Genomic DNA, 57,184 nt, shown 5'->3' with positions numbered 1-57,184 from the left:
GAGGCCGCATCACCGCTCAAGGTGTTAGCCAGCGTACCGCTGACCCCATCGAGTATCAGTTCAGCACCAGCGGCTGTCAGGTCAACACTGGCATCCGACGTGCCCAGGTTATTGACATCGGTAATGGTTAATACACCACCGGCATTGATATTGTGCTGACCGCTAAAATCATTGGTCCCCTCCAAGGTCACTGCCGCATTGGTGTTGATGGTGCCGTCACCACTGAGTATGTTGGCCAGCGTATCGGCAGCGTTCAGGTTCAAAGTACCCACTACATCAACATCACTGCTACCCAAGGCATCGGCGGCGGTCAAATTGACCGTTGCCAGCGCGGCTATCAGGGTGTCGGTTGCGGTTGTCAAGCCACTGTTGGCCGCGCTCAGAGTCAAGGTACCGCCGTTGATGTTCAAGGCTCCCGCACCGGTCAGGCCACCCACCGCGGTGGAGGTGCCTCCCCCGTTCAGGTTCAGCGTACCGCCGGTGATATCAATCACCCCGGTGTTAGTCAACAACCCGCTATTGGTGAGGATACCGGTACCGACGTTGACCGTACCCTGGTTATCCAGCGCTTTTACCGTTTGGTTAAACGAGTTGCCATTAAACGTACCGGTACTTGCAACCGTCAGCAACAAGGTTTCACCGAAGCCATTGTTGCTCCCAAGTTGTACGGTACCGCCCTGTACTGTGGTACTGCCCTGGTAGAGGTTGTTGCTATTGGTTACCGTCAACGGACTCTGGGTCGCATCAAAAACGATGCCACCAACCCCAGTCAACAGGGCGGTTAATTCTCTGTTGGTGCCAGCGGCTATAATCAACGCACCGCCGTTGCCGGTGTCGGTCAGCAGTTCAATGGCACTCAAGCCATAATTCAGGTACAGACCATCGGCACTGCCGTTCGTGTTGGACAAGGAGTAATTGTAAGTACCATTAGCCACATGGACACTGTTCTGGTTAATCGCTGAAGCGATGCCCGCTGGTGTCACCGCCTGGCCATTAATTTTCAAGCTGAGCCCATCAACCGCGCTTGCTGTGGTGGCAGTGATTAACGTCTCGGTTATGCCCAGGTTTTGGTCGAGAAGAGAGACGCTAGGGGAATCGTTGTTCCATGAACCGCCATTATCCACATTGATCGTACCGCTGTTGGCGGTGAGGTTAACGGTAGAAATGATACTCTCGGCACTTGATAACGGCACGCCACCAGTGAAATTGAGCGTACCACCATCCAGCACCAGATCCTGCAAGGTGGCGGTACTTGGCGTTCCCGGGATACCAACCGTCGTCACACTGCCGGTGGCTAACGTCAGCCCAGCATTCTGCAGAGTGTCGGCGTTGTCCCCTGCCAATGAGAAGGTAGCGTTATTCAGCGTCACATTGCCGGTAAAGGCATTGCCCACTGCAGCGTCAAAGTTGAAAGCACCATTGGTCGTATCGACATTCACCTGCCCGGCACCGGTCAGGGTATTGTTCAGCGTAAAGGCACCGGCGTTGGTGATATTCAAGGTGCTGGTAGCACCATCAACATTCAATATTGTTGAACCGTCCAATGCAGTAAGACTGTCAATGGTCAGTGTCGAGGCGGTATTAATATCCAACAAGCCCGTAAAGCCAGAGGCATTGCTATTATTTCTCAGATCGATATCGCTGTTGTTCAGCACCCAACTCCCTGCGCCTTCGATAACATTACCCAACGAGGTCAAGGCACCGCCTTCAAAGGCGTTAAAGTTAAGGGTACTGCCATTGGCGATCCTGACACTGCCATCACCCAGGTTGGCATTCTGCGACACACTCAGTGTGCTGTTGCCCACCAGATCAAATAGCCCGGTAAACAGCGTATTGCTACCGGTCAGAGTGGTGTTGGCATTATTCGTCAGTTGTACCGTTGAGGCCGCATCACCGCTTAAGGTGTTGGCTAAGGTGTCAACCACACCATCGATTATCAGTTCAGCGCCAGCAACAGTGAGATCGACACTGGCTGCCGAGGTACCCAAATTATTGACATCGGTAATGGTTAATACACCACCGGCATTGATATTGTGCTGACCGCTAAAATCATTGGTCCCCTCCAAGGTCACTGCCGCATTGGTGTTGATGGTGCCGTCACCACTGAGAATGTTGGCCAGCGTATCGGCAGCGTTCAGGTTCAAAGTACCCACTACATCAACGTCACCGCTACCCAAGGCATCGGCAGCAGTCAAATTGACCGTTGCCGGAGCCGCTATCAAGGTATCTGCTGACAGGCTACTATTGGCGGCACTCAGGGTTAATGTGCCGCCATTAACGTTCAATGCACCGCCACCAGTAAGACCACCGGTTCCGCTAGAGGTACCGCCATTGGTTATATTCAGTGTGCCATTAGCCAGATTAACCACACCGGCATTACTCAGTGCAGTAACGGTTTGTTCATGCCCCGCCAGATTCACGGTGCCCAGTGCAGCAACATCAAGTAACGAGGTGCCACCCAGGGAATTATCCGCTCCCAAGGTCAAACTGCCCGCATTAACCGTGGTCGCGCCGGTATAATCGTTTGTACTATTGCTGATGGTCATGGCGACGTTATCTGAACCAATCGCCAGACTACCCGAACCGGTTACTTTTGCTGTCAACGTGGTGTTGGTGGCGCCATTGGAGGTCAACGTCAGGGTTTGAGTATCCTGTAAATCCAGTTGGGTCAGTTGTTTATTGACCTTCAACCCCGTACCGCTGGTCAGATCAAAGTCGTAGGTATTAATGGAAACGAATTGGCTATTCTGTTGATAATTTACGTTAGCCCCACCAAGCAGGCTATTGCCTGACAAGTCTTGTAATTGGAGCCTCGCTAAATCAGCACCAGAAAGTGTATTACTGCTTTGTACCAACGCAGTTGCGCTACCTGCGTTAAGATCCAACAAATTACCTGACGTCAGTAACGTAGTATCTACTTTAATAATCGAATCACCGGATACTGTGATTAACCCCGACCCATTACCCCCGCCGGTGCTGATCAGATTGCCCGCAGCAAACTGCAGCGTACCGCCGTTCAACACCAGATTACCGACATTGTTTGTTCCGGCATCCATGGTGATCAAGCCACCGACAGAATCACGCAACGTCGCATTATTCAGCACATTAGGGCTCAGTGAGGATAAATTTAATGTCCCTGTACTGATATCAACAATACCAGTAAATGCATTACCGACAGTGGCACCAAAATTAAACACACCGGCAGTATTGCTAATATTCAACAAACCGTTGCCAGTCAAGACATTGGTCAATGTCCCGTTACTTTGAAGGTTCAAGACGCCATTCAAGCCGACGGCTGCAGTACCGAGTTGGTTGAATGCACTGGCATTCAATGTACCTGATGAATCAATCAACCAATTACCGGTAAGGGTGTTAGCGCCACTTAAGATAACATTAGCGCCTGATTGAACTTCGGCATCCCCTGCGCCGGTCAATACTGCGGTAAAGCCACCGTTATAGGTGCTACCAAACAGCAGTTTATTACCCGTAGCGACATTGACGTTACCACTGGCGATATTGTTAACATAGCCGAGGGTAATATTGGAGCTATTGGTCAGGTTAATGTTGGTGAAGTTTTGTAACTGCGTAACATTATCTAAGCTACGAGTAGAGTTATTAAAGTTCAGAGTGTTAGTGCCGATGCCAGCGTTAAGGTTACCTAACGAAGTGGTGCTAGCATTGGTCAAGTTATAAATATTGAAGGTATCATTACCCGCACCAGTATTAATGATATTATTGGTAGCACCATCGTAGATATTAACGATATTGGCACCCGCCCCCAAATCAATAATACCGTTGCTGACCGACCCGTTATTGAGCGTCAGCGTATCCACACCCGTGCCACTGGTCAGTGAGCCCAAGGTGCCATTATTGGTAATAGTGTTACCACTATTTCCCATGGTGACACTGCCACTGATAAACCCGTTATTGGTCAGTGTTTCGGCGATGCTGTTATTAAAGGTTATCGCTGAAGCACCACCACTGGCATTAATATGCATATTAGGGCCAACAATAATGGATCCCCCTGTTGCCCCTGAAGTGGAAATCCCGGTGGCAGCCGCATTATTAACATTAATATCAAGATAGGCGTTAGTAAAATCCAAAGAGACGGTTGAACTGATCCCGGTAGCGGCACTGCTCCCAGTCAGGTTGATGGCATTGTTCGCTGTACCTGATTGGAAATTGAACCCTGCCAGACTAGTAAACACCGTACCAGCAATGGCATTAAATTGGGTGTTACTGAGGTTAACTGTTGCCGATGCCCCCTTGGTTATTGCCGCCCCAGTGCCATTGAGGTTAAAGATTGTCCCGGTCAATGACTGGGTACCGGCGTTAGATGCACCGATGGCCAAACCCACCGCACTACCGGTAGTGGTGATAGTCCCGTTGCTCAATACAAGAACGACGTTATTATCCAGCGTAATACCATTACCGGCAGTGGCATTGATAGTCCCGCCGGTGCTATCCACAGTGACTAACTTACCCGCAGCGCTACCGGTTAAGGCGATACCTGCACCAGCACTGTTGTTGATCACTCCACTGTTGAAAAGATTGACTGTACCCGTACCGTTATGGGCCAACGCCACCCCAGCAGTAGTGCTGTTAATGGTCCCGGCGTTGGTCACCTTCACCACGCGAGTGCCTGTATCGGTGACCGTAATCCCAGTGGCTTTTCTGATAACGCCACCAACATCATTAAGCACTACCACATTACCGGATGTGCCAGCGCTGACGTTAATACCACTACCCGCAGTCACATTGGTGGTACCATCAGAAATCGTTCCCGCAGAACGGATATAAATCCCGCCGGTACCGGTGGTTTTAGTAGCAAGAATACCATCATAGCCTGCGTTATTAGCTACTACGAGACTGGAGCCGGTGCCCAGATTATAAATCACATCGCGGGTTGAGGCCTGACCATTGTAGATAAAGGAACCCGTAGTACTGCTGGCATTACTGATAGCATCCCCCGCTTGGTTATTCATATTGATAACCGCTCCCGCACCAAACTGCCCAAGGCCGATATCATATGAACCTATCTCTACCCCATAGTTAGCAAGCCCTAACGGGTTTTGCCCCGTAATAGCAAACGAGACCTTGGCACCATCATCAATCAAGAAATTATAGGAGCCAGCCGTATTAGCCTTAACACCTGGACCATTAGTCAACCAGTTACCGGTAATATTGACATCCGCCGTGCTGGTAAAATGGAGCACACTATTAGCGGCGGTGCCATTGCTCCAGAACACCGCAGGGTAGTTAGCACTGGGGATACCATTTAAATCATAATTACCGTTTAATGTTATATTACTGCCTAAGATAGATTGGCGATAGGTTCCCAAAGTCAAGGTAATCAGTTGATTGAAATTACCCAGTATAACCGGGCTATTGTTGTCTGCTAACCCGGCACCATCAGCCCCCATCGCCACCATTTTACCATCAGGTACCGTGTTAATATTATCCAGTGTTACCGCCAATCGGGTGCTGGCATCTTGGACATAAACGATATGCGCTGTAGTACCGTCAACAACAGGCGATGTTGAGGTGATATCGCCAAAATTGACCAGTTTAAAGGTGGCATTCTGTCCAGCCCAAGCACTATTGTTGGTCGTCCCGTTGTCCATCTTAAAACCATTACTACCAATTTTTAGGTTATACCCCCCACCATCAATCACCAGGTCTCGCCTGGCGTTGGTCGCTTGGTTGACGGTGATACCAGTAGAATAAAGTGCGGTCAGATCGATATTGGCAGTTAACAGAATGGTGGTGGCAGTACTACCCGTTCCGCTAGCACTTAATGCGGTGTTCAACGCTGACGCTGTTGCCACCTTCACACAGGTGGTGGGAGCCGCATCACATTCAGCGACCGTAATAGCATAGGCACTATTGTAAATAGCCAGGGAGGAGAACAAGGATAGGGCTATCGCGCTATTTTTAAATAATTTATTGGTTTTCGCGATGCCTTGCTGGCCTTGATGAGCACGGCTACTGTGACTGGCAGTTTTCTGCTTGGTGTTAGCCAGTTCACTGACCACCACCCAAAGTTGTAACGCCGCATTCCAGATCACTCGATAAACCTTGTTCATATTCATCCCTCAATTTAGGTGCAACAGTCAGTTAACACCATTGGTGTCTTGCTGTAGGCTTGAAAAACTCGGTACTCAACCCCATTCAAGTTACCGCCAAACGGTAAAATGAAAACTAATTAAGCACCCAAAAGATAGCCTGCTACGTGGTTGGGACATTGCTCACAGCCAATACTCTGGCAGCTTGAATGATCACAGGATACTTAAAGCCTAGTTCGGTGCTGTTAAAAAGCAAGCACCCCACTGGCGTTGGTAAAATAATTCTCATTGCAATTTTCCGAACCTTGGCTAGCTAGCTGATAATTCCTCCATATTTCCTTCATTCTTCAGCGGCAACCTCTGGCTAAACTAGTATGATGTAAGCATTATCATTGCTGGCAAATGATTGCCTGTACGCCTGCCCCGGGAGAGAGTGTTCTACACCATGAAAGTAAACCTCAAGCACCTGTCAGTGATTGTTATCGTGGTTATTGCCGCCGTCTTTATCTGGCGTCACTACTATTCCTCACCAAATCCTGCGTCACAGAACCCATCTTCACCGAGCCCAGCCCGACAGACTGCCGATAGCGCACCAAGTGCTGGCCCACAGGGTGCCAGTGGTAGAAGCGGTGGCAGGCGTAGTGCTCCCATGCCGCCTGTGCAGGCCGCCACTGCGACACAGCAAACCATGCCACGCTTTCTCTCTGGGTTAGGTACCGCCACCGCGGCCAATACCGTTACCGTCACCAGCCGGGTTGACGGCCAACTGATGGCTATTCACTTCACTGAGGGGCAGCAAGTGAAAGCCGGTGATTTACTGGTTGAGATTGACCCGCGCCCATACCAGGTGCAATTGACCCAAGCCTTGGGGCAACTGGCCAAAGATCAGGCAACCTTGGCAAATGCCAAACAGGATTTGGCCCGCTACCAGCAGTTGATCAAAAACAACCTGATATCGCGCCAGGATCTGGACACCCAACTCTCGCTGGTGCGCCAGAGCGAAGGGGCCATCAAGGCTGGTCAAGGGGCGGTGGACAGTGCCAAACTGCAAATCACCTATAGCCAGATTACCGCACCGATTGATGGCCGCGTTGGCCTCAAGCAGGTGGATGTAGGTAACTATATTGCCAGCGGTAACAGCACCAACATCGTGGTGATTACGCAAACGCATCCGATTGATGTGGTGTTCACACTGCCAGAAAGCGATATCGCGGATTTAGTCAAAGCACAGAAAGCGGGCCCGGTGAGCGTTGAAGCCTGGGACCGCACCAATCAGCAGCAGTTGGCCAGCGGCTGGCTATTAAGCCTGGATAACCAGATTGATACCGCCACCGGCACCATCAAACTGAAAGCGCGCTTTGATAACCAAGATGACGCACTGTTTCCGAACCAGTTTGTTAATGCCAGGCTGCAGGTAGATACCCTGCATAACGCGGTGGTGATCCCCACCGCAGCACTGCAAATGGGCAATGAAGGCCATTTCGTTTGGATACTGGGTGAAGAGAATAAAGTCAGTAAGCATCGCGTCACGGCAGGTATACAAGACAAACAGCAAGTGGTGATCACTGATGGGGTCAAGGTAGGTGAACGCGTGGTGACTGACGGTATTGATCGTCTGAGCGAAGGGATGCAAGTCGAAGTGGTGATGCCACAGCAAGCGTCCGCTTCAACCGCCCCCCACCCGCAACAGCACGGTAAAGCGCAAGGTAAACCCTGATGCAGCCAATCTCGCCTCATTCAGCAGGCGGGCCTTCCCGCCTGTTTATCCTGCGCCCGGTCGCCACCACACTGTTTATGGTGGCGATCATGCTGGCGGGTATTATCGGTTATCGTTTCTTGCCGGTGTCATCCCTGCCCGAAGTGGACTACCCCACCATTCAAATCGTGACGCTCTACCCCGGAGCCAGCCCGGATGTGGTGACTTCTGCCATCACCGCCCCCTTGGAACGGCAGTTCGGGCAGATGTCGGGGCTCAAGCAAATGGCGTCACAAAGTTCCGGTGGTGCCTCAGTCATTACATTGCAATTTCAGCTTGAACTACCGCTGGATATCGCTGAGCAGGAAGTACAGGCCGCTATTAATGCCGCCAACAATCTGTTACCCAATGACCTGCCTTACCCACCGATTTACAGCAAGGTCAACCCGGCGGATCCACCGATCCTCACGTTGGCAGTGACCGCCAGCGCCCTCCCCATGCCCCAGGTGCAGGACATGGTGGAAACGCGGATTGCACAAAAGATATCGCAAGTGAGCGGTGTCGGGTTGGTCACGCTTTCCGGTGGCCAACGCCCAGCGGTACGGGTCAAACTCAACCCCAACGCCGTCGCCGCTTATGGACTAAGTAGTGATTCCATCCGCACCCTCATCGGCAATGCTAACGTCAACTCCGCCAAAGGCAGCCTCGATGGCCCAACCCGTTCAGTCACCTTATCCGCCAACGATCAGATGAAAACGGTAGCCGACTATCAACAACTGATTGTCGCCTATAAGAATGGTGCCGCTATTCGTCTGCAGGATATCGCCACCATCGAACAAGGAGCAGAGAATAACCGCCTGGCGGCCTGGGCCAATCAAGTACCCGCTATTGTGCTGAATATTCAGCGGCAACCCGGGGTGAACGTACTGACCACCGCCGACAGCATCCGTAGCATGTTGCCGGAGTTGATCAAAAGCCTGCCGAAATCGGTGGATGTTAAGGTACTGACGGATCGCACCACCACTATCCGGGCTTCAGTCAGTGACGTGCAGTTTGAGTTATTCTTGGCGGTCGCCCTGGTTATCATGGTGATCTACGTCTTTCTGCGCAATATTCCTGCCACCATCATTCCCAGCATCGCGGTGCCCCTTTCTCTGGTGGGGACCTTTGCTGCCATGCATTTCCTCGGTTTTTCCATCAACAACCTGACCTTGATGGCACTGACCATTGCCACTGGTTTTGTGGTGGATGATGCCATCGTGGTGATCGAAAACATTTCACGCTATATCGAAAAAGGCGAAAAGCCCCTTGATGCGGCGCTAAAAGGGGCCGGAGAGATCGGCTTTACCATTATTTCCTTAACCTTTTCCCTGGTGGCGGTGTTGATCCCGCTGTTGTTTATGGGGGATATCGTGGGCCGCCTGTTCCGTGAGTTTGCCGTAACACTGGCGGTGGCGATCCTGATTTCTGCCGTAGTGTCACTGACGTTAACGCCGATGATGTGCGCACGCATGCTCAGCCATGAATCATTGCGCAAACAAAACCGTTTCTCCCGCGCTTCTGAACGTTTTTTTGAACGGGTCATCGCCCGCTACGGTGTGTGGCTGAAAGTCGTGCTGAATCACCCTTGGCTCACCCTCGGGGTGGCACTCAGCACCCTGGTATTGACGGTTTTACTCTATCTGTTGATCCCCAAAGGGTTCTTCCCGGTACAGGATAACGGCATCATTCAAGGGACGCTGGAAGCCCCGCAAAGCGTGTCGTTCAGTAATATGGCTGAACGCCAGCAACAGGTGGCTGCCGAGATCCTGAAAGACCCTGCGGTAGAGAGCCTGACTTCCTTTGTTGGTATCGATGGCAGTAACGCGACCTTGAACAGCGGTCGTTTGCAAATCAATCTCAAACCGTTGAGTGAACGGAGTGAACGCATTCCTGCCATCATTACCCGTCTGCAACAACGAATGGCACAACTTCCTGGCGTTACGCTCTATCTACAACCAGTACAAGACCTGACTATCGACACCCAGGTAAGCCGCACGCAATACCAATTCACCTTGCAAGCCACCTCACTGGATGAACTGAACCAGTGGGTCCCCAAATTGATGGCACAGTTACAGTTGGCCCCGCAACTGACTGATGTCACCAGTAACTGGCAAAACCAAGGGCTAGTAGCTTATGTGAATGTTGATCGTGACTCGGCCTCGCGCCTGGGCATTACCATGAGCGATGTGGACAACGCACTCTATAACGCCTTTGGCCAACGGCTGATCTCCACCATTTATACCCAGGCTAATCAGTATCGGGTGGTGCTGGAACACGATGTCAGTAGTACGCCGGGGTTGGCGGCATTAAATGATATCCGCCTGACCAGCAGCAATGGGGCCACCGTCCCCTTGAACAGCATTGCCAAAATAGAAGAACGCTTCGGGCCACTGTCCATCAACCATCTTGATCAGTTCCCGTCAGCCACTATCTCGTTTAACGTCGCGGGTCGTTATTCATTGGGTGAAGCGGTAGCGGCCATTACCTTGGCTGAGAAAAACCTCAATTTACCCAGGGAGATCACCACCCAGTTTCAAGGGGCGACCCTGGCATTCCAGGCAGCACTGGGTAGCACTCTCTGGCTGATTCTGGCGGCGGTGGTGGCGATGTATATCGTGTTAGGCGTGCTGTATGAGAGCTTTATTCACCCGATCACCATTCTCTCTACCCTGCCCACTGCCGGGGTGGGGGCGTTGCTGGCACTGATGGTGTCCGGGAATGAGCTGGATGTGATTGCCATTATCGGCATCATTCTGTTGATCGGTATTGTGAAAAAGAACGCCATCATGATGATCGACTTCGCGCTGGCGGCGGAACGTGAGCAAGGGATGACGCCCTATGATGCCATCTATCAAGCCTGCTTACTGCGTTTCCGCCCCATTCTGATGACCACCTTAGCGGCCTTGCTGGGGGCATTACCACTGATGCTCAGCACCGGTGTTGGGGCAGAGCTGCGCCGCCCCCTGGGGGTTTGTATGGTAGGCGGGCTAATTATGAGTCAACTCCTGACCCTGTTTACCACCCCGGTGATCTACCTGCTGTTTGATAAGTTGGCACGTAACACTCGCCAGCCAGTGGATACGCAGGAGTTATCGTGAAATTCTTCGCCCTGTTTATTCACCGGCCGGTGGCAACCACCTTACTGACGCTGGCTATCACTCTCGCTGGCGTACTGGGTTTCCGGCTGTTGCCCGTCGCGCCGTTACCACAAATAGATTTGCCGGTGATCTCAGTGAGCGCCAGCTTACCGGGTGCCGACCCGGAAACTATGGCCACCTCAGTGGCCACCCCACTGGAGCGAGCGCTGAGCCGTATTGCCGGGGTCAATGAAATGACCTCAATGAGTTCACTGGGTAGTACCCGGGTGATTTTGCAGTTCGACCTCGACCGCGATATCAATGGTGCCGCCCGTGACGTGCAAGCGGCAATTAATGCTGCGCAAAGCCTGTTACCTAGCGGTATGCCAAGCCGACCCACTTACCGTAAAATAAACCCGTCCGATGCCCCCATCATGATCCTGACGCTCACGTCGGATACTTACAACCAAGGGCAACTCTATGACTTCGCCTCGACGAAATTAGCACAAAAAATTGCCCAGACCGAAGGGGTGGGTGATGTGTCAGTGGGCGGCAGTTCCTTACCGGCAGTGCGCGTTGAACTCAACCCTGGCGCGCTATTCAACCAGGGAATCTCCCTGGATTCGGTGCGAAATACCATCGCTAATGCCAATGTGCGCCGCCCACAGGGAGCAGTGGATGCTCAACAGCAACGCTGGCAAATTCAGGCCAACGATGAGCTAAAAACTGCCGCCGCTTATCAACCACTGGTGATCCACTATGCCAATGGTGCAGCAGTACGCCTGAGCGATGTGGCTAACGTTATCGATTCGGTACAGGATGTGCGCAACGCCGGGATGACTAACGCCCAACCCGCCATTATCCTCACGGTGACCCGCTCGCCCGATGCCAATATTATTGAAACCGTGGATCGTATCCGTGCTGAACTGCCCGCATTGCGCGAAAATATTCCGGCTTCGATTAAACTGGATATTGCTCAAGATCGCTCCCCCACCATCCGCGCCTCCTTGGCTGAAGTAGAACGAGCCTTGGTGATTGCCATTGGCCTGGTGATCCTGGTGGTGTTTATTTTCCTGCGTTCGGGGCGCGCTACCCTAATCCCCGCTGTCGCTGTGCCAGTATCATTAATTGGCACCTTCGCCGCCATGTATCTGTGTGGTTTCAGTTTAAACAACCTGTCACTGATGGCACTGACTATCGCCACCGGCTTTGTGGTGGATGATGCCATCGTGGTACTGGAAAATATCTCGCGCCATATTGAAGCCGGTATGAAGCCCTTTAACGCCGCATTACAAGGGGTGCGCGAAGTGGGTTTTACCGTGCTTTCCATGAGCATCTCGCTGGTAGCGGTGTTTATTCCGTTGCTGTTTATGGGGGGGCTACCCGGCAGGCTGTTCCGCGAATTTGCCGTAACCCTGTCAGTATCTATCGGTATTTCACTACTGATATCACTGACCTTAACCCCGATGATGTGTGCCTACCTACTACGCTATCAACCTCAGCGCGAACCACGGCGAGCAAGGGGTTTTGGCCGCCTATTAATTGCTTTGCAACAGGGTTATGGCCGTTCGCTCAACTGGGTACTGGGTCATTCACGCTGGGTGCTGGTGCTCTTTTTGGCCACCATTGCCCTTAACATCTGGCTCTATATCAATATCCCGAAGACCTTTTTCCCTGAACAGGATACGGGCCGTTTGATAGGGAACATCCAGGCAGACCAGAGTATCTCGTTTCAGGCGATGCGTCTTAAGTTGCAGGATTTTATGAAAATTGTGCGCGATGACAAAGATGTGGATAACGTCACAGGCTTCACCGGTGGTGCCCGAACCAACAGCGGTTCAATGTTTATTTCCCTTAAACCGCTGTCAGAACGCAGTGACACCGCACAACAGGTGATCGCCCGCTTACGAGCCAAACTGGCAAAAGAGCCAGGGGCCAGTCTGTTTTTAATGGCAGTGCAAGATATTCGTACTGGTGGGCGGCAGTCTAACGCCAGCTACCAGTATACCTTGCTGGCAGATGACCTTGGTGAGCTGCGCCAATGGGAGCCTAAAGTACGTACTGCCCTCGCTGCCCTGCCAGAACTGGCCGATATCAACTCTGATCAACAGGATAAAGGGTCAGAAATGGACCTGACATATGATCGCGAAACCATGTCGCGGTTAGGCATCTCCATCAGTGATGCAAACAACTTGTTGAACAACGCTTTCGGCCAGCGCCAGATTTCCACCATTTATCAACCTTTAAACCAATACAAGGTGGTGATGGAGGTTGCGCCGCCTTACACCCAGGATGTCAGTGCGCTGGAAAAAATGTTTGTGATTAACAATAGCGGCCAGGCGATCCCTCTTTCTTACTTCGCCAAGTGGCGGCCCGCTAATTCACCGCTGGCGGTAAATCATCAAGGGTTGTCGGCAGCTTCCACCATCTCGTTCAACCTGCCTGAGGGCGGGAACCTGTTAGAGGCGACAACCGCTATCGAGCGCACCATGACCCAGCTTGGGGTTCCGCCGACTATTCGGGGTACTTTTGCCGGCACCGCGCAACTGTTTCAGCAGACCTTGAGTTCACAACTGTTCCTGCTCTTTGCCGCCATTGCGACGGTATATATCGTGCTGGGGATGCTGTATGAAAGCTATATTCATCCGTTGACGATTCTGTCTACTTTACCCTCCGCCGGGGTCGGTGCCTTGTTGGCATTAGAACTGTTTGGGGCGCCGTTCAGCCTAATTGCCTTAATCGGTATTATGTTGCTGATTGGCATAGTGAAGAAGAATGCCATTATGATGGTGGATTTTGCACTGACAGCCCAACGTAAGGAGGGCGTCGACGCACGACAAGCGATTTTCCAGGCCAGTTTGATACGTTTCCGGCCGATTATGATGACCACTCTGGCCGCGCTGTTTGGCGCATTACCCCTGGTACTTGCCAGCGGCGATGGAGCTGAATTACGCCAACCCCTGGGCATCACCATCGTGGGTGGTTTAGTGATGAGCCAATTACTGACGCTCTATACCATACCGGTGATTTATCTGTACTTTGATCGCTTACAGATGACATTGCGCCATGGCAAGAAACTGACGCCTCTACCAGATTAACCAGCGGTTGCCTAATAGACAGCAGCAAGATGAAAGACAACGAGTATTGCTCTATGAATTTCAAGTTGCGGCTAGGCGGCAAACGAGTAAGACCCCAGGAGCATAGTCCACTATGTGACTGGGGCGCGCTCGTGCAGCCAACAACGCAGCGGTTTGAAATACGACGAGCATTGAGATGAACACCAAACAACCTACATCAGTAAAATGGCAACTATGGATTGTGGCATTCGGCTTCTTTATGCAGGCGCTGGATACCACCATCGTCAATACCGCACTGCCCTCTATGGCCGCCAGCCTGGGGGAAAACCCATTGCGCATGCAATCGGTGGTGGTTTCCTATGTGCTAACCGTCGCGGTGATGTTGCCAGCCAGCGGTTGGCTGGCAGATAGAGTAGGCGTCAAATGGGTGTTGTTCAGCGCGATTATCCTCTTCACCTTGGGTTCATTATTCTGTGCCCGTGCAGAAACGTTGAATGAACTGGTGATGTTCCGGGTCATACAAGGTATCGGCGGTGCGATGATGGTGCCCGTTGGCCGGTTGACCGTGATGAAAATTGTCCCCCGGGATCAGTATATGGCGGCGATGACCTTCGTCACTATCCCCGGGCAGATTGGGCCGTTAATGGGCCCGACGCTGGGGGGATTTTTAGTGCAATATGCCAGTTGGCACTGGATATTTCTCATCAACATTCCGGTTGGCATCATTGGGGCCATCGCGACCCTGTTATTTATGCCTAACTACCGCATGAAAACTCGCCGTTTTGATATTGGTGGTTTTATGATGTTGGCGTTCGGTATGTCTACCCTGACGCTAGCGCTTGATGGTCACAAAGGCATGGGGCTTTCCCTCACCACTATCGCCATGTTGGTTGTGGGCGGTTGTGTCGCCTTGATGAGCTACTGGTGGCATGCTAAAGGCAACAGTCGGGCGCTGTTTCCGCTGCGGCTGTTTAAAACACCCACCTATCGAATCGGTCTGAACAGTAGCCTGTTAGCACGTATTGGCAGCGGGATGATACCCTTTATGACCCCACTGTTTCTCCAGGTCGGTATGGGGTTCTCACCTTTTCATGCTGGGCTGATGATGATCCCGATGATTATCGGCAGTATGGGGATGAAGCGGATTGTGGTGCGGGTCGTCAACCGTTTGGGTTATCGTCATGTGCTGATCGCCACCACCCTAATGCTGGCCTTCATCACCTTGTGTTTGCCGTTAATCGCCATGCTTGGCTGGTTTTATCTGCTACCGGTGTTTCTATTCTGCCAAGGGATGGTCAGCGCCCTGCGTTTCTCTGCCATGAATACCCTGACTCTGAAAGATCTGCCCAATCGCCTGGCCAGCAGTGGCAATAGCCTGCTGTCCATGGTGATGCAACTCTCCATGAGCCTGGGCGTCAGTATTTCAGGTATTCTGGTGGGCAGCTTTGCTCACCACCAGGTGGTTGCCAACAGTCCCGAAATCCACCAAGCCTTTATTTATAGCTATGGTTGTATGGCACTGATTATAGCGCTGGCCGCACTGGCTTTCGCCCGGGTACCCGCCGATACCACCGTTAACCGCCAGTTGAACAGCCGCTCAACGAGGACACCATGAAAATTGGCATCACCGGAAAGCTGTTTATGGGGATCTTAGCCACCTGTATGTTGGTGTTGATCACCATGCATTGGGGCGTTCGTATCAGCTTTGAACGTGGTTTTATCGACTACATCAAGCGCGGAAATGAACAACGCCTGACCCTGCTCAGTTACGCCCTGGAAGATCAATATCACCTCCACGGTAGTTGGGCATTCCTGCGCAATAAAGATCAATCGGTATACCAGATTATGCGCGCGTTTCAGCAAAATAGTGACAACAGTAGCAACCTGCCACCACAAGGTTGGCGAACTCAGTTCTGGGTCGTGGATAGTCAGTATCAGCGCTTAATCGGTCACTCAGGGCAGATTCCCAAAGATAGCCCCCGTTACCCGATCCGTTACAACGATCAGATCGTCGGTTGGGTCATCGCCACGCCCATCGAACGGATGACGCGCGATGCAGATATCAACTTTGATCGTCAACAGCAGCGCACCAGTTGGCTTATCGTTGGGCTCTCGACCTTGCTGGCTGCAGCAGTGACCTGGTTGATGTCTCGTGGCTTGTTGGCTCCCGTCAAACGGTTGGTGTCGGGAACACACCAATTGGCTGCAGGTGATTTCAGCACCCGCGTCACCGTAAACAGCCAGGACGAATTAGGCCGCTTGGCACAAGACTTCAACCAGCTGGCCATCTCATTAGAGAATAACGAAAAAATGCGGCGGGAATTTATGGCCGATATCTCCCATGAGTTACGCACCCCATTAGCGGTGCTGCGTGGGGAACTGGAAGCATTACAGGATGGTGTTCGCCAGCCAACCCCCGCGTCACTAAGCTCACTGCAAGCAGAGGTATCCACGCTAACCAAACTGGTGGATGACCTATACCAGCTTTCTCTTTCCGATCGCGGTGCCCTTGCCTACCGTAAATTACCCGTCGACGGTGTGCATTTGGTGCAAATCGCCGTGGCGGCCTTCCGTGAACGCTTTCAGGCCAAACAGTTGCAAATCATCACCCATCTGCCCACCGAGGCCCCGCTGTTTGGTGATCCAGACCGCCTTAATCAGTTATTCAACAACTTGCTGGAAAATAGCCTGCGCTATACCGATGCGGGCGGCAAACTGGAGATCACCATTGAATGCTTGCCAGGATGGGTACGGATGTCTTGGCAAGACAGCGCACCAGGGATGAGAGATCAACAACTGGCGCGTATCTTTGAACGTTTTTACCGCGCGGAAGGATCCCGTAACCGTGCCAGTGGCGGTTCTGGGTTAGGACTCGCCATTTGCCAGAATATTGTCGAAGCCCACGGGGGAAAGATAAATGCACAACACTCGCCTTTCGGTGGTGTGGGCATTACAGTAGACCTTCCCTATACCGGTGAATAACAAGGTATCCGAATGGAAAACACAACGCTGCCACAGCAGATCATGATTGTGGAAGATGAACCCAAACTGGGTCAATTACTGGTGGATTATCTGCAAGCCGCTGGCTATGACACCTGCTGGCTGACCCATGGCAGTGAAGTGGTGCCCGCTGTGCATCAACATCCCCCCGCCCTCATCTTGTTGGATTTAATGCTCCCGGGTTGTGATGGCTTAACTATCTGCCGCGAGTTACGCCGTTTTACTGATATTCCAGTGGTTATGGTGACGGCCAAAATTGAAGAGATTGATCGCCTGCTGGGGCTGGAGATCGGAGCGGATGACTATATCTGCAAACCCTACAGCCCCCGTGAAGTGGTTGCCCGGGTGAAAACCATTTTGCGCCGCTGCCACCGACCATTGGCCCCTCCAGAAGCTGACGCCCTGCTACATATTGATGAAACCCGTTTTCAGGCCAGTTATCAGGGGCATATCCTGGATCTGACCCCGGTAGAATTCCGCTTGCTAAAAACCTTGGCTTGCCACCCCGGCAAAGTATTTTCACGCGAGCAGTTGCTAAACAATCTGTACGATGATTACCGTGTGGTTACTGACCGCACCACCGACAGCCATATCAAAAACCTGCGCCGCAAGCTGGAACAGATCGACAGTGAGAAAGCCTTTATCCGTTCGGTATACGGTATGGGCTACCGTTGGGAAGCGGAACCGTGCAGCCTATCATGATGGCTAATGACATGCCCTGGCTTTATCTTCAAGCCCCCAGCCGTAGATGCTCATCTTGGTTCCACTTGCTGGTGCCAAATAATTCACTAGAATGGGCGCGGGTTAACAGATAATTTTTTATTTCTGTGCGCTGTAACACATTACCATTGTGATGCAACGCTCCTTTTCAGTCGATTGACTACACTTACTTTCACTTGTTTTGTTGCAACCAGCAGGAGAAGGAAGATGGCAAACGGTCGCTATGAACTTAAGAAATCCAGTAACGGGCAGTATCACTTTGTGCTTAAAGCCAGTAATGGTGAGGTTATTCTTTCCAGTGAAAGGTATGCCAGCAAAGCATCCGCAGAAAATGGCATTGTTTCGGTGCAGACCAACTCCCCTCTTAAAGCCCAGTTCGAAATAAAAATCAGTAACGACAACAAACCCTATTTTGTATTAAAAGCCCAAAATCAGCAGGTGATTGGTACCAGCCCGATGTACAGTTCTGAACTTGCAATACAAGACGCGCTTCAATCTGCGGTGCTTTATGGCCCTTCCAGCGAAGTATACGATTTAAGTATTTAAGTCTTATGCCGTTCATGCACCATGAACGCGAGTGAACTGCATAGCAGCGATATCCGCTTTATTCTTCAAGCGGCTGTGGTGTTGGCTACGTCTAAATACTCGGCTATTCCTGAGCCTCCCCCCTAGCGGGGCACTACAAACCACCTGAATTATTTTGAGTATCTCGCGGAATTATTGCCGGTAGTTGCTGATTTCTTACCAGAGTGCCGCTACAATCCCCTGCTTTTGCTGCACCACCCGGTGGTGCAGTGCTGACCTGAAATCAGACCGAGAACCATTACTATGTCCACACCTGAATCGTCCACACCTGAATTGTCCACACCTGAATCGTTTATACCTGGGTCGTTTACACCTGAACTGCTCTCTCCAGCGGGAACGCTGAAAAACATGCGCTACGCTTTTGCCTACGGTGCTGATGCCGTCTATGCTGGCCAGCCACGCTACAGCCTGCGAGTGCGTAATAACGAATTTAACCACGAGAACCTGGCACAAGGCATTAATGAAGCCCATGCGCTGGGTAAAAAATTCTATGTGGTGGTGAATATCGCCCCACATAATGCCAAACTGAAAACCTTCCTGCGCGACCTAAAACCGGTGATTGCAATGGGGCCAGATGCGCTGATCATGTCTGACCCGGGTTTGATCATGATGGTGCGTGAAGCCTTCCCACAAGTGGACATCCATCTCTCAGTACAGGCAAATGCCGTCAACTGGGCTACGGTAAAATTCTGGCAACAGATGGGGTTAACGCGCGTTATCCTATCGCGGGAATTATCACTGGATGAGATTGCCGAGATCCGCAGCCAAGTGCCGGAAATGGAACTTGAAATTTTTGTCCATGGCGCATTATGTATGGCCTATTCGGGCCGCTGCCTGCTTTCTGGCTATATCAACAAACGTGACCCTAATCAGGGCACCTGTACCAATGCCTGCCGTTGGCAGTACAAGACCGAAGAGGGTAAAGAAGACGATAGCGGCAATATTGTGCATCTGCATGAACCTATTGCGGTACAACAAGTTGAACCCACTCTGGGGGTTGGCGCCCCCACGGATAAGCTATTTATGCTGTCTGAGGTACAAAAACCCGGCGAGTATATGAGTGCATTTGAGGATGAACACGGCACCTATATCATGAATTCAAAAGATTTGCGTGCCATTCAGCATGTGGAGCGCCTCACCCAGTTAGGGGTACATTCACTGAAAATAGAAGGCCGCACCAAATCCTTCTACTACTGTGCCCGTACCGCGCAGGTTTATCGCCGTGCTATTGATGATGCCGCTGCGGGCAAACCGTTTGACCCCAGCCTACTCACCACGCTGGAAGGGCTAGCACACCGTGGCTATACCGAGGGATTCCTGCGCCGCCATACCCATGACAGCCACCAAAATTATGATTATGGTGCTTCGATTTCTGAGCGTCAGCAATTTGTTGGGGAATTTACCGGTGTCCGCCGTGATGGTTGGGCTGAAGTCGATGTGAAAAATAAATTCTTGCTCGGTGACAGTGTGGAAATGATGACGCCAACCGGGAACATCGTATTCACACTGGATAAAATGCAAAACAAGAAAGGCGAAGCCATCGAGAGCGCACCCGGTAACGGTCATATCGTTTATTTGGCGATCCCAGAAGATGTCGACATCAATTATGCATTACTAATCCGTAACTTACCGACAAGCAATAGCATAACTAATTGATAATATTTATATTTTATAAAAATCCTTTTTTATCGCCCCTCACTGGGGCGTTTTTTAGCAAATATTAGAATCAGATCACATCAATTAGAGAGTGAATTGGTTATTATCATCACGCTTAAAAATAAGAACGAAAATATTTGCATAGCAATAATAGGAACCACCTCCTTAGCCAGTCCAATCTCCCTTGGGCTGGCCTTTTCTTTTTTACTTCCTTTAAAAATATTTAAATTAAATAAATCCGTAATCTGCCCGCGAATTCAGATAATAAGCGCAACACTCGGTAATCATGGTGAGGTGGGAGTTAGCTGCTGATAAGCTATCCTGCTCATCTGACCAAAGATGAGCAAGTAACCATGGACTACCAGCAGAACAATTGCCCATGAGATGTCTGCTTCTGGCACAAGCTGTGTAAAAACCGCTGATCGTTTTTCGGTCTAATCAATGAATTTATATGATCGACTATTCTCGACAAACCCGTGTGGCAATCTTATATTTCTAATAAAATGAGAAATATAGAAATGAACGTCACAGGAGTTTATATGGCCCTCCACATTAAAGGTCAGGGCAAACATCAGGTGACGTTGCTACCTGAAGTGCTGGATGATTTTGTCACCGAGGATAACCCAGTCAGAGTTGTTGATGTATTTGTGGATGGATTACAGCTTGATGTACTTGGCTTCGAAAGCGTTAACCCAAAACAGACCGGGCGACCAGGATACCACCTCTACCAAAATGCGTTAGTGACTTTTCTTAGCTTATAGGCCAGCAGTACTGTAGCAAAACAGCACTTAGATATATACCAACACCATACGAACCGTGTGCTATCAGACTACGCTGGCGCGCTATATTAGGTTGCGGTGTCTTAGATGCAGCCAAGCCAAAACCAAATCCAGGTTGCATAATAAAGAAAGGGGCTATTACGCTGATAATGCCCATTATGAGTGCTGCCAAAAATGTGGGGTGCTCAAGCCAATCTTGCCCCATGAGATAAATAAATATCAGAGAAAAGACCACGCCAATAGCATAGTGTGCAGTCCACCCCAGAGCCTTTTCTCCGCTTACTTGTGTTGTTTGCATGATTGTATGGTGAAAAAACTTGCCACTTGGCATGTGCCCTAGCCAACGCCCGACCAACTGATAGTTGAGCGAAGGGATATTAAAAAAGCGTTTTTGCAGTAATGCCCAGAGGTCCATTACCAAGGTTGCCCCGATACCAATCAGCACTGCACGTAATAACACATCCATTTAGCGATCCTTTTTTACGCTCCTCGGAAGTGGAAAACGTAATATGTTCTGTAACACAATCTCGATTGAAAGCCAGCAGCAGTAAACTGGTGGGCTCCTTCAACCTTTGATATAATATATTTCAATTATTATATTGAATGATGAGGTAGTGAAAACAATATGTCAACACTCGATGGCGATAGTCAACGCCAAGTTCTTAACGAATTTGCAGAAGTGACACGTTCCTTGGGGAACTCGCATCGTCTGCTACTGCTTGAACATATCGCACAGGGAGAAAGACCGGTTGAAAGGCTAGCTGAACTCGCTGGTCTTACGATAGCCAATGCTTCTCAGCATCTTCAACATCTCAAACGTGCGGGGATTGTACAATCACGCCGGGAAGGGAAAAATGTCTACTACCGTTTGGGCAGTGGGCCAGTCCAGAATATCTTGACGGCGATTCGGCAATATGTGGAATACCGACATAGCGAGATCAGGTCATTCGTTACTGATATTTTCAGCCAGCGTGAACGGCTGGAATCGATTTCTCACGAAGAGCTTCTGCATCGCTTGAATGAGGGGGATATTACTCTGCTGGATGTGCGTCCCCCCGAAGAGTTCGCTTCTGGCCATCTGCCTGGAGCGGTCAATATTCCGGCCGAAGAACTAGAGGGTCGCCTATCTGAACTGCTTAAAGGACAGGAGGTGGTGGCGTATTGCCGCGGACCTTACTGCGTCCTCTCTCTCAACGCTATGAAAATCCTCCATACCAGTGGTTTTCTTGCTCGCTGCCTAGAGGATGGCTTTCCGGAGTGGAAGGCTGCCGGGCTGGAAGTGCAAACTAGCCAGTAAGCCCTCGTTTTCGCGGCTTACTAGTATAATCTTTCACGGAAACATCACTGGAACCTGATACTCAACATTATGGTTCCAGTGGTATTCAGATTATTACTGCTAATTGATCTTTTTCATTAAAATTAGCGCGCCTATCGCTGCTAGTAAATAGATGCCTCCTGCCGCGCCAAACGCCCATGCGTAGCCATTAACTACGTTTTCCTGGGTTGCCGCTACCGCTATTAATGCGGCCAGCCCCATAGTTGGACCTAACTCCATCGATGTGTTCATTACGCCGCCCGCAAGGCCCGCGTCGCGTAGGGGAACATTTGCCGTTGAAAGTACCGCACTGCCAGAAAAGGTCAAAGAAGCTCCCGCGGGGAGGATAAATAAGCCAGGAAGCAGGCCAAGCACATAGTGAGTTTGCTCATTGAGCTGCGCCAGTAAAAGCAGCCCCACAGCACCGAGTAGTAACCCAACAATTGTGATTTGCAAGGCGCCGAAGCGCATAATGAGAGCCCGGGCGGCACGATTCATAATTAGGAGTCCAACAGTATAGGGTATAAAGGCCATGGAGGTTGCAAAAGATGACCAACCGCGAAATTGTTGCAGATACAGGGAAAGTAAAAAGGTAATCAAGCCCATACCCGCAGCGGCCAGTAAAATACCAATCAGGCCAGTCATACGCATTGGGTTGAGGATAAAACCAGGGGGGAGCAGAGGAGAGCTAACATGTCGCTCGACGAGCAAGAAAGTGAAAATGAGCAGCAGGCCAGCGGCTACAGGCAGATAGACTGGCGCAGTCAGCCAAGAATATTCACCACTCATGATCAGGCCAAAGCTGAACAGCGAAATGCCACTAGTCGCCAATAGAGCACCGCTCAGATCTAGACCAGGAGAGTCGTTATCACCTAGGGGGAGCGGCTTCATCATTCTGCGTACCAAAAGCAGACCGGACAAGCTAACAACAACCGGAACAATAAACATCCACCGCCAAGACAGCCAAGTGGTGACGATGCCTGATGAAAGAAAACCAACGGCCCCCCCCAGAACCGATACTCCGCCCCAGGTTGCCATTGCATGGTTGAACTGGCCCACCTCGCGGTAGAGTTGGCGCAATAATGCCATCAGGGCTGGTGCCGTAAGCGCGGCACCGATCCCTTGCAAAAAGCGAATTGCTACTAGAAGCCAATAGGAGGAAGCAAACATGCCGCTCAGTGACGCAAGACCGAAGATAAGCATCCCCAAAGTAAACATTTTTCTTCCACTGTAACGATCAGTTAGTCGCCCACCAAACAACAGCAGGCCGCTAAAGGGCAACCCATAAGCAGCACTCACCAACACCAGTTCAGCTTGAACCAACTGGAATTCTGCGCCAATCGCTGGCAGTGGGACTCCAATCATGACAATTGTAAAAATCAACGTTGCCTGAATGGAGGCGAGAATAGCAAACACTAAAACGTTATTTTCCTCTACGGATAATGGCCGAGCCACATCTTCAGGAAGAGCCGAATCGTGTTTGTCTGTCACAAAATCATTACTCATTTTACCACCCTACTTATCATCTGTTTGCTAAGTTAACTTTCGCTAAATCAATAAGATTTACTAATGTAATTAATAAATAATTCAATTTATCAATTGAATGATGTGCTTGTTTATTTGATGTTGTCAAGATAAAAAGAAAAGTACGTATAAATTTATATTAATTTTTATTGATGGTCATCACTGGTTAACCAACATGGGCTTAGAATTATTATTCTTTTTATTTCAATAAATTGAGTTTTTTATGCGATATCTCAAGTGTTTACCTTATGATATCAAAATGTTATTAATTATGATGTTTATGCTTGACGTCATAAAACATATTAATGTATCTTTATGACAGTCAATTGATTTATTGACTATTTATCGAGGCGTGAAGTGTTCGCTTTACTTATGTGAGTGCCTTAAGAATCTCATCTATCCGATCTATGGTGTTACAACGGTATTTTTGGGGATGTTTTAATCCCTAACTTTAAGCAATTGGTACTCTTAAACGTTTTGATGGATACGTAACGTTCTCATGCTATTTTTATTGAATAATCTCAGAGGATTTTTTTATGCGAGTCATGCAGGAAGCAGCTAAAAGAATTGGTTTAAAAATTTCAGGGAAAGAAAATGACCTCATCACCAATCAGGTTGAACATTCTGTTGAAAAAAGTGTGACTAAAATAAATGAGTTACTCAATGGAAAACTACCTGTAGATGATTCAAAAACTTTTGATAAAACAGTGGAAAGAAAAGAAGATGAATCATTTCCGCTAACCGATATTCAATACGCATATTTGATTGGTCGCAATGCAGGGATGCCTCTGGGAGGGATTGCAACTCATTACTATTTTGAAATCGAAATTTTCAACCCGGACCTTCAGCGGCTGAATGCAGCCTTGAACCAAACGCTGTCACTGCATGCCATGCTGCGCGCGGAACTGACCGATAGTGGCCGTCAACGGGTTTCTACGGGCCTTGAGCATTATGAGATTGCCGTGACGGATTGCCAAGACATGGATGATAACCAATTGCAGGAATTTATTAATAGCACACGAAGTGACATGGAAACGCATTTACGTTCGTTGGCTGTTGCACCTTCTTTCGAGATTAGAGCCTCCTTATTGAATAAAAGGATGGTTCGTTTACACCTCTGTTTTGAATTGATGTTTCTTGATTTGCATAGTGTGAAAATAGTAATGAAGGATTGGTGGAGGTTCTATCAAAATCCACATGTAGTAAAATCCTCGCCGGAATTTAATTTTGGCGATTATATCGAAAGAGAAAGGCAACTTCTGCAAAGTAAGCAAGGCTGCAGAGATAAGGATTATTGGTTAAATAAAGTGGATGCGATGCCCGCAGCTCCTGAATTACCACTGTATCAGTCACCTGAATTAATTAAAAAGCCCATATTTAAAACGCTTTCACACCAGATCTCACTGGAGTTAGTCAATAAGCTCCGCCAGAGCACTACTGCACAGGGGATTACCCTGGAAACGCTCTTTCTTGGCATTTATGTTGAAACCTTGCGACAGTGGTCGCGGCGCCAGAACTTTACTCTCACTTTAACCCAGCATGCGCGGCGTAACTATTTCCCGGATGTGCAACAAAGCGTAGGGAATTATCTTCAGTCAAGCCTATTGTGTGTTAAAGACGGTAAGTCGGAGGCGTTTGGTCAGCGCTTGGTGATGTTGCAGACTGAACAGTTGGTGAACTACTGGCATTCCTCATTCAACGGGATCCAGGTTCTACGCGAAATGACGCGTCGGAGCCAGGGAGGGAGGGCGCTTTCTTTCCCGGTCGTTTTCAGCAATACCTTGAATGCGGAACTACGAGATATTGCCACCGACTATGGCTGGGAAGGAACGGCGATGGTGAAGTATAGCAGCACCCAAACGCCCGGCGTCTGGCTCGAAAATCAGTTGTTGCGTATCAATGGCGATCTGGTGATGAACTGGAACTACGTCGAAGGGTTGTTTCCGGCGGGTATGCCAGAAATGATGTTTGAGGCAGCCGTTAAACTGCTGAACGCCTGTGGCGAAAACCCGCAGATTTGGTCACAACAGGGTGCGGTGGTGGCCTTGAACACGGACGACATGCAGGAGAGACTGGCTGCCAATTCGACGGATGATGGGATGCCACCGGCGCTGTTGCAGGATCTGATCTTGCATGCTGCACGTCAGTTCCCGACCAAAACGGCGATTATTCAGGGGCAAAGAGAGGTAAGCTACGGAGAGATGGTCACCAGCGGTAACCACGTTGCCGAGCAATTGAGTGCTGCTGTAGCCATTAAACCGGGTGATATCGTTGCCGTTTCTCTGCCGCAAGGGCCGGAAATGCTGGCCGCCATTCTGGGCGTACTGTTCGCGGGCGCGGCATATGTCTCGATTGACCCACAGCTTCCTGAGCAGCGTAAAGCGCGGTTGATTGAGCGCTGTGCGGCGAAAGCCATCGTGACGCCTGCTGGCCTGGAACCAATAGATGGATTAATCAACATAGGCGTGGTCATTGATAGTGCTGCACCGATGAAGTTTCCTGCACAGGTGGCAAAACAGACATTGGATGATCTGGCCTACGTTATCTTTACCTCCGGCTCTACTGGTGAGCCAAAAGGGGTGATGATTACGCACCGCAACGCCGCTAATACGGTTTTGGATATTAATCGTCGTTTCAACGTCAATCAGCATGACCGTGTCTTCTCCGTTGCTCCAGCGGGGTTCGATCTGTCCGTTTATGATTACTTTGGGGTTCTGGGAGCCGGTGGCAGCATCCTGTTTGCTGCGGAAAATGAGGCTAACGATCCGAAAATATGGGCTGAAAAGATCACCAAACATCGGGTGACTTTGTGGAATAGCGTGCCTGCACCGATGAAAGCTTTGGTAGAACGGGCCGGTTCGCAGCTTTCTGGCAGTGCTTTGCGTCTGGTGCTGATGAGTGGAGACTGGATCCCGGTCAACCTGCCGGACCAAATCAAGGCCGCCGTCAACGGTATTGATGTGATCAGTCTGGGTGGGGCGACAGAAGGTTCAATCTGGTCAATTGTTTACCCTATCCGGAATGTAGATAGCGCCTGGAAAAGTATTCCTTACGGTAAACCATTGGCTAATCAGCAATTTCATGTGTTCAATGAATGGCTTGAACCCTGTCCCAAGTGGGTTACTGGCGAGTTGTTTATTGCGGGCGCTGGCGTGGCACAAGGCTACTTGGGCGATGCTGAAAAAACGCAGGAGAGATTTTTTAACCATCCGCTCACGGGCGAGCGGCTGTATAGAACCGGTGATTTGGGGCGCTATATTGATGAAGGGCTGATTGAGATCTTGGGACGTGAAGATAATCAGGTAAAAATTAATGGCTATCGCATCGAACTGGGTGAAATAGAGGCTTGCCTATTGGGGAATCCGCAGGCTAACCACGTCGTGATCAACGCGGTCAGCCACCCGAAAACCGGCCAAAAGCAGCTAGCTGCCTATATCGTGCCGAAGCAACAGGCCAGCGAGAACGAAAAGAGCGTGTTAGAAGGCGCACTACGCGAACTCGCTCAAGCTAATCTCCCTTCTTATATGATACCAACCTGGTTTGTGTTATTGGACAGTATGCCATTAACGGGTAATGGGAAAATAGATCGTAACGCTTTGCCCGTGCTATGGGGGGAAGCGGTGGCTGCAGCGGATAAGAGTGAACCCGCCGATGAGCTTGAGGTCCGTGTATTCACCTTATGGTCAAAACAGCTGCAACACAGTGATTTTGATGTCAATGATGGTTTTTTCGACATCGGTGGCGATTCATTGCATGCAGTGGGGCTGTTGAGCGCGGTACGCGAAACCTTCAAGGTCGGCCCGTCCAGTGAACAGGATATGATCGAGAGCCTGTTTATGAATGCCTCAGTACGTGATTTTTCGCGCATCCTTTCCAGCGTAGCGGACAAGCCTCAGGAGCAATACGCATGACTCATCCATTTAAACCGGCTCCAGAACCGGTTGATTATGATTTTATTGTGGTCGGTGGCGGGACCGCGGGTTGTGTGATGGCTTCTCGTCTTTCCGAAAGTGGCAAACACCGTGTTTTATTGCTTGAGGCGGGGCAGGATTCTGACGTTGCTCAACCTGGTAGTCCTTTGCGGGATGCTTCCCGCCTGGTTCTTGAAGGCTATAACTGGCCATACGAAGCCAACGTGCATGGGATAGAGCGATTTTCTCGTTTCGTCCAGGCAGATGATAATCAGCCGTTAGAGTGTAACCGGCGTAAAGCTTTTGGCTATCGTCTGGGGAAAGTCATGGGCGGATCGTCTGCGATTAACGGTGCCGTAGCCTTAAGGGCCTTTCCCAGCGACTTTAACCGCTGGGTAAATATGGGGTGTCGTCAATGGGCATGGTGTGACGTTTTGCCGTGGTACAAGAAGCTGGAAAATGACGTTGATCGTCCGGATTCTGCACTACACGGTCACCAAGGACCCCTCAGGTTGCGGAGACCTGCAAGGGACGACATCTTGCCATTGGAGCAAGCCTTTGCCGATATATGCCAACAGAACGGTATCGCTTTTGTTGACGATCTGAATGAGGGAGAAAGTGCGGCGGTGGGTGTCGTACCAGCCAATGTGGTGCAGGGAGCGGAAAGATACGATCTTTACCGTGCCTATCTTTCTGCGGCACGCGAGCGGGAAAACCTTCATATCCTCTCGCACATGACGGTCGAGAGAGTGCTGTTTAACGCGGGCAAGGCTGTTGGTGTCGAAGCGTCGCACGACGGGGGCTATACTACCTATCATGCCAACCAGATCGTGCTGTGCGCCGGAGCGATAGGATCTGCGGCGATCTTGCAGCGTTCCGGCGTTGGCGATGCGCGTTTATTACAACAACTTGATATTCCCGTGGTGGCCGATCTGCCTGCCGTTGGCAACCATCTGTCCGATCACGCTTCGGTTGTACTATGGGCACTCCCAAAATCTGGAAATAGCATCCAGGAAACACCGTGGCGGCAAACTGCGGCGCGCTTGAACAGCGGGTATGATGCGCAGATTGATGTGCAATTAGGATTAATGAATAACGTGGCGAGCAAGACAGTACCCGGTTTTCAGAATCGAACCGATTACCCGCGCTTGGTGGGGGCCTCTGTGATGCTGATGCGTCCCAAGGCCAGAGGTCGAGTGTTTATCCAGAGCAGGGATAGTAAGCAACTGCCGATGATCGATCTGCCTTTATCACAGGAGCCAGAAGATATCGCGCGCTTGGTCGGGGGTGTACGTCAAATGTGGCGGTTGATCAATCACCCGGAGCTTGCGGCATATCTCGACGGTATCCAGTTCTGGTCTGAGGCGATGATCAACAATGATGAGGTTATGCATAATGCCATCAAAAATCTGCTCAGCCCCGGCTGGCATGCCTCTGGTACGGTACGGATGGGATGTGCGAGCGATCCGCAGACCGCAGCGGATGAACAGGGTAACCTGCACGGCCTGAGCCAAATCGCCGTTGCAGATGCTTCACTCTTCCCTTGTATCCCCTCTATGCCCACGAACCTCACTACCGTGATGGTCGCTGAGCGTATCGCCTCTTTCTTACTGCGGAGCCATATATGAATTCGTCTGCGCCCAAGCGCGTTATTTATGCCTTCCCACACGCAGGCGCCAGTTCGAGCGTCTATCGTGCTTGGCTTGGCCGCTTCAAAGGGGATGCCAATCTGGTGTTCAAGCCGATCGAGATACCTGGCCGTGACGTGCTGAGCCGTGAAAAGGTGATCGACAATCTGCCGTTGTTGGTCAATCGGATCTGCGCCGATATCCATGCGGACTTTGCCTTGCGCCAGCAGGCTGGGATGACCGAGTGGGTGACGTTTGGTCATAGTTTTGGTGGCGTGCTGAGTTTTATCGTGAGTGCGGCGTTGGCGGAAAACTATGCTATGCGCCCGCTGTTTTCCGTGATTTCAGGCTCTATCGCACCGAGCGTACAGGCGGACGATGACCGACATTTGTGGACGGACGATCAAATCATTTCAAAAATGCGTGCGGATAATGGGACACCAGAGAGCATTCTCAATGAGCCCGCCTTCGCCCGCAAGCTGGTGACCTCGCTCCGTACCGATTATATCTTGCGCCATCAGTTCCTGGCGTTTGTGGATAAAAAAGTGTCGCAACCCTTGGACGTTATCTCAGCGGATCAAGATGAACATGTCACTGAAGAAATGCAAGCAGCGTGGCGGAACCACACGTTTGCTACCACCCAACTACACCCTATCGAAGGGGGCCATTTCGCTATTTATAACTATTTTGACCTGGTAAAGGCGCTATTTTCGCAGGTACCCGAGAATCAGGCATTGGTTGAGGAATTTTTCTGAGGATATTATGGAAAACAAAGAGTTAACACAGTTTCGACTCGCTTGCCGTGATTTCCTGGCGCGTGAGGCTAAACCCTTTCTGTCTGAGTGGGAAACTAACGGCCTGATCGGGCGTGATTTTTGGCGCCACGCGGGTGAAGTGGGGTTATTGGGATTGGGCGTTGCCCGTGAATTGGGCGGCCAGCAGAAGCCTGATTATCACTATGCTGCTGTCCTGACGGAGGAGTTAATTCGCGCCGAGATGACCGCGCCAGTCATTATCTCTCATAATGATGTGATCGCCAGTTATATAGACAGCCACGGTACCGATGAGCAGAAAGCTCGCTGGCTACCAGGGTTGTGCAGCGGTGAACTTATTGCGGCGATCGCCATTACCGAACCCAATGGTGGATCGGATTCGGCAGATCTTGAGACGACCGCGGTAAAGCAAGGGCAGCACTATATTGTAAATGGTCATAAAAGCTATATCACCAATGGGGTTAATGCCGATCTTATTCTGACCGCGGTAAGAACCTCAGAGGCGTCACGTGGGCAGGGCACCAGTTTGCTGATCGTTGAACGAAACACCCCGGGTTTTGAGCGCGGGCCATTGCTGAAAAAAATAGGTTGGCATGCTAGTGATACCGCCGATCTTCATTTCACCGCTTGTCGGATTCCCTGCGAAAATCTTATTGGTCGCGAGAATATTGGCAACCTCTATTTTATGGGAGGGATGCCACGAGAAAGATTGAGCATTGCGACCGTTGCCGTTGCCACAGCGGAATATCTACTTGAAAAAACGCTGGTATGGGTAAAGCACCGTAAGGCTTTCGGGCAGCCTATCGGATCGTTTCAAGCGAATAGATTTATGCTGGCGGAGCTGGACACGGAAGTAAAAATAGCCAGGGTGTATTTAAATGATGCCATCGCTCGCTTTAACCTGAAAAGCCTCAGCGTGGTTGATGCGGCAAGAATTAAACTCTGGACTACCGAGCTTCAGATAAAAGTGGCTGACCGCTGTTTGCAGTTGCATGGAGGGGCTGGTTATATGAGTGATTCATATATAGGTAAATCCTGGGCAAATAGCCGGGTGCAAACTATTTATGGCGGCACGAGTGAAGTGCTTAAGGAATTTATTAGCAAGTCTATGGGGTTGTAAACTAAGTTATTCATCCGGTCAGGAGATAATATGAGTAAAATAACCGAACGCCCTGAAAGCCAATTTCAGGTCAGAATCGCTACACCCGAAACATGGCAGGTGGTGGTGGAAATGGCACGTCGGGAGCACTGGGATCTTGGGGAAGGAGACGCGAGTCGTTTCCTTAATGTAGATGCGCCGGGTTTTTATATCGGTTATTGGCAAGATAGGCCGATTGCTTCGATATCTGTTGTGAACCACGCGCAAAATTACGCACATCTCGGTCATTATATTGTTAATCCCGATTTTCGCGGTCAAGGGCTTGGTTTGGCGGTTTGGAGTATCGCGATTGAACATGCTGAAGGGCGCTGTATTGGCCTGGATGGCATGCCCGCCCAAGAGGCCAATTATCAGAAGTTTGGATTCAAAACACATTATCACACGTTCCGCATGGTGGGGGCGGCGACTAAAAACATTGTCGAACTACACAATATCGAACTCGTCGATCAAAAAAATATTACATCGGTGATTGATTATGACGCGAGTTTCATCGGGTATTCTCGTGCCGGGTTACTTGCCGAGTGGTTTTTCGGCCAAGGGCGAAAAGGCCTTCTGCTAGTTGGTAATAAAGGGATTGAAGGCGTTATTGGTTTACGTCCCTCCGATGATGGGTATCGAGTTGGGCCTTTCTATGCCGCTAATGAGAAAAGTATGGAAGCACTGATGTTGGCTGCGATGAATGAGATACCGCAGCAGACGAATGTCACGCTAGATATTCCAGAACATGCCCAGCAGACCATCGCATTTGCCCGCTCTTTAGGATTCAAAACGTTGTTTCATACTTGCCGGATGTATCGTGGGGAACCGCCTCTAGATTATCAGCCAGGAATTAATGCCCTGGCTTCTCTGGAATTAGGTTGAGTTATCAATTCGTCTGAATCATCACCAATTAACTTTGCTGGAGTACTTATGTCAGAAAATACACCAACTTTATTTGAATGGATGGGTGGAAGAGAGGTTCTGCTAAAACTCATGAAGATCTTTTACGCCAAGGTTGAAAAGGATGAGTTATTAGCGCCAATGTTTGCTCACATGGCGAGTGACCACCCGGAGCATGTCGCTATCTGGCTGGAAGAGGTTCTGGGTGGGGAGGCTAATTACACGGCTCATCGAGGCGGGTTTAAGGGCATGGTTTCCAAGCATCGCGGCAGGAGTATCCATCCGGAGCAGCGTCAGCGTTGGGTGGACTTGATGATGGAGTGTGTGGACGAGGTTAACTTGCCAAACGATCCTGAGTTTCGTTCCGCATTTGCCGCTTATATTGAGTGGGGATCGCGTCGTGCCCAGGCGAATTCACAACCTAAAGCGCCACGCCCTAAGCGGGAAACGATTAAGAAGTGGGGCTGGGGTGAAGCACCTCCAGGTACGCTGTAATTCCTGATGGGACTTGATGCATGAAAGTAGAGGCTGCGGCTTTTACTTTCATAGCTACGGCTATTAACGAGAGCTTTGTATGGAGCACGATCATGACGGAGAAGAAGCGGATTTTAATTGGTGCCACTGGCTCGGTGGATATCACTTATCTTCCTGAGTATCTGAAGGCGATTAAAAAGAATATTCACTGTTCATTAACCGTGTTGATGACTCGGCAAGCTGAGCAGTTTATCCCCGCGGAAACGCTCAGGCTGTGGGCTGACCGTGTGATTGCGGGTGAAAAACCTGCTGATTGGCCTAGCGACAAACCTTCAAAGATTGTTGCTGACCATGACATTATGGCGGTATTGCCTGCAACGGCGAATACGCTGGCCTCGGTCGCACAAGGTGCTGCGCCAAATCGCTTGACCACGGTAGTGCTTGCTGCGGATTTTCCGGTGTTGTTCTTCCCGGTAATGGGGGCCGTGATGTGGGGGAAAGCTGCTGTAAGACGCAATGTTAACCAACTGCGCGAGGACGGTTATGAAATGATTCAACCTGTTTGGCATGAAAACTATGATACTGCGTTACAGCGCATGGTGGGCCATCCATCTTTGCCCTCGGTAGATGATGTGGTGAAGTTGTTAACTGCTCGGCTTATATAAAACACTGCAAAATGGAATGGAAGCGATGATTACACAAGTGGCTCTGTCGGACTATGGGTAAGTAAATTGCCAATCTTTTCGATCGGCGATTAGTATTCTGGAACATGACCTCAGCCCGATGGGACCATGGGGGAATTATCTCCCACCCTTCTACTTTGGTGAGTGAAAAACAAGGTTGAGTGGTACAATGACGATATCGAAACACTGCTGTATATTAAGAGGATTGCGGCCTTAATATACCCGTGATTAATGAAGATGCTTGATTTTGTTCACGAAGAGGATCAAGCTGACCGACATGAAAATACATCTGACTTCTGAACAACGAATAGCGCTCTAAATGCTGCACAAAAGCAGTAGGGATTGTTGCATGCGTGACAGAATTCGATGTGTACTTCTCGCCGCTGATGACTGGACTACTGCCATGATCGCCAAGTCCCAGTTGATTGATGAAACAACGGTTCGCCGTCATATCCATGACTGGCTTGATGATGAAAAACTCAAGCTCGAAAATGGCCAGGGAGGGAGCACACTTTGCTTGTTATTTAACCAAAGAATAACTGAGCCCGATAATTGTCATCCCAACTTGCCTTTTTAGCTTGTTTCTCTGACTCGGCGCACCACAATTGCTCTGTTTTATGATGTTCAGAACAAACCGCCGGAATAGCGCCATATTCTCGACCACATCCTCCATCGCTATTCTGGAGGCATCTTCATTGAACACCACATCAAGAATGTAATGCTGGCTGTTCTCGATCTGCCAGTGTTGACGAATATAGTGCCTGAGCAGCTTGTGTTTGGGGGATAATGAGCTGACATAGTAGGCGGTCTCTACCGTTCCTTTTCCGTTGGCGCTGCGGTGACGCTCAACGGCGATGATGCTGCGGATTGTCGGCCATGGCCACTCTCTTTGTGCTCGACGATTATCTTCTCTTTCTGTGCGTCAAAGAGTGCCTGAAATTGCGATTGAACGGCTTGATACAGTTTCGGTTGGTTCTTATTTACCTGAACCACCACATGCGCCTTCTTCTCGCTGATTTTCTCCAGCGTCTCACGCTGACAATGAAAGGCATCAAGCGTCACAACGGCGCCTTTGAGCTCAAGAATTTCCAGTATTTCTTTAACCGTTTCGAGTTCCCCTTTCTTATTCAGGGTTGTTTTCTGGCTTAAAACCAAACCATTTTCGGTATCGTAGGCTGTGACCAGTTGCAGAGCTTCGGCGGCATTTCTACGGTAGGAGGCGCGTAACACCTTGCCGTCAAAGGCAATTACTGGTTTGCCCTGATGGGTGCGCTGTTCATTGACCCAGCAAAGCAACGCTTCAAGCAGGGTATCGATGACAATGCAGCGCAAAATGCGGGCAATGGTGTGACGGCGCGGTATACCGTTGGCAAAAGGTCGATACTGACGGAGCCAATCGGCCTTTGAATTGCCATAGGTCTCTATGTCCCGCCAGCCTTCGGCACCACTCATGATTGTAACGGTCAACAAAAACCAGACACTGATTTAGGCACATTGCTGTAGTCGGCGCTCATACTCATCCGGCGATATGTTTCCCAGCCGATAATGCCGTCTTTTCAGATTATAAAAACTGTCGATATAATCAATGACGTCTGCAATACCCTGATTTCGGGTTTCATAACGACGATAGTTAACTCTTTCCGCTTTCAGGCTGCGGAAAAACCTTTCTGTAACGGCATTATCCAGACAGTTACCTTTACAACTTATGCTACCTATCACATCAAGTTCCTGCTGGCAGGACTGGAACTGCGCACTGGTATATTGTGCTCCTTGGTCGCTATGGAACACCACGGAGCGTGTTGGTCGTCGTTTACTTACCGCCAGCCTTAAGGCCCGGATAGTCAGGGTGCTGTCTGGTTTGTCTGAGAACGCCCAACTGACTATTTTTCTTGAGCATAAGTCCATAACGATAGCCAGATATAACCACCCCTGAGCGGTACGCAGATAGGTAATATCACCCGACCACCAGGTATTCAGTGCCTCTGGATTAAACTGCCGATTCAGTAAAATAGCGGCCACTACAGCAGGTTTTCCACCGCGCGGGTAGCGATGACGCCCGGGACGTTTAGCAACCAGCAGCAGTGATTTCATTATCTGGCGAATGCGGTATCTGCCTACGTTAAAACCCTGTTCCCTTAACTCAATGCACATTCGCCGACTGCCATATGTAGCATCCATTTCAGCATGAATATGCTTAGTCGCCGTGTGCAACATAAGAACATCGGGTTTAATTATTGGCCGACGACTCCGCGCATAAAACACGTTGTGCGTGAGCGATAAGCAGCGGCATACCTGCTGGATATTGGCACCGGCCTTCTTCAGCTTCACCGCGACTTTTTGTCGTTGTTCATTTCCATGGCGAAGAAGGCCAAAGCTTTTTTTAACAGGTCATTGTCGCTTTGCAACTGCCGTACCTGCTTTTCAAGCTCTTGTATCCGCCGTTGTTCCGGTGTTATAGCACTGGCTATTGGTGTATCCCCGAGGATCTCACCGCGATATTGCCGCAGCCAACGCTGTAAGGTTGAAAGTCCAATATTCATTGTTTCAGCGGCCTGGTTCACTGGATCGTTATGTTGAATAACCAGATTGACACATTCCTGTTTGAACTCATGGGTAAACGTTTTTCTTCGCATTTTCACCTCGTTAGTGTTGCTCATTATATCTCTAACAAAGTGTCCGGAATGATTACATCATTACAAACGCGAAGGAACATATCAAAGCCATCAGTTAGCTTGTATTCCTTCTCAAGGGGTTTGGCATTTTTTGCTTTAATATCAGTCAGTGACATGAAAACACTCCCTCGTTTGTTGGTAAAAGGGAGATCGAACCAGCATTACCAGCATTTTTACCATCAAAATGATATGGCTTCGAGTGGTTTTTAGTGAACGAGGGCGAACGACTGAGCGGGGATAACCAATTGATAGAAATGCAGAAAGCAGACGTTAGTGAACGTCTGCCTCCCTTAATTTGGCTCCTCTGACTGGACTCGAACCAGTGACATACGGATTAACAGTCCGCCGTTCTACCGACTGAACTACAGAGGAATCGTGTGAACGGCAAGAATCATAACGGGGTGCCGCAAGGAAGTCAAAGGAGGATTATGCATTCTGTGATTGTTTGCTTAAAGAATGCGCAACCCATTGAAGTTTTAACAGATTTAGCCTGTTAAATCCCACTTTGAAATCCATTGATAACCGGATCAGAGTAGCTCGCTGCTGTCCGCAGAGCGATAAATACGCTGTGGTCTGCCCACCTTGCCGTAAATAATTTCTGCGACCAATTGATGACTGGCGGTGAAAAACTCCAGGTAACGACGGGCCGTGGTGCGGCTCAGGCCGATTTGCTGTGCGACGCTCTCTGCGGTATGGCGCGCTTGTGGATCGTCAAATAAGGTACGTATTTTCATTAAGGTCAGTCTATCGATACCGGTGGGTAAGGAGATTTGTTCACCACCGCGTGCATAGGTATTAAACATCTCGTCAATGCGGCGTTGGTTGAGCCGTGCTTTGTCTTTTAGCGCCTCGCGCAGTTGGCTAAAGCGCTGTAGGGTTTGGGCTAACCGATCATAGGCCAGCGGTTTGATCAGATAGTCAAAAACGCCATGGCGCAGTGCTTCTGCCACGGTATCCATATCACTGGCGGCAGTAATAAACACAATCCCCCCCTCGAAGCCTTGCAGCGTTAATTCACGCAGCAATTCAATCCCTTGACCATCAGGCAAAAAGTTATCCAGCAGGATCATGTCAGGTTTGAAACGTTCGGTCATCATGCGTGCTTGCGCCAGTGTGCCCGCCAGCCAGATCTGCCGGCAGCCCCCATGTTGCTTGATAAACTCCGCATGCATTTCTGCCAGTGGGGTTTCATCTTCTACGATCAGAATGTTAAGCCATTCCATTTTCACTTCCTACAGCTTGAATTATTTAACGGATACTGATTAAACGCGATTTAATTAAACACTACCGCCTCAGTAAAAACAATAAAAATAATTAAGTAAATAAAAACCATTAAACAATTTATATACACTGGAGGGTTTGTGAAATAGGTCAATAATTAAGGCCATTTTTATGTTTAACATAGCCCTATTAGCTCTTTTTTAAATTATTACCATTCTGCTTGCACACTATATCAGCAGCGGGGATTTATCTCGTGACTGGGCAGGATAGGGTAGATGGGACTTGTTAGCTTGCTACCTAATGCGGTTTGATTTTTAAAGTAGTTAACGCATTGGAAATCAATGCTTTGTTTTAAAAGGGTTATTTAATTTTCTTGCTGTTAGTTAACATTCTTATTGTATTTTAATTGTTATTTTCAGGTTATTTTAGAGAGACCAGTATGTTAGGTGATACCCTATTTAATCGAGTGAAAAGATCAGATCACAAAAATATAACGGCAATTAATGCTTTCTTACGCAGTAACGATCTGAATATTGACACCACGGTGGAGGTTTTTATTACCGTGACACAAGGCGAACAATTAGTTGCCTGCGGGGGTATTGCCGAAAATATTATCAAATGTGTTGCCATCAGCCCGCAGATGCGGGGTGAAGGGTTGGCACTGTCACTGGCAACCGAGTTGGTTAATCTGGCCTATGAGCGCCATCACACCCAGTTGTTTATCTATACCAAAGTGCAAAATGAGGCGTTATTTCGCCAATGCGGCTTTTACCCAATAGCCAGTGTGCCAGGCATTGTGGTGCTGATGGAAAATAGTCCGTGCCGCCTGAAACGTTATGCCACGCAACTGGCCAAGTTGCGCCAGCCGGGGGATACCATCGGCAGTATCGTGATGAATGCCAATCCTTTTACCCGTGGTCACCAATATTTGATAAGGGAAGCCGCAGCCCGTTGTGACTGGCTCCACCTGTTTCTGGTAAAGGAGAATACCTCTCGCTTCCCCTATGAAGATCGCCGAGACCTGGTATTGAAAGGCACCGAGGGGATTGAAAACCTGACGGTGCATGAAGGCTCACAGTACGTTATCTCTCGGGCCACCTTTCCTTGTTATTTCATCAAAGAACAAGGGGTTGCCGATGATTGTTACACCGAAATCGATCTGAAAATATTCCGCCAGTATCTGGCCCCAGCGTTAGGGATTACCCACCGCTTTGTTGGCAATGAGCCATTTTGTGCCGTGACGGCGAAATACAACCGCGATATGCGCTACTGGTTAGAAACCCCCACCTTGCCGAGTCCAGCTATCGAGCTGCTAGAGATCGAACGCCTGCAATATCAAGGTACCGCGATCTCCGCTTCCTGGGTGCGCAAGCTACTGGCAGCGGGGGACTTTCACGCCGCAGCGCCATTGGTGCCAAAAGATACCTTGTACTACTTGCAGGATCTGCAGACACAGCGGCGCTCAACGGTAACAGAACAAAAAATTGAATCTGCTTAATCAGGTGAAGAATGAAAATAATCCGAGAGGCCATGGCCGGTACGTTGGAATCCAGTGATGTGATGGTTCGCATCGCCCCAGCAGAAGGCCCCGCACATGACTTGCTGATTGCCAGCAGTGTGGAAAAACAGTTTGGTGACGCCATTCGCCGCACCTTGTTGCAAGTGTTGCAGCAATACAACGTGCCGCCAGTCCAGGTCATGGTTGATGACAAAGGTGCGCTGGATTGTGTGCTGCGTGCGCGGTTGGAAACGGCATTAATGCGCGCCAGTGACACCGCCAGCCTGCCATGGGGGGATCGCCATGAAAACGCTGAATAAACACCGTATGCGCCGAAGCATGTTGTTTGTGCCAGGTGCCAATGCGGCGATGGTCAGTAACGCATTTATCTATCAGGCGGATGCCCTGATGTTCGACCTTGAGGACTCGGTGATCCTGCGTGAGAAAGATGCCGCTCGTCGCCTGGTCTATCACGCACTGCAACACCCGCTGTATCAGGAAGTGGAAACCATTGTGCGGGTTAACGCGCTGGATTCTGCCTATGGTGTGGCTGATTTACAGGCGGTGGTGCGTGCTGGGGTGGATATCGTCCGTTTACCCAAAACCGACACGGCACAAGACGTCGTGGATATGGAGCATGAAATTGCTGCCATTGAACGTGCCTGCGGTCGCCCCGTGGGCAGTACCGGTTTGCTGGCGGCAGTAGAGTCAGCCCAAGGTATCACCAATGCGGTGGCTATTGCTCATGCATCCCCACGGTTGGTGGGCATGGCACTGGGGGCAGAAGATTATGTGCGCAATTTGCGGACCGAACGCTCGCCGGAAGGGGTAGAACTGCTATTTGCCCGCTGTTCCTTGCTACAAGCTGCCCGTGCTGCAGGTATTCAAGCCTTTGATACCGTCTATTCCGATGCCAATAACGAAGCGGGCTTCCTGCAAGAAGCGGCATTGATCAAACAGTTGGGTTTTGACGGCAAATCGCTAATTAACCCACGCCAAATTGAATTGCTGCACAACCTGTATGCCCCCACCGCTAAAGAAGTCGACCATGCCCAACGGGTGGTGGATGCGGCCGAAGCGGCAGAAAAAGAGGGGCGTGGGGTGGTTTCGCTCAATGGCAAGATGGTGGACAGCCCAGTCATCGAACGAGCCCGTCTGGTATTACAACGTGCGGCACTTTCCGGTGTGCGCGAAGAAGTGAACCGCAGCGAGGAAGCATCATGAAACTCCAACAACGCCTATCAACTCTGGATAATCTCGCGGGCATGAAGCTTTATCAGGACGTCTCCAAGGCCAACCAACAGGCGCGGAAACCACGGGGTATCAAACGTTGCGACTCGCTGGAAGAGGCTATTCGCCGCAGCGGTTTGCAAGATGGTATGACCATCTCTTTCCACCATGCATTCCGTGGTGGTGATTTAACACTCAATCAAGTGATGGAAGTGATAGCCGCCATGGGCTTTCGCAATCTGACACTGGCACCCAGCTCGTTAACCGATTGCCATGCTCCCTTGGTTGAACATATCCGCAATGGGGTGGTGAGCCGTATTTACACCTCTGGCCTGCGTGGGCCGCTGGCTGATGCTATTTCACGTGGCTTATTGAAACAGCCGGTACAGATCCATTCCCACGGTGGCCGTGTTGATCTGATTGAGTCTGGCGAATTACAGATTGATGTTGCCTTCTTGGGGGTACCTAGCTGCGATGAGTTCGGCAATGCCAACGGCTATACCGGCGAGGCCTGCTGTGGCTCGTTGGGTTATGCCAAGGTGGATGCCGCTGTGGCACGCAATGTGGTGCTGTTGACTGAGGCTATCGTGCCTTATCCACATCATCCTGCCAGCCTGGCACAAGATCAGGTGGATTTGATCGTTCAAGTGGCCCAAGTGGGGGATGCTGACAAAATCGGTGCCGATGCCACACGCATGACCTCGAACCCGCGTGAATTACTGATTGCGCGCCGTGCGGCGGAGGTGATTGTCGGCTCAGGTTACTTCACGGATGGTTTCTCTTTGCAGACCGGAACTGGCGGCGCTTCTCTGGCGGTAACCCGATTCCTGGAAGATAAGATGCGTCTGCGCGGGGTGCGTGCTGGTTTTGCTTTGGGGGGCATCACCTCCACCATGGTCGAGCTGCATGAGAAAGGGCTGATCCATAAATTACTCGATGTGCAAAGTTTTGATCGTGCGGCGGCAACCTCATTGGCGCGTAACCCTAATCATATCGAAATCAGCGCCAACCAATATGCCAACTTCAGCTCTAAAGGGGCTTCGGTTGATCGTCTCGATGTGGTGGTGCTGAGCGCGCTGGAAATTGACACCAGCTTCAATGTCAACGTCTTGACCGGTTCAGATGGCATGATCCGTGGCGCTTCGGGTGGTCACTGCGACACTGCAGCCGCGGCACGGTTGGCGATTATTGTCGCCCCGTTGGTGCGCGGCCGTATTCCAACCTTGGTGGAGCAAGTCACTACCTGTGTAACACCGGGTTCCAGCATTGACATTTTGGTTACCGATCATGGTATTGCGGTTAACACGGCACGCCCTGAGTTGGCGCAACGTCTACGTGAGGCAGGGTTGGAGGTGGTCACCATTCAATGGTTGCGGGAACGCGCCCTGATATTGACCGGTGAACCGCAGCCGATTGCCTTTACCGATAAGGTGGTGGCGGTGGTGCGCTATCGTGACGGGTCGGTCATCGATGTTGTGCATCAGGTCGCAGAGTAACGCCATGTTGCACATTGCCCCCGAATTGGCCACCAGCTACGCCATTGAGTTGCCGGAACTGCTTTCCAGCCGTGAATGCCGGCAGGCTCGGCAACAGGCGTGGTTGGCGCGCCACCAAAGCACGCTGTTGGTCTTGACGCTGGTGGTGCCCGGGGCAGTGAAAGACAGCCCAATGACGCGGCAGGTTTTCAACCTGGGGTGGCAGGCTTTACAGCACAGGTTTCAGCAACTGGCTTGGCACAGTCTACAGCAGCAAACATGGGCATTATCAACCGGGTGTGAAGGTTATCTGGCGTTGCAGGCTGATGCCTATGCAGTGAAGAAAGCCACCATTGAGCTGGAACAGCAGCAACCGGTTGGCCGCTTGTGGGATATCGACGTACTGACACCACAAGGGCAAATTTTGTCACGTTCTGATCTAGGGCTGCCAGAACGCCAGTGTTTGCTGTGTGATCAGCCAGCCAAAATCTGTGCCCGCCAACGTCTCCATAGCACTGAACAACTGCTGAATGAAATGCAAAGGAGGCTCAATGTTGCTCTCGCAATCTGAACGCTCGCCAGCACTGAACCTCTCTTCCACCAGCCAGCACTTTGCCGACAATGCCTTTCAGGCATTACTGGTGGAGGTGAATTTAACCCCGAAACCCGGTTTGGTGGATCGCCGCAATAATGGTGCCCATCGTGATATGAACCTTGGCCATTTCTACCGCAGTTCACGGGCTATTGCCCGGTGGTTACCCCATTTTGTTCGCCAGGGCGAGGCGGATGCAGGTTTGCCAGTGGAACAGCAACTGGCACGTATTCGCCCACTGGGCCTGGCTTGTGAAGCACAGATGTACCGGGCCACCGGGGGCGTTAATACCCATAAAGGCAGCGTATTTTCTTTGGGGTTGCTGTGCAGCGCATTTGGCCGTTTGCAACAGCAACAGCGGCAGATTGATAGCGCCAGCCTGTGCCAACTGGTGGCTCAGATCTGTCGTGGTTTGGTTAACCGCGAGTTGTTACATAACAACACTGGGCAAACGGCGGGCCAGCGCTTGTTCGCCGAGTTTGGTTTGAGTGGGGCGCGCGGTGAAGCTGAATCGGGCTTCCAACAGGTGATCAACGGGGCGTTGCCACAGTATCAACAAAAAATAACTGAGGGGTGCAGTGAACAGATTGCGCTGCTCGATAGCCTGCTATGGCTGATGGCCTTTAACGATGACACCAACGTCGCTTCTCGGGGCGGCATCGCCGGGTTGCGTTGGTTACAACAGTATGCACAGCAATTATTGGACCAAGGTGGGGCTGGGGCACCGCAGGGTATCGCACGCCTGCGCCAGTTTGATGCCACTTGTATTGCTCGCAACCTGAGCCCCGGTGGCAGCGCCGACTTATTGATCGTGACTTGGTTACTGGCACAACTGCCACAGCCACCACAGCCACCTATTTATACCCAATTGGATTGAGAAAAATAACAAAGCTTCAGGAGAGTGTGTATGTCGGAAACCAAAGAGAAAATATGGAAAGCACTGGCCCCGTTAGTGGTGCTTGCGGTGCTACTATTGATACCCACGCCGGAGGGGATGCCGCCACAAGCCTGGCGTTATTTCGCCATCTTTGTGGCGATGATTGTCGGTATGATCCTGGAGCCCATCCCAGCAACGGCAATCAGCTTTATTGCGGTGACGGTCAGTGTGCTGAGCTCCAACTGGGTGCTGTTCGGGGCGGAAGAACTGGCTAACCCGGGGTTTAAGGCCGGTAAAGAGGCGCTGAAGTGGGGGCTGGCTGGGTTCTCCAGCACCACCGTTTGGCTGGTGTTTGGCGCTTTTATCTTTGCCTTGGGCTATGAAGCCACCGGGTTGGGGCGGCGCATTGCCCTGTTCCTGGTAAAATTTATGGGTAAACGCACCCTGACGTTGGGTTACGCCGTGGTGATTATCGATATCCTGCTGGCACCTTTTACCCCATCGAACACCGCGCGTACCGGGGGAACGGTATTCCCGGTGGTGAAAAACTTACCGCCGTTGTTCGACTCTTTCCCTAATGATCCCTCTTCACGCCGCATTGGCGGCTACCTGATGTGGATGATGGTGGTTGGTACCAGTATCAGTTCCTCGATGTTTATTACCGGTGCGGCACCGAACGTTTTAGGTATTGAGTTCGTGAGCAAAATTGCCGGGGTAAATATCAGTTGGATGCAATGGTTCTTGGCTTTCCTGCCAGTGGGGCTGTTGTTGCTGATCATTGCGCCGTTGATTTCCTACTACTTGTATAAGCCAGAAGTGACTCACAGTAATGAAGTGGCCAGTTGGGCGGACACGGCACTGGGGGAGATGGGCAAACTGACGGGTAAAGAATATACCCTGATTGGTCTGGTACTTCTTAGCCTGAGTCTGTGGGTATTTGGTGGTCATTTGGTCGACGCCACAGCCGTGTGTTTGCTGGCGGTTTCACTGATGCTGGCACTGAGAGTGGTGAGTTGGCAGGCGATTACCAAGTATTCCAGTGCCTGGAATACCTTGGTTAACCTGGCAACGCTGGTGGTGATGGCCAGTGGCCTGACGCGCTCCGGTTTTATTGACTGGTTCGCGGCCACCATGAGTACCCACTTGGACGGTTTCTCACCAAAAATGACGGTGATTATGCTGGTGCTGGTGTTCTATTATGCACACTACCTGTTTGCCAGCCTTTCTGCCCATACTGCAACTATGCTGCCAGTGATCTTGGCGGTGGGTAAAGGGTTGCCAGGGGTACCGATGGAGCATTTGTCCATCCTGTTGGTGCTGTCTATCGGTATCATGGGGGTCTTGACGCCTTATGCCACCGGCCCGGGTGTGATCATTTACGGCTGTGGCTATGTGAAATCGAAAGATTATTGGCGGCTAGGGGGCATCCTTGGCGTGGTCTATATCTCGGCATTACTGTTAATTGGCTGGCCAATTCTCAGCCTGTGGTATTGATTGAATCAGCAGCCATCCACCGATGGCTGCTGTTCCCCCTCACCGTGATACCTCTCACATACTTTCCTCTCTAATGCCCCCATCATAGCCAGTGAACATTAACCCTTTAAAAATAATCATATACTCGTCATCCTTCAAGCTGCTTGGGTGTTAGCTGCACTCTGTCACCCCAGTCACATAGTCAACTATGCTCCTGGGGATTCCATCCCTTGCCGCCTACAAGCAACTCGAATTATTTAGTGTATATCTAGGGAATCTCGCTAATGAAAAACAACCGTTTATTATTCTGCTTACCTCTGTTGTTTAGTGCCACCGTTGTTGCTGAAACTCACCATTATCAATTGGAACAGGTGCTGGTGATGAGCCGCCATAATTTACGTGCGCCGCTGGCGAACAATGGCAGCGTATTGGCGCAGTCCACCCCGAAAGCCTGGCCACAGTGGGATACTCCGGGCGGTTTGTTGACCACCAAAGGGGGCGTGCTGGAAGTGTATATGGGGCACTACTTTAATGCCTGGCTCAAGCAGGCAGGGGTATTGCCAGCAGAAGGTTGCCCGGCTAAAGAGAGCGTTTATGTTTATGCCAACAGTTTGCAACGTACCGTGGCGACCGCACAGTTCTTTACCAGCGGGGCCTTTCCTGGCTGTGATATCACCGTTCATCATCAAGATAAAATGGGCGAGATGGACCCCACCTTTAACCCGATTATCACTGATACCAGCGAAGCTTTTAATCAACAGGCGTTAAGTGCCATGAATGCCGCCCTGGCTTCACAAAAGTTGGACGCGTCCTATAAGCAGTTGGCAGAGATTATCGATTATCCGCATTCTACCGCCTGCACGCAGGATAAGCAGTGCGATCTGACGGCTGAACCGAGCAAAATGAGTGCGGTAGCGGGCAAAGAACCGGGGGTGTCCGGGCCATTGAAAGTAGGCAATTCGTTGGTGGATGCCTTTATGCTGCAATACTACGAAGGTTTCCCTATCAAGGAGGTGGCTTGGGGCAAAGTCACCACGCCACAGCAGTGGCAGCAGTTAGCTAAGTTGAAAGATGGCTATCAGGACTCGCTGTTCACCTCGCCGGTCGTGGCGCAAAACGTTGCTAAACCGCTACTCACCTATATTAACTCGGTGTTGATAGGGGAACGTAAATCCGATTCCCCCAAACTGACGCTGCTGGTGGGGCATGATTCCAATATTGCTTCACTGCTTTCGGCGATGAAATTCAAACCTTACCATTTACCGAACCAATATGAGAAAACCCCCATTGGCGGCAAACTGGTGTTTCAGCGTTGGCACGACACTAAGGATAATCGTGATTTGCTGAAGATAGAGTATGTCTATCAATCTACCGAGCAACTGCGGGGCGCTACCCCGTTAACGCTGCAAAATCCACCACAGCGCGTCACCTTGGCGCTGGAAGGTTGCCCTATCGATAAACAAGGCTTCTGCGCCTGGAGTGATTTTGAAAAAACCATGAAGACGATGCTCTAGCGGCAGTCTGACGGGGCACAGGGTGCTGTGCCCTTTACCTGCATTTTAAGCAATCTGGTATATTATATTCTCCGCTTGCACTGATTTGTGACATTGTCACAAAATTAATTCATTGGTAATGATAGGTAGGCAATGACGATCGACCTGTTTGAAGATGCGCTTCCTCCCCCATGGCGTGAAGAAATCGCTCCCGGTGCGCTGGTGCTACATGGCTTTGCCCGCAACCATGGTGCCGAATTGCTGGCAGCGGTGAATAGTGTGGTGGATCAGGTACCTTGGCGGCATATGACGACGCCGGGGGGATTTACCATGTCGGTGGCGATGAGCTGGTGTGGCAACGGCTGGAATAGCGACAGCAATGGCTATGGTTATTCGCAACGTGACCCGGGTAGCGGAAAATGCTGGCCTGATATCCCCGAAATCCTGATGGCACTGGCGGATGAAGCGGCGATGCAAGCGGGTTTTGGCCACTATGTGCCTGATGCCTGTTTATTTAATCGCTATGATCCTGGTAGTAAACTTTCATTGCATCAAGATAAAGATGAACGTGACTTTAGTGCGCCGATTGTGTCGATATCGCTGGGGCTACCGGCCATTTTTCAGTTTGGTGGGTTGCAACGCAGTGACAAAACCAGACGTATTCCCCTCGCTCATGGCGATGTGGTGGTATGGGGCGGGCTTTCACGCCTCTGTTTTCACGGTATTATGCCGGTGAAAGAGGGCTATCACTCGTTGGTGGGTTCACACCGCATCAATATCACTTTGCGCAAAGCGCTGTAATGGGGGAGAGGTTATAGGGGGCATGTTGTTTTTATCGCCTCAAATATTTCCTCAGATGATGGCTCATTGGTGCCATCACAAAAATTAATTTCTGCATCATATCAGGCGTGAATGTAAAAATTATTATTTAGGAAAATTCTAGCTATTAAATTTTCACCTTTTGATTATCAAAGGAATTATTGATGTTATCCTCAATGGTTTATTATTCACTCGGTGAATTTATTTTAAAAAATAGTAATTTCTCTGAATGATTTAATGCTAGTAAAAATTAGAAAATTTTAATTTATTTATTCTTTTATTTTTTATTTATCAATAAAAATCATTATGTTAACTTGATTGCATTGAGGTGGGTTAACTTGTTGTGGTAGGTTTATAAAGTGGTATCGGTAAGATTTAGTTGTTCGCATAAATAGAAAATACTTAAAAGACCAAGGGTTGCTGGAGTGAAAATATATCAGTACTATATTGCCGCAATGCGCTAATCTAACTTTCGGATGTATCTAGGTAAAAATAATGCGAGTTGCAGGACTAGTACAGTTTGAATCAGCCGTGTGATGTGTCGGCCCTATTTCAATGTGTCTCTAAGAAGGTTTCTCTTTGCCACGCCTGCTTAGATTTAACTGAATTAATTTTAAGTATATACACAAAATAATTCGTGTTGCTTGCAGGCGGCAAGCGATGAAATCCCTAGGAGCATAGATAACTATGTGACTGGGGTGATGGAGCGCAGCCAACACCCAAGCAACTTGAAGGATGACGAGTATGACCATTTTTAAAAGGTATTTTCCATGAGAAGCAGTCAACAGAAATTCTATTTAGGCGTGTTATGGTGCGGTATTTTGCTGTTGGCGGGCTGTCAGGCTACTGCAAAGAAAACCCATCAGCCGGAGACAGTGAGCATACAGGCTCCGGTTAACTCGCACAGCGAGGTTGCCACCCCGAAAGTGGTTGAGGAACCAAAAACCAGCCAGATTGGCTTGTGTCAGAGTGAACTTGCCTCACTGAAGCAGATCAACCCGAAGGCTTATGCAGCCAAGCAAGCTCACTTCAATCGTTTGGTTAATAATGCCTCGCTCTATAACAGCGTGCGTGGTGAGGTCAACCCGGCGACCAAAGATACGATTGACGCCTTGTACAAATATAAGACCAATCAATTATGTGCCGATATTGCGCGCGAAGTGATGCAAGGCTTGATCCAGAAGGGGGAGGGTTGATGTGAAACGCAGGATATATTGCGGTGTGTTGATGACATTGGCGCTGCCGCTGGGTAGTGTAAGGGCCGAGGGAACCGAGACGACCACCGCCGAGACATTGAACTTACTGGAAGTGCTTACCAATCAAGAGAGCACTTCACCTGAAGTCTTGCTTTTGATACCTTCACCCAGTGCTACGCAACGCCCTGCAAGCAGCAAGCCTATCCCAGCAAATTCACCTGATGTATTAATTAAGCCCGCCAATGAAAGTACCCGAGGTGATATCCGAAAAATAAAGGCGCTGCAGGACACTATTGGTCAGCTAAAGGGGAAAATCAGCAAGCAAGAAGTAGACCTGGAGGCATTGCGTAACAAAACATCGCAGCAACAGTCATTACTGCAACAGTCATTACTACAACAACCATCACAGCAACAACCTCAGGCTTCTGAATACGCCAGCTTGAAGCAGGCATTATTGAAATTACCGCAGCAATGGTTGATACAACTCAGTAATAACAGTGACAAACAGCAGTTAATAAAACAGTCACAGCAAGATCAGCAGCAATTGGTGAGTTTACAAGAGCAATTGGCGGTACAGGCCAAACAGAATGAGCAAAAAACAGATAAAATTAAGCAGTTACAGCAACAACTGGCGTTAACCGGTCAGGAACATTCGCAACAACGCCAGCAAGATCAACAAGCCAGCACACTTCTACAACAGCAGTTAGCGACCCAACGCCAAGATAACCAACAGCAAGCTGAACAGATAAAGCAGTTACAGCAACAACTAGTGTTAACCGGCCAGGAACATACGCAACAACTCCAGCAAGATCAACAAGCCAGCACACTCCTACAACAGCAGTTAGCGACCCAACGCCAAGATAACCAACAGCAAGCCGAACAGATTAAGCAGTTACAGCAACAACTGGCGTTAACCGGCCAGGATAATGCCCGGCAATCTCAGCAATTGACACAACTGCAACAAGCTCAGCAGGAAATGACCCGATTACAGCAACAGTTAGCCGCACAAACTAAGGATGGTGAGCAAAAATCGCTGCAGCTTGTGCAGTTGCAACAGGCACAACAAGCCAGCCAGCAGGAAAATGCGATGTTACAGGGGCAATTGGCTACGCAGAGCAAAGAGAATCAGCAGAAAACCGACTCTCTTAAACAACTCCAACAAAAGTTGACTGATAGCGAGAAGCAACAAACCAAGCTGGTGGTTGCTGCAATCAACCCTAAAAGTGAGCAGGAAAAACGCGACTATGCCATCGGCACCGCCTTGGGAAGTGACATTCTAATGTTACTGGATAGCAAAAAAACACAAGGGGTGGAGGTTAATCATCAATTGGCGCTGGCGGGTGTCACCGACGTGATCAATGGTCAGCCAAAATTGCCCCAAGAGCAGATTGTTACGGCTTTACAGGCCAGTGAAGTTGAACTGAATAGTCAGCACAAAAAGATCAAACAACAGAATGAGCAGCAAGGCAGCCAATATATCAATAAGTTTAAAAAACAGCCGGGAGTCGTTAAGTCTGAACAAGGCTTTTATTATCGTATCAATTATGCCGGTGACCAGAAATTTAGTGAGCAAGATACGGTGATAGTGGTGGTGAAAGAGAGCCTGACGGATGGCAAAGTGATCAAAGATATGGAACTGACTGGCACCTCAATTTCACAACCCTTGAGCGACTATCCACCGCTGTTTCGCGAGGCAATGGGTAAACTCAAGAACCATGGCAACATGACCCTGGTGGTGCCCCCAAAGTTGGCTTATGGTGATAACGGTTTTGCTCCCGATATACCGCCAGCAGCGACCATGGTCTATAACCTACGGATCCTTGATGTGATAGCCGAATCGGCCAGTCAAACCAGCAATAACGATAACAACAATCAGTCAGGAGAGGTTCAGTAACCGGAAAGGCCAGGCCGCAGCGGCTGGCGTTGGCTGAACCAACACCGCTGCGGCTTGAATCGCGATGGGGTGATCAGCGGAATGGTGGCTCATCGAAAGTGCGAAGCTTGCGGGAGTGAAGGCGCTCCCCTTCAGCCCTGAGCAGGTCGATGGCACAAATCCCAATCTGCAGATGCTCGGAGATCGCCCCTTCATAAAAACGGTTCGCCTGACCAGGTAACTTGATCTCGCCGTGTAATGGCTTATCCGATACGCATAACAATGTGCCATAAGGTACCCGGAAACGGTATCCTTGCGCGGCTATGGTCGCACTTTCCATATCTACCGCCACGGCTCGGCTAAGGTTAAAGCGCCGTGCAGAAGCGGAATAACGTAGCTCCCAGTTACGGTCATCGGTAGTGACCACGGTACCGGTACGCAACCGTTGTTTGACTGCTTCCCCCGGCATACCACTCACTGTTTTGGTGGCATCAAACAGCGCACGTTGTACTTCAGCAATACTGGGGATTGGAATATCTGGCGGTAGAACGGAATCCAGAACATGGTCGTCACGCAGATAAGCATGTGCCAGCACATAATCACCGATTGACTGACTTTCCCGCAGACCACCACAGTGGCCAATCATCAGCCAGGCATGTGGGCGCAGTACCGCCAGATGGTCACAAATGGTTTTAGCATTTGAAGGGCCGACACCGATATTAACCAGAGTGATCCCTTGGCCATTGTTGGCAATCAGATGATAGGCGGGCATCTGGTGATTTTTCCAGGCCAAATCAGAGGCAGCTTGTTGCTGATTGAGGTTTTCTGCTGTCACATAGTGCCCCCCAGCACAGGACAAGGCCTGGTATTGGCTGTCAGGATCGGCGATTTGGCTACAGGACCAACGGACGAATTCATCAACGTAACGGGTATAGTTGGTGAACAAGATAAAATGTTGAAAATGCTCTACCGGCGTGCCGGTATAGTGGCGCAGGCGTGCGAGTGAAAAATCGGTACGCAGCGCATCGAAATGGGAAAGGGGAAAATGCTTGGCAAAATGGAACAATCCATCAGCGGTTTCATCCCCGATCTGTGCCAGCTCAGTGGTAGGGAAGTGCTTGGCCAGACTGGCGCTCATGCTCCTATCCAACAGCAGATTAGAACCATCGATCACATAGGGAAAGGGGATCTCCTGTTGTGAGGGCAGCACTTCAATGGTTGCGGTGTATTCACTTTCCAGCAAAGCAAGTTGCTCGGCTAAATAAGGGCGCAACAACTGCGGGCGAGTAATGGTGGTGGTGTATTTACCTGGTCGATTAAAGCGACCATAAGCCCGAGTTTTACTCGGGGTTGGCGGTTCCCCTTCCCAGTGGATGCGCAGCTCAGGGTAAGAAAACAGCCCATTATCCCGTGCCTGTGCTGTTGGCAAGGTGCCATGGGCGATAAAATCCTTGATGGCTTCACGCAAGGCAGATACCGAAGCGTTGTACATCTCCTCGAGTTTGTCGAGGGCTTGCTCTGCCGTTAGCGTGGTTTCTGGCGGTGTGCTCATGGTGTCCCCTGGTTTTTGCAACATCTCAGCATAGTAAAAAGTACAGACAGTGTAGGTTAAGCAACAGATTCATACCATCAACAAGGGGTTTTGCTGGCAAAAGGTGGCTAGATGCTCAATTAGCGCACGGACCCTGGCGGGAACATATTGTTGCTGGGACCATACAGCATAAATCTCACGTGAGGAGGTCTGCCACTCTGGTAATAGTTGAATAAGCTCCCCTCGTTGCAGTGGGTTATGGCACAAACTTTCTGGGCAAAATAAGATCCCTAATCCCGCTAAGGCGGCTTGTAGTGCCAGATAGACACCGTTAACACAAAACTTGCCTTGAGGTTGCCAGCTTACCGATTCGCCGCTTTGGCGGTGCCGCATTGACCAAGTAGATAACGGGGTACTAATCAGCAGGTCGTGCTGCTTTAGCGCTTCTATTGATTCTGGAGTGCCATTTTTAGCCAGGTAACCGGGAGACGCCACCAGCAGGACTGCTTTGCTCTGCCCTAATTTCCGCATATTCAGTAATGAATCTGGTTGAGCGCCGACACGGATCGCGAGATCTGCACCACTGCCGATTAAATCCTGCGTGTAATTATTCAGTTCCAGCTCGAGCCGCACTTCTGGATATTGCGTCATAAATGATATCCAGGCTGGAGCCAAATTATCATTGGCTAAATCCGTTGGTGCCAATACGCGGATCAGCCCGCTAACTTCATGCAGTGTTACATCCAGCTTGGCGGTGGCTTGCTGCAGAGAATGTATCAGTGGTCGGCACAGCTCATAATATTGCCAGCCTTCGCGGGTCGGGGTCATCCGTCGCGCGCTACGATGCAACAGACGGCAACCCAAGTGCTGTTCTAACTTCTGCAAGCGACGGGTGAGCGTCGGGGCCGGCATAGAGGCTTTCTCGGCTGCTGCCCGCAAACTGCCCGCTTCAACCGTACTGACAAACAGTGCTAATTCATCCAGCATGATTTCATATATGGAATTTAAGATTTAATTATTCAATCTAGTTTCATTAATCTGCCTTGTCTACAATTTATCATCGATTGCGATAAATGTTTTTTACCAGAGGAAAATGACCATGAACCACAAGGCTGAAGCAACGGCGTTAATTAAATCCAAACCAGGCAAAGAGGCTGAACTGAAATCTGCCATTTTGGATTTAATCGAGGAAACAGTAAAAGAACCAGGATGTGAGCTTTTTAAGATTTTTCAACATGAGAGTAACCCGCAAGAGTTTACTCTCTGGGAAGTTTTTACCGACCAGTCAGCGCTGCAGGAACATCTGGAAAAAAGTTACACCCTGAATTTCTTCTCTCTTGAGCTCACTGAATCCATTTCCGCCATTCATCACCGCCAATTGAGCCGGTAGTTGTTGGCGATAAGCCAATTTTCTGAGTTATCCACTGAGAAACAAGGAGTAGTGATGCAAACGCGCACATTAGGTAAAGATGGCCCGCGAGTCTCTGCCATCGGGCTTGGCTGTATGGGGATGAGCGCATTCTATGGTGCTCATGATGATAATGAATCACGCAGCACGCTCCACTATGCTTTGGATCGTGGCATTAATTTCCTTGATACCTCAGATATGTATGGCCCACATACTAATGAACGTCTGGTTGGCAGCGCCATTAAGGGGCGGCGTGATAACGTATTTTTGGCCACCAAATTTGGTATTCAGTTGGACGCGAATGACCCTCATCTGCGCCATGTGAATGGTCGGCCAGAATATGTTCATGCAAGTTGTGATGCCAGTTTAAAACGCCTGGGGGTCGACTGTATTGACCTTTATTATCAGCATCGTATTGATGCCAATGTCCCGGTTGAAGAAACCGTTGGCGCCATGGCTGAGTTGGTAACCGCAGGGAAAGTGCGTTATCTCGGGTTATGTGAAGCATCAGCACCAACGCTAGAGAGAGCCCATAAAGTTCACCCGATCACTGCGCTGCAAAGTGAATATTCGCTATGGACCCGAGATCCTGAAAATGCAGTATTGGCGGCTTGTAAACGCTTAGGCATCGGTTTTGTGCCATACAGCCCCCTAGGTCGCGGTTTTTTGACCGGAGCGATTAACAAGCCTGAAGATTTTGATGCTGATGATTTTCGCCGCGACAACCCGCGTTTTCAAGGGGATAACTTTGCCCGCAATCTTTACCTGGTTGAACAAATCAAGGCCATGGCGCGGGATAAAGGCTGTTCACCCGCACAATTAGCACTGGCCTGGGTATTGGCACAGGGGGAATATTTGGTGCCGATTCCTGGCACTCGCAGAATCAACAATCTTGAGGAAAATATCGCAGCATTAAATGTGACATTGACGAACAGTGAACTGGCTTCGATTGATGCCGCCTTTCCTCTGGGAGCAGCTAGCGGTACTCGTTATCAAGAGAGTGTTATGCACTTGTTAGCAATCTAATACATATGGAAGTAGCGTATTTATCGCCATAGGAATACTCAGATGCAAAGCTATCGTTTCAAAGAATTTGGCAATCTTGAACACTTAGGCCTTTATCAGGAGGACTTACCTGTGCCGCAGGCTCGGGAGGTGTTAATCCGGGTACGCGCAACTTCGCTGAATTATCGAGACTTGGCGATTATGAACGGCCAATACACCTTGCCGTCTAGCCCTGGACATATCCCATTATCAGATGCGGCGGGTGAAGTGATGCAAATTGGCGAACGTGTCGAACGCTTTAACGTTGGCGATCGGGTGGTGAATACTTTCATGCCTCGCTGGTTTGGCGGCTCTTTTCAGGCCTCGGCACGGGATGAGGTTTATGGCAGTAATCGCGATGGTTGGCTTACTGAATATAAGGTGGTTAGCGAGGAGTCGCTGTTAGTCTTACCCGATTACCTCAGCTTTGAGCAGGGAGCAACGCTGCCTTGTGCTGCAGTCACTGCCTGGTCAGCTCTTAACGGTGATCGGCCGATAAAAGCGGGGGAGACGGTACTAACCTTAGGCACCGGTGGCGTTTCACTGTTTGCGATACAGTTAGCAAAAGCAATGGGGGCCCGGGTTATTGCCACTACCTCAAGTGAAAGTAAAGCCGCACAGTTACAGGCATTGGGCGCAGATGAAATCATTAACTATGTGCAACACCCTGCATGGAGTCAGGAAGTATTACGCTTAACGGCTGGGCAGGGGGTTAACCGAGTGATCGAAGTCGGGGGACCCGGTACGCTAAATCAGTCAATCGATTCTATCTGTATTGGGGGGGAACTGGCGTTGGTCGGTTTTGTGGCTCATGATGCGCAGGCAATCAATTTCTTCAGCCTGTTCAAGAGTGCCGCACGCTTTCGGGTGATTAGTGTTGGTTCACGTGAAGATTTTGAACAAATGAATCGAGTACTGGTTCAACACAAAATTATCCCGGTCATTGATAGCGTTTTTCCATTTGCCGAAGCCAAACAAGCCTGGCAACGTTTTGCTTCACGCCAACACGTGGGGAAAATCGTCATCACTCATAGCTAAGTGCATGGGGGAAGGTGTTCCCCGTTGCCTTGAATGGTAATATTGGTTTCTGGCTATGGCGGACCTACACGGTTAACCGAGAGTGTTCTTTAATCTCTGGTTTAAGGTGACAGAACTTTATTTTTCCACACCGCAAACTTCCTCAAGCCGTTGCTTACCATCAGTGAATAAATCCTCAACGTGGAGGTTAGATAGCGCTTCACGGAGCTGCTTACAGGTTATGCCTGCGTTATGCAATGCGCTGACCACGTGCGAACCCTCCTCCTCGGTATAAAACCCTTGAACAAGCTGCGACGGCAACCAAGGGGCATGGCGCGCTAATATGTCGGACATCACGATCGTCAATACTTGCGGATCATCCCCAGCGTATTTTCTTGCTCGATAGATCGCTTTTTCCAACACCGGGTTTTTCCCTTCGCTATCTTTATAATCCGCCCACTGAATTACGTTGCGTTCAAGAATGGCTTGGATCACCGGACGTGGAGCATACTCAATCAGGTATTCCAATAGCGATTCAGCGTGATGGGCGGCAGGTTTCTCCTTAAGAATGCCAGGAGTGGCGGCGATTTTATCCGCAACAGCCACCATACCCAGCAGTGCTTCGGCCTGAATACGGTAAACGGGTTTTTCAGGGGGATGGTACCCCCAAAAAAACTGAATTAGTTCCACACTGGCTTCCGGTAAAATTCTGGCGTAAACCTCATTGCTCAGGAGCTCAGGCATCTTATCGAGGATAATTTTCGCGGTAGTTTTATACTGCTGCTTTTCTTCTTTCGTCGGTATATCCGAAAAGTAGAAATTCTGATCTAACGGATTTTCCTGGCGCAGAAAGGCACGGTTGTTTTTTGCCTGTTCATCATCACCATCCAACAACTCGCTAAACGCACGTAGTGCATTAAGATTGTGACGTTTTACCGCTATTGAGAAGATGGTGCCATCATAGGCATATATCTGAAATGGGTCCGCGCCTCTGGCCAGCAATCCACGAAACGTGGCTTCAGGCATATCCCAGCTTGCGGCTTTGTGCAACATTTCCTGGCGGAATTTCGTATCTTCGAGTCGGCGATTAAATGCCTTACTACTTTGGTCGATATCACGTAGCTGGCGCATATCTTTGCCAGTCTGTAGTTCGGTAGACAAATTTGTCTCTGAGATGCCAAAGAAGAAGATAAATAATATCAGTGCAAAGAAATGGCCAAATAATAGTCCATAAGTGACCGACTTCAGCGTACTGAAGACGAAAGAACCAATCACTATCCCTAATAGCATGGCTATAGACGCGGCGATAAACATGCTGAAAGTTTCGTCGACGTTGTAGAAATTTAGCCACCACCAAATGATCAGTATGGCTAGCAATTGAGGTAACACCATCCATAGCAAAAGGATACGGCTTCTAGAATGCCTGAGTGACTTTACCAGTAAAAATAAAAGCACTCCCGCCGCAATACAGAGGGTCGACAGCAGTACTAATATCATAAACACCTCAAACCAGGTAAAACTTAAAACACTTAGCATCACGAAAATTCCTTATAGCGTGGTATTCAAAGACCCTGGCACTTACAGACGGCATTTATAGATGTGGCACTGCTGATCGAAGACGGCAATATTGCCACAATAGGCGGAGAGGCTCTAGTGAGGAACGCCATAGAACTCAGTGATACGTTGAGACATCTTGCACAAACAATCACTGGTCGGCAGCTTATTAAGAAAAAATGCCTATAGCACAACAATTTTTTCTGTGTTAATCGGCTACTGATTAATGCAGCTACAGCGCAAAGCATTGTTGGGATTCCCTGGGAGTCATATTAAGAAAAATCTTATAAATCATTGAAGTGAGGTATAATGCGCCCTGGTGGGGTTTGAAACATTTGCTTACAATTATCTTGTTTATTAATTTCCTTAATGCTTCTATGGTGGTCGCCATAGGTTTTTATCTGACCATTTTTCCAGTCTCAGAAAAACTTATGATACACAGCGCTCTGCCCTTATCTTGTTATATAAATAGGTTGGTTGGTGACCCTGTTGTTGTCTGCATCCGGTGATGCAAAAGGAAGTGGTTGTTTGGCAAGGGGGCCATGCCGGTTTATTTTCCGGGGCAGACCGTTCTTCATTCTCTTTGTTGAACAGGGTTAGCTATGTCAAATTCCTTCCAAAATGAAATACCGAAAGCCAGGATCAACCTGAAATTAAACCTCCATACAGGAGGGGCGCAAAAGAAGACCGAATTACCGTTGAAATTGTTGGTGGCGGGTGACTTTAGTCATGGTCAAGAGACGGCCTCATTGTCTGAGCGCGAAAAGCAAAATATTAACAAAAATAATTTTAATAGCGTCCTACAGGATTTCTCACCTTCTGTCAATATTGCGGTGGAAAATACCTTGGCGGGGGATGGCAGTGAAGAAAATATCCGCCTGACCTTCCAGAACATGAAAGACTTTACCCCGGAACAGGTTGCTCGTCAAATCCCGCAACTTAAAGCCATGCTGGCGATGCGCAGTCTGCTGCGTGACCTCAAATCCAACCTGCTGGATAACCAGGCCTTCCGTAAAGAGCTGGAAAAAATCCTGCGTGACCCTGCCCTGAGCAATGAACTGCGTTCTGAACTGTCTGCCCTGGCGCCTCAACAGCCTTAACCGGCGACCGGTTTTTAATGGATTAACACGAGATAATGCTAATGACTGTAAAACATGAAAATGCGACC

General features: G+C 49.8%; 41 protein-coding genes, 1 tRNA gene and 3 pseudogenes. 33 read left to right on the top strand and 12 right to left on the bottom strand.

The window, feature by feature from the left end; genetic code table 11:
* Positions 1-6,086 (bottom strand): ESPR-type extended signal peptide-containing protein (locus IO95_RS22450; protein ID WP_255351369.1); only part of this gene is annotated, 6,086 nt, incomplete at its 3' end.
* Positions 6,087-6,510: 424 nt separating this feature from the next.
* On the opposite strand from IO95_RS22450, the gene IO95_RS22445 reads away from it, so the two are divergent.
* The 9 genes and pseudogenes from IO95_RS22445 to IO95_RS22405 form a co-directional block, all read left to right on the top strand.
* Positions 6,511-7,782, top strand: coding sequence for an MdtA/MuxA family multidrug efflux RND transporter periplasmic adaptor subunit (locus IO95_RS22445; protein WP_023492649.1), 1,272 nt, complete (start codon positions 6,511-6,513; stop codon positions 7,780-7,782).
* The gene (locus IO95_RS22440; RefSeq protein WP_023492648.1) at positions 7,782-10,901 is read left to right on the top strand and encodes an MdtB/MuxB family multidrug efflux RND transporter permease subunit; all 3,120 of its coding nucleotides are present in this window, start codon (positions 7,782-7,784) and stop codon (positions 10,899-10,901) included. Before IO95_RS22445 ends, IO95_RS22440 begins: the two co-directional genes overlap by 1 nt.
* Entirely contained in the window at positions 10,898-13,978 is a 3,081-nt protein-coding gene (mdtC, locus tag IO95_RS22435; protein WP_023492647.1) for a multidrug efflux RND transporter permease subunit MdtC, read from the top strand. The genes IO95_RS22440 and mdtC overlap by 4 nt, the downstream gene beginning before the upstream one ends.
* Positions 13,979-14,153: 175 nt before the next feature.
* The gene (gene mdtD, locus IO95_RS22430) at positions 14,154-15,572 is read left to right on the top strand and encodes a multidrug transporter subunit MdtD (protein WP_023492646.1); all 1,419 of its coding nucleotides are present in this window, start codon (positions 14,154-14,156) and stop codon (positions 15,570-15,572) included.
* Entirely contained in the window at positions 15,569-16,939 is a 1,371-nt protein-coding gene (gene baeS / locus IO95_RS22425) for a two-component system sensor histidine kinase BaeS (protein ID WP_023492645.1), read from the top strand. The genes mdtD and baeS overlap by 4 nt, the downstream gene beginning before the upstream one ends.
* A 12-nt stretch (positions 16,940-16,951) precedes the next feature.
* The gene (gene baeR / locus IO95_RS22420) at positions 16,952-17,659 is read left to right on the top strand and encodes a two-component system response regulator BaeR (protein WP_023492644.1); all 708 of its coding nucleotides are present in this window, start codon (positions 16,952-16,954) and stop codon (positions 17,657-17,659) included.
* Positions 17,660-17,884: 225 nt separating this feature from the next.
* Positions 17,885-18,223 (top strand): YegP family protein, encoded by a 339-nt coding sequence (locus IO95_RS22415; RefSeq protein WP_023492643.1) that lies wholly within the window; start codon positions 17,885-17,887, stop codon positions 18,221-18,223.
* A 282-nt stretch (positions 18,224-18,505) separates the two neighbouring features.
* A complete protein-coding gene (gene yegQ / locus IO95_RS22410; protein WP_023492642.1) occupies positions 18,506-19,918 on the top strand; it encodes a tRNA 5-hydroxyuridine modification protein YegQ in 1,413 nt (470 codons plus the stop codon).
* A gap of 539 nt (positions 19,919-20,457) precedes the next feature.
* A pseudogene (locus tag IO95_RS22405) lies at positions 20,458-20,640 on the top strand (IS5/IS1182 family transposase); the annotation flags it as partial.
* 28 nt (positions 20,641-20,668) lie between these two features.
* Here the strand turns inward: IO95_RS22405 and IO95_RS22400 are convergent.
* Positions 20,669-21,163 carry a DUF2938 domain-containing protein gene (locus IO95_RS22400; protein WP_037387239.1) on the bottom strand — a complete coding sequence of 165 codons (495 nt, stop codon included), beginning with the start codon at positions 21,161-21,163 and terminating at the stop codon, positions 20,669-20,671.
* A gap of 159 nt (positions 21,164-21,322) precedes the next feature.
* On the opposite strand from IO95_RS22400, the gene IO95_RS22395 reads away from it, so the two are divergent.
* Positions 21,323-21,994 (top strand): metalloregulator ArsR/SmtB family transcription factor, encoded by a 672-nt coding sequence (locus IO95_RS22395; RefSeq protein ID WP_037387237.1) that lies wholly within the window; start codon positions 21,323-21,325, stop codon positions 21,992-21,994.
* 99 nt (positions 21,995-22,093) lie between these two features.
* Here IO95_RS22395 and IO95_RS22390 read toward each other — a convergent pair whose 3' ends face one another.
* A complete protein-coding gene (locus IO95_RS22390) occupies positions 22,094-23,518 on the bottom strand; it encodes an MFS transporter (RefSeq protein ID WP_023492118.1) in 1,425 nt (474 codons plus the stop codon).
* Positions 23,519-24,072: 554 nt separating this feature from the next.
* Here IO95_RS22390 and IO95_RS22385 point away from each other — a divergent pair.
* From IO95_RS22385 to IO95_RS25870, 8 genes are all read left to right on the top strand, one after another.
* Positions 24,073-27,447: a non-ribosomal peptide synthetase gene (locus tag IO95_RS22385; protein WP_023492200.1), complete on the top strand. Its 3,375-nt coding sequence runs from the start codon at positions 24,073-24,075 to the stop codon at positions 27,445-27,447.
* Positions 27,444-29,075, top strand: coding sequence for a GMC family oxidoreductase (locus IO95_RS22380; protein WP_023492198.1), 1,632 nt, complete (start codon positions 27,444-27,446; stop codon positions 29,073-29,075). Before IO95_RS22385 ends, IO95_RS22380 begins: the two co-directional genes overlap by 4 nt.
* On the top strand, positions 29,072-29,830 hold the full coding sequence (locus IO95_RS22375; RefSeq protein WP_023492197.1) for a thioesterase II family protein: 759 nt from the start codon (positions 29,072-29,074) through the stop codon (positions 29,828-29,830). The genes IO95_RS22380 and IO95_RS22375 overlap by 4 nt, the downstream gene beginning before the upstream one ends.
* A gap of 7 nt (positions 29,831-29,837) precedes the next feature.
* The gene (locus IO95_RS22370; RefSeq protein ID WP_023492195.1) at positions 29,838-30,968 is read left to right on the top strand and encodes an acyl-CoA dehydrogenase family protein; all 1,131 of its coding nucleotides are present in this window, start codon (positions 29,838-29,840) and stop codon (positions 30,966-30,968) included.
* A gap of 30 nt (positions 30,969-30,998) precedes the next feature.
* Positions 30,999-31,868: a GNAT family N-acetyltransferase gene (locus tag IO95_RS22365; protein WP_023492193.1), complete on the top strand. Its 870-nt coding sequence runs from the start codon at positions 30,999-31,001 to the stop codon at positions 31,866-31,868.
* Between the two features lie 48 nt (positions 31,869-31,916).
* A complete protein-coding gene (locus IO95_RS22360) occupies positions 31,917-32,381 on the top strand; it encodes a group II truncated hemoglobin (RefSeq protein WP_023492192.1) in 465 nt (154 codons plus the stop codon).
* A gap of 92 nt (positions 32,382-32,473) precedes the next feature.
* On the top strand, positions 32,474-33,025 hold the full coding sequence (locus IO95_RS22355) for a flavoprotein (RefSeq protein WP_037387233.1): 552 nt from the start codon (positions 32,474-32,476) through the stop codon (positions 33,023-33,025).
* Positions 33,026-33,392: 367 nt separating this feature from the next.
* Entirely contained in the window at positions 33,393-33,620 is a 228-nt protein-coding gene (locus IO95_RS25870) for a helix-turn-helix domain-containing protein (RefSeq protein ID WP_023492190.1), read from the top strand.
* Here the strand turns inward: IO95_RS25870 and IO95_RS23720 are convergent.
* From IO95_RS23720 to dpiA, 6 genes and pseudogenes are all read right to left on the bottom strand, one after another.
* Positions 33,564-34,495, bottom strand: a pseudogene (locus tag IO95_RS23720) (ISAs1 family transposase). The gene IO95_RS25870 and the pseudogene IO95_RS23720 overlap by 57 nt on opposite strands.
* 33 nt (positions 34,496-34,528) lie before the next feature.
* The gene (locus IO95_RS22340) at positions 34,529-35,371 is read right to left on the bottom strand and encodes an IS3 family transposase (protein WP_081878612.1); all 843 of its coding nucleotides are present in this window, start codon (positions 35,369-35,371) and stop codon (positions 34,529-34,531) included.
* Positions 35,368-35,700, bottom strand: a complete 333-nt coding sequence (locus IO95_RS22335; RefSeq protein ID WP_081878611.1) for a transposase — start codon at positions 35,698-35,700, stop codon at positions 35,368-35,370. The genes IO95_RS22340 and IO95_RS22335 overlap by 4 nt, the downstream gene beginning before the upstream one ends.
* A gap of 41 nt (positions 35,701-35,741) precedes the next feature.
* Positions 35,742-35,831: pseudogene (locus IO95_RS24920) on the bottom strand (integrase); the annotation flags it as partial.
* Positions 35,832-36,011: 180 nt separating this feature from the next.
* Positions 36,012-36,087 (bottom strand) — tRNA-Asn (locus IO95_RS22330).
* Positions 36,088-36,242: 155 nt separating this feature from the next.
* Positions 36,243-36,938, bottom strand: coding sequence for a two-component response regulator DpiA (dpiA, locus tag IO95_RS22325; protein WP_023492529.1), 696 nt, complete (start codon positions 36,936-36,938; stop codon positions 36,243-36,245).
* Between the two features lie 437 nt (positions 36,939-37,375).
* Here dpiA and citC point away from each other — a divergent pair, with 437 nt between their 5' ends.
* From citC to IO95_RS23715, 11 genes are all read left to right on the top strand, one after another.
* Positions 37,376-38,434: a [citrate (pro-3S)-lyase] ligase gene (gene citC, locus IO95_RS22320; RefSeq protein ID WP_023492528.1), complete on the top strand. Its 1,059-nt coding sequence runs from the start codon at positions 37,376-37,378 to the stop codon at positions 38,432-38,434.
* A gap of 11 nt (positions 38,435-38,445) precedes the next feature.
* Complete coding sequence (citD, locus tag IO95_RS22315) at positions 38,446-38,754, top strand: citrate lyase acyl carrier protein (RefSeq protein WP_023492527.1); 309 nt, start codon at positions 38,446-38,448, stop codon at positions 38,752-38,754.
* The gene (gene citE, locus IO95_RS22310) at positions 38,738-39,658 is read left to right on the top strand and encodes a citrate (pro-3S)-lyase subunit beta (RefSeq protein ID WP_023492526.1); all 921 of its coding nucleotides are present in this window, start codon (positions 38,738-38,740) and stop codon (positions 39,656-39,658) included. The genes citD and citE overlap by 17 nt, the downstream gene beginning before the upstream one ends.
* Positions 39,655-41,160, top strand: a complete 1,506-nt coding sequence (citF, locus tag IO95_RS22305) for a citrate lyase subunit alpha (RefSeq protein ID WP_023492525.1) — start codon at positions 39,655-39,657, stop codon at positions 41,158-41,160. Before citE ends, citF begins: the two co-directional genes overlap by 4 nt.
* 4 nt (positions 41,161-41,164) lie before the next feature.
* Positions 41,165-41,710 carry a citrate lyase holo-[acyl-carrier protein] synthase gene (gene citX, locus IO95_RS22300; RefSeq protein ID WP_023492524.1) on the top strand — a complete coding sequence of 182 codons (546 nt, stop codon included), beginning with the start codon at positions 41,165-41,167 and terminating at the stop codon, positions 41,708-41,710.
* Positions 41,691-42,608, top strand: coding sequence for a triphosphoribosyl-dephospho-CoA synthase CitG (citG, locus tag IO95_RS22295; RefSeq protein WP_023492523.1), 918 nt, complete (start codon positions 41,691-41,693; stop codon positions 42,606-42,608). The genes citX and citG overlap by 20 nt, the downstream gene beginning before the upstream one ends.
* A 30-nt stretch (positions 42,609-42,638) precedes the next feature.
* Complete coding sequence (locus IO95_RS22290; RefSeq protein WP_023492522.1) at positions 42,639-44,102, top strand: anion permease; 1,464 nt, start codon at positions 42,639-42,641, stop codon at positions 44,100-44,102.
* Positions 44,103-44,365: 263 nt separating this feature from the next.
* Complete coding sequence (gene agp, locus IO95_RS22285) at positions 44,366-45,595, top strand: bifunctional glucose-1-phosphatase/inositol phosphatase (protein WP_023492521.1); 1,230 nt, start codon at positions 44,366-44,368, stop codon at positions 45,593-45,595.
* A gap of 132 nt (positions 45,596-45,727) precedes the next feature.
* A complete protein-coding gene (gene alkB / locus IO95_RS22280) occupies positions 45,728-46,375 on the top strand; it encodes a DNA oxidative demethylase AlkB (RefSeq protein WP_023492520.1) in 648 nt (215 codons plus the stop codon).
* Positions 46,376-47,163: 788 nt separating this feature from the next.
* Positions 47,164-47,589, top strand: a complete 426-nt coding sequence (locus IO95_RS26255) for a hypothetical protein (protein WP_023492519.1) — start codon at positions 47,164-47,166, stop codon at positions 47,587-47,589.
* Between the two features lies 1 nt (position 47,590).
* Entirely contained in the window at positions 47,591-49,483 is a 1,893-nt protein-coding gene (locus IO95_RS23715; protein WP_023492518.1) for an FKBP-type peptidyl-prolyl cis-trans isomerase N-terminal domain-containing protein, read from the top strand.
* Between the two features lie 73 nt (positions 49,484-49,556).
* Here IO95_RS23715 and IO95_RS22265 read toward each other — a convergent pair whose 3' ends face one another.
* Entirely contained in the window at positions 49,557-51,014 is a 1,458-nt protein-coding gene (locus tag IO95_RS22265; protein WP_023492517.1) for an AMP nucleosidase, read from the bottom strand.
* A 69-nt stretch (positions 51,015-51,083) separates the two neighbouring features.
* Positions 51,084-51,980, bottom strand: coding sequence for a LysR family transcriptional regulator (locus IO95_RS22260; protein WP_023492516.1), 897 nt, complete (start codon positions 51,978-51,980; stop codon positions 51,084-51,086).
* Between the two features lie 112 nt (positions 51,981-52,092).
* Between IO95_RS22260 and IO95_RS22255 the strand changes: the two genes are divergently transcribed.
* The 3 genes from IO95_RS22255 to IO95_RS22245 are packed head-to-tail and all read left to right on the top strand — an operon-like array spanning position 52,093 to position 54,483.
* Complete coding sequence (locus tag IO95_RS22255; RefSeq protein WP_023492515.1) at positions 52,093-52,383, top strand: putative quinol monooxygenase; 291 nt, start codon at positions 52,093-52,095, stop codon at positions 52,381-52,383.
* Between the two features lie 54 nt (positions 52,384-52,437).
* Positions 52,438-53,427, top strand: coding sequence for an aldo/keto reductase (locus tag IO95_RS22250; RefSeq protein WP_023492514.1), 990 nt, complete (start codon positions 52,438-52,440; stop codon positions 53,425-53,427).
* A 42-nt stretch (positions 53,428-53,469) separates the two neighbouring features.
* Positions 53,470-54,483, top strand: coding sequence for an NAD(P)-dependent alcohol dehydrogenase (locus IO95_RS22245; RefSeq protein WP_023492513.1), 1,014 nt, complete (start codon positions 53,470-53,472; stop codon positions 54,481-54,483).
* A 117-nt stretch (positions 54,484-54,600) separates the two neighbouring features.
* Here the strand turns inward: IO95_RS22245 and IO95_RS22240 are convergent, their stop codons facing one another.
* Positions 54,601-55,998 carry a hypothetical protein gene (locus IO95_RS22240; RefSeq protein ID WP_023492512.1) on the bottom strand — a complete coding sequence of 466 codons (1,398 nt, stop codon included), beginning with the start codon at positions 55,996-55,998 and terminating at the stop codon, positions 54,601-54,603.
* Between the two features lie 620 nt (positions 55,999-56,618).
* Between IO95_RS22240 and tssB the strand changes: the two genes are divergently transcribed.
* A complete protein-coding gene (gene tssB / locus IO95_RS22235; protein WP_023492511.1) occupies positions 56,619-57,116 on the top strand; it encodes a type VI secretion system contractile sheath small subunit in 498 nt (165 codons plus the stop codon).
* Positions 57,117-57,184 lie beyond the last annotated feature (68 nt).

It is taken from the genome of Serratia sp. DD3, from assembly GCF_000496755.2.
The sequence above is the reverse complement of the archived record's forward strand: the minus strand, read 5'-3'. Positions and strand labels throughout refer to the sequence as shown.

Coding starts and splice junctions, on each gene's coding strand:
- alkB (WP_023492520.1), top strand. CDS start 45,728: ATGACGATCGACCTGTTTGAAGATGCGCTTCCTCCCCCATGGCGTGAA.
- IO95_RS22240 (WP_023492512.1), bottom strand. CDS start 55,998: ATGCTAAGTGTTTTAAGTTTTACCTGGTTTGAGGTGTTTATGATATTA.
- IO95_RS22355 (WP_037387233.1), top strand. CDS start 32,474: ATGACGGAGAAGAAGCGGATTTTAATTGGTGCCACTGGCTCGGTGGAT.
- IO95_RS22400 (WP_037387239.1), bottom strand. CDS start 21,163: ATGGATGTGTTATTACGTGCAGTGCTGATTGGTATCGGGGCAACCTTG.
- IO95_RS22250 (WP_023492514.1), top strand. CDS start 52,438: ATGCAAACGCGCACATTAGGTAAAGATGGCCCGCGAGTCTCTGCCATC.
- IO95_RS22290 (WP_023492522.1), top strand. CDS start 42,639: ATGTCGGAAACCAAAGAGAAAATATGGAAAGCACTGGCCCCGTTAGTG.
- IO95_RS22245 (WP_023492513.1), top strand. CDS start 53,470: ATGCAAAGCTATCGTTTCAAAGAATTTGGCAATCTTGAACACTTAGGC.
- IO95_RS22390 (WP_023492118.1), bottom strand. CDS start 23,518: ATGAGTAATGATTTTGTGACAGACAAACACGATTCGGCTCTTCCTGAA.
- IO95_RS22440 (WP_023492648.1), top strand. CDS start 7,782: ATGCAGCCAATCTCGCCTCATTCAGCAGGCGGGCCTTCCCGCCTGTTT.
- citC (WP_023492528.1), top strand. CDS start 37,376: ATGTTAGGTGATACCCTATTTAATCGAGTGAAAAGATCAGATCACAAA.
- IO95_RS22260 (WP_023492516.1), bottom strand. CDS start 51,980: ATGCTGGATGAATTAGCACTGTTTGTCAGTACGGTTGAAGCGGGCAGT.
- agp (WP_023492521.1), top strand. CDS start 44,366: ATGAAAAACAACCGTTTATTATTCTGCTTACCTCTGTTGTTTAGTGCC.
- IO95_RS22370 (WP_023492195.1), top strand. CDS start 29,838: ATGGAAAACAAAGAGTTAACACAGTTTCGACTCGCTTGCCGTGATTTC.
- baeS (WP_023492645.1), top strand. CDS start 15,569: ATGAAAATTGGCATCACCGGAAAGCTGTTTATGGGGATCTTAGCCACC.
- IO95_RS25870 (WP_023492190.1), top strand. CDS start 33,393: ATGCGTGACAGAATTCGATGTGTACTTCTCGCCGCTGATGACTGGACT.
- IO95_RS26255 (WP_023492519.1), top strand. CDS start 47,164: ATGAGAAGCAGTCAACAGAAATTCTATTTAGGCGTGTTATGGTGCGGT.
- IO95_RS22395 (WP_037387237.1), top strand. CDS start 21,323: ATGTCAACACTCGATGGCGATAGTCAACGCCAAGTTCTTAACGAATTT.
- IO95_RS22445 (WP_023492649.1), top strand. CDS start 6,511: ATGAAAGTAAACCTCAAGCACCTGTCAGTGATTGTTATCGTGGTTATT.
- IO95_RS22365 (WP_023492193.1), top strand. CDS start 30,999: ATGAGTAAAATAACCGAACGCCCTGAAAGCCAATTTCAGGTCAGAATC.
- citX (WP_023492524.1), top strand. CDS start 41,165: ATGTTGCACATTGCCCCCGAATTGGCCACCAGCTACGCCATTGAGTTG.
- citD (WP_023492527.1), top strand. CDS start 38,446: ATGAAAATAATCCGAGAGGCCATGGCCGGTACGTTGGAATCCAGTGAT.
- tssB (WP_023492511.1), top strand. CDS start 56,619: ATGTCAAATTCCTTCCAAAATGAAATACCGAAAGCCAGGATCAACCTG.
- baeR (WP_023492644.1), top strand. CDS start 16,952: ATGGAAAACACAACGCTGCCACAGCAGATCATGATTGTGGAAGATGAA.
- citE (WP_023492526.1), top strand. CDS start 38,738: ATGAAAACGCTGAATAAACACCGTATGCGCCGAAGCATGTTGTTTGTG.
- citG (WP_023492523.1), top strand. CDS start 41,691: ATGTTGCTCTCGCAATCTGAACGCTCGCCAGCACTGAACCTCTCTTCC.
- IO95_RS22360 (WP_023492192.1), top strand. CDS start 31,917: ATGTCAGAAAATACACCAACTTTATTTGAATGGATGGGTGGAAGAGAG.
- IO95_RS22415 (WP_023492643.1), top strand. CDS start 17,885: ATGGCAAACGGTCGCTATGAACTTAAGAAATCCAGTAACGGGCAGTAT.
- IO95_RS22255 (WP_023492515.1), top strand. CDS start 52,093: ATGAACCACAAGGCTGAAGCAACGGCGTTAATTAAATCCAAACCAGGC.
- IO95_RS22375 (WP_023492197.1), top strand. CDS start 29,072: ATGAATTCGTCTGCGCCCAAGCGCGTTATTTATGCCTTCCCACACGCA.
- IO95_RS22265 (WP_023492517.1), bottom strand. CDS start 51,014: ATGAGCACACCGCCAGAAACCACGCTAACGGCAGAGCAAGCCCTCGAC.
- citF (WP_023492525.1), top strand. CDS start 39,655: ATGAAACTCCAACAACGCCTATCAACTCTGGATAATCTCGCGGGCATG.
- dpiA (WP_023492529.1), bottom strand. CDS start 36,938: ATGGAATGGCTTAACATTCTGATCGTAGAAGATGAAACCCCACTGGCA.
- IO95_RS22335 (WP_081878611.1), bottom strand. CDS start 35,700: ATGAGCAACACTAACGAGGTGAAAATGCGAAGAAAAACGTTTACCCAT.
- IO95_RS22385 (WP_023492200.1), top strand. CDS start 24,073: ATGCGAGTCATGCAGGAAGCAGCTAAAAGAATTGGTTTAAAAATTTCA.
- IO95_RS22380 (WP_023492198.1), top strand. CDS start 27,444: ATGACTCATCCATTTAAACCGGCTCCAGAACCGGTTGATTATGATTTT.
- mdtD (WP_023492646.1), top strand. CDS start 14,154: ATGAACACCAAACAACCTACATCAGTAAAATGGCAACTATGGATTGTG.
- yegQ (WP_023492642.1), top strand. CDS start 18,506: ATGTCCACACCTGAATCGTCCACACCTGAATTGTCCACACCTGAATCG.